The sequence below is a fragment of the Aquibacillus halophilus genome (genome assembly GCF_009649745.1).
Lineage (GTDB): Bacteria > Bacillota > Bacilli > Bacillales > Amphibacillaceae > Aquibacillus > Aquibacillus halophilus.
Map to the genome: position 1 here is coordinate 403700 of NZ_WJNG01000002.1, position 57671 is coordinate 461370.

The following is a 57671-nucleotide window of genomic DNA, read 5'->3' on the forward strand; positions in this document are numbered from 1 at the left end:
TTAATAGATTAAAAGAGTACTAGCAAATTTATAAGAAGTATGATCCATCTTAAACGATATAACCTTGTTAAAAATAGCGTAACAAGCTAGATTACTTGTTACGCTACTGTGTTTAGAAATGACTGTTTTTTTGACCACCTATTACTTATTGTGGAGGTGGAGTACCAAACCATTTCTCGTAAATTTCATCATAAGTACCATTTTCTTTTATTGTTGCTAACGCTTCGTTTACTGGCTCCACTAAATCTGAATCCTTAGGAAATGCAATTCCGTATGGTTGACCTTCCATTACATCACCAACAGTTTTAAGTGTATCCTGAGCATTTTCTGCTATATAATATTTAACATTTGGTAAATCATATAAAACTGCATCAAGTCTACCCTTTTCAAGGTTCATATAGGCAGTTACAATCTCAGGGTAAGCAGTTACTTCTGCTTCTGTATTTTCAAGAAGGAATGTTTCACTAGTTGACCCTTGACGTGCTCCAACGTTAAGACCAGCAACATCATCAATAGATGTAACATCTGATTCCTCGGGAACTGCTAATATTAAGCCGGAATCATAGTATGAATCTGAGAAAGCAATTGTTTCTTTACGTTCGTCCGTAATTGAAATACCAGCTAGTGCTAGTGGAAATTTACCTGATTGCATTGATGCGATTAGTCCATCAAAGTCCATTGTTTTAAATTCAATATTGAAACCAGCTTCTTCAGAGATAGCTGTAATTAAATCAATATCAAACCCTTCCATTTCACCAGTTTCTGGATTCTTATATTCAAATGGTTGGAAATTTGCATCAGTAGCAACTGTGTATGTTTCCATCTCTTCACCTTCACCGCTTGTTTCATCATCAGAAGATCCACATGCGGAAAGCAAGGATATTAGAATTAATAGTGTGATCATGCCGAAAAATTTGTTTTTCATATTTGTAACTCCCTCCATTTTTTTAGGACTGCTTTTCTATTATTACAAATATTGTAACAAAGGTAAATTTTCAAAAAATTGTCTATATGGGCTTATATTGGCAAACTTACCCACACAGAGATGATATAGCAATTTTTTGTAATATAACTTAACAATCTTCCGTTTTCCTTCTGTTTGATCAATAAATGGGTTAACTCAACTAAGTTTTGATTCTTAACTGTTACATTTTTGTAATATAAGAGGTGCTCCAGCGAGAGAAAATTAAGAAAAAGTAAAAATCTTTAACGAGGTTTGTTCTTTGTGGTACAAGTTTTATTGGGGACATACAATATATAGAAGGGTTAACTTTTGGATTCATGATTACACTTTTTAAACATGATACTTAATGTGGAGTCACTCTAAATGGTAGGATGAGAGTCTAGTTTGTTTAATGATAAATGTTAGGCTTTATGGTGGGACAGAAAACCTGTCCCCATGTCCCATTCCTCTATGATAAAATGGAGTAGACGCTAGAAATCTTCTTAGTACAAAATATGATGAGTTTTGAAAGGGGATATAATTTTGAACACAAAATTCTTAGATCTACTGGCTCAAAGATATGATAGTGAAGAAAAAGTGGTTACCGAAATTATTAACCTCGAAGCCATTCTCAATCTCCCAAAGGGGACAGAGCATTTTGTAAGTGATCTACACGGGGAATATCAAGCTTTTCAACATGTATTAAGAAATGGGTCGGGCAGAGTGAAAGAGAAAATAACAGATATTTTCAAAGAACGATTATCTGAAAAAGAAATTGATGAGTTTGCCACATTAGTATATTATCCAGAAGAGAAATTACAGTTAATGAAGAACAGTTTTGTTAATGAGGAAGAATTACACCAATGGTACACTGAAATCATTGAGCACATGATTAAGCTTATTGCTTATGCTTCCTCCAAATATACACGTTCAAAATTACGGAAAGCATTACCTAAACAATTTGTCTATGTTATAGAAGAGCTTCTATACAAAACAGATGAATACATAAATAAGAAACCTTATTATTCGAAGATCATCCAGCAAATAATTTCTCTTGGTCAGGCCGATAAGCTCGTTACAGGTCTTGCATATACCACTCAAAAATTGGTTGTTGACCACCTTCATGTAGTTGGGGACATCTATGATCGGGGACCTGAACCGGATAAAATTATGGATACTCTAGTCAACTATCATTCTGTAGATATTCAATGGGGAAATCATGATGTACTATGGCTAGGTGCCTTTGCTGGATCAAAGGTTTGTCTTGCCAATATTATTCGTATTAGTGCTAGGTACGACAATTTAGACATTATTGAAGATGTGTATGGGATAAATCTTAGACCACTTCTTAATCTTGCGGAGAAATATTATCAGGACAATCCAGCTTTTAGACCAAAGAGAAATTCCGAGGAAGAACATTCTGATCATGAACAATTACAGATTACGAAAATTCATCAAGCCATAGCAATGATTCAATTCAAACTAGAGAGTCCTATCATAAAGAGACGCCCGTATTTTAAAATGTCTGAAAGGCTTTTGCTTGAAAAGATTGATTATGATAAAAATGAAATTATAATTGATGGGACAGTATATCCATTAGAAAATAGCTGCTTTTCAACTGTGAATCCAGAGAAACCTGATCAATTATTAGAGGAAGAAGAACAAGTGTTGGATAGACTGTTATTTTCTGTTCAGCAATCTGAAAAACTGGCCAGACATATGAAATTTCTTATGAAGAACGGCAGTCTTTATTTAAAGTATAATGGAAATCTGCTAATTCATGGCTGTATTCCTCTTGATGAAAAAGGGAATATGGAAAAGATGGTTATTGAAGATAAAACCTATGCAGGACGCGATCTGCTGGATATTTTTGAACATCATTTACGATATTCTTTTGCTCATCCTGAAGAAACAGATGATCTTGCGACAGATATGGTTTGGTATTTGTGGTCAGGAGAATATTCATCGCTTTTCGGGAAAAAAGAAATGACGACCTTTGAAAGATATTTCATTAAGGATAAACAAACCCACATAGAGAGAAAGAATCTCTACTACTATTTGCGGGAAAAGGAAGAAATCTGCCGTAAAATTTTAATGGAATTTGATTTAGATCCTGATCAAGGTCATATCATCAATGGTCATACACCTGTGAAAGAGATTGACGGAGAAAATCCTATTAAAGCAAATGGAAAGATGGTTGTTATTGATGGGGGCTTTTCTAAAGCATATCAATCAACAACAGGAATTGCTGGATACACGTTATTATATAATTCTTTTGGTATGCAACTCGTTGCTCATAAACATTTTAACTCAAAAGAGGATGTTCTATTAAATGGAACAGATGTGTTATCAGTTAAAAGATTAGTAGATAAAGAACTTGAGAGAAAAAAGGTTTTAGAAACGAATGTAGGAGAAGAACTATTACAAGAAGTCACTATGTTGATTAATTTAATGGAATATCGCTACATGAAATGACATGGGACAGAGGGACAGGCACCATGTCCCGGCTGCTTTCAGAGTGGGACACGGTGCCTGTCCCTCTGTCCCTTTATTTCCAATAGACAGGGTTAGTCCATCTCCAATTGGAACTAGCAGGGACTCCAATTGTGGGTGAGTGGCCACAGTCTCATTAAATTTCTTCATTACTTCTGTATAACCCTTTGGTTTAATCTCTTGATCTACTACACTGCCGCCAGCAAGTACGTTATCAGTAACAATTAAGGCACCAGGTTCGGCCAGTTGAATGCAGTAGTTAAGGTAATTTTCATAATTTTCTTTGTCGGCATCGATAAAGAAAAAATCAAATTGCTTCCTATCATCTACTAGTTTTTCGAGGCTTTGCAGAGCTGGACTAGTTAAATAGGATACTTGATCGCCAAAGCCAACTTTAGATAGATTGCTGTGTGCTAATTTTGCATATTTTTCCTCTAATTCAAGGGAAGTTAATTGTCCTTCACTATTGAATCCTCTGGCAAGACAAATTCCACTATAGCCCCCAAGCGCTCCTATTTCTAAGACGTTTTTTGCACCTGAAATAGAATAAACATGGTAAGTAGTTTCCCTGACGATGGAGATACCGATATTGATGGTAATCCATTCACATTAATGGAGGAAAGGACTTCTTCTAAAAGATCATCTTGCTTATTAAACACAGAATCAATATAACTGTTCATTTGTTTCATCATTATTGCTCCTTCCGAAATATGTTCGGGACAGAGGGACAGGCACCTTGTCCCTTTGTTATAACATAAAATCCTTTTGCATTGTATCGTAATGCAAAAGGATTTTTTTTTCTCTTTATCTAGTTCTAAATGCGAAAGTTTTTTTCGTTTGAGGGGATTTAACTGTTGTCTCCACCACCATAGGCTTCTGGGATCATCGTGAACCCTTCAATAACTGTATCTTCTTCGACCTCAATCATAATACAAAGTTTACCATTAAAGTTAATCTGTCGCACGTATCTCAAATCTTCTGGACTAAGAGAAATGTTAGCGACTTTCGTGTTAATTTTGATAGACTTTGATTTGTATTTTGGTAGGATACTGCTTGCTTTTAGCTCATATTTCTCATCATCGATGACTTTTTGATAAGCAGATTCTACCTTTTCTGGGGTGATTTCTTCTACTCCGCTCATTTTTAAAACGCGTTCGACATCTTTACGATCCAATTTTGCTGAATCTCTATCTTCCGTCTCTTCCATCACACGGTTAATTTCTTCATATACATTGTGAAGGGTTGACGTATTAAGTTGATTTCCTGTTATGTCCTTGACTATTTCCTCGAAAACGACTTTATCTTCTTTTGCTGTCAGTGTTTCTTGCGCATTTAACACTTCCTCGATAAACTCGGGATCAGGCTCATGTGCTTTGCCAGAGGCATAGAGAACGTGGTTAACATCTGCAGCATTATCTGTGAAACAAGGAAATAAAAATCCGGCTATTGGGGTCTTGAGGTTGATAACAGGATCCACTTCAACATTGTACTTAAATTCCTTTTCGACATAGTCAAACTGTAATTCTTTTTTTGGCTCTTGTGTTTTGTTTATACTGCATAGAAGGAATGAATTAGAATAAACGGCATCTCGTCCACCTTCCTCAGACTCTTCGCTTCTTCGTTTCATGTGTTTTAAATACTCAGCTTTAATGAAAGTCACGACAAGATCATTTTCATACTGCTTGCCTTTAAGCATCTTTTCTACAAGCAAAAGCATTTGCTCTCTCCAGTCCTCTAGACTACCTAAAAGTCCCCTATGAAGAATGAGCTGACTGCTGTCCTCTACGTCAGACTGAAATTTTAATTCAAATAATTTTTCATCTAATTGCCCTGTAAGTACTTTTTTAAAGTTATTCATAAATAACTCCTGCTGGTCCTCATCTAACATTTCAAAAGGCTGACTTTGATAATGATAAATCTCACTTGATTCTTTCATGATATAAACATTAAAGATTTCGTTGATTTTGAGTAAGTCATTACCTACTTTGAATTGTTTTCGAATGTTTGAAATGTCTTTTTTGTTCATCTATAATCCCACTCCTAAGCTATTAATCTACTATTTAGGTTTAGCTATAAATTGCTAGCATTAGTAAGTGGAGAGCAAATCATGACTGGATTGATTTGCTCTCCACCCCTTAAAGTATCTTTTTATTTTAACATAATGTTTGTTAGAATAACTCATTTTAAATTTTTAATTAAAACCACAAAAGTGAAGATAAACTAGTGGCTAGTTAGTGGAGACAATAGCTATTGCATATCCTGTTAATTTAATGAAGCAGAAGGAAGGGTTGGTGTCTATTTTTTCAAATTATCGTTAGACAGAACGATTTCTTGGGACTAACTTGAGGCAATAGTGAGGCGGGGTAGAGGGACAGGCGCCGAATCTAGGTGATCATCTAATAGATAGTAGGATTTTTGCTGGGACAAGAAACCTGTCCCTGTGTCCCGTACGTATTACACAAAAAAGAAAACGCACTCATATAAAGTTATACGTACAATTATAATTGATATTATTCGCCGTATCTTTTACAATAGATGTATTAATATCTATTGGGGGAAAATCACATGAGTCTTGATGTAAAGAATGCGATTCAAAGTGGAAAAACAGTACTTGGTATTGAACTTGGTTCAACACGAATTAAAGCAGTTCTCATTGGAGAAGATAATGTGTCCATCGCTTCTGGTAGCCATGATTGGGAAAATAGTCATGTCGACAAAATCTGGACCTATAGCGAAGAGGAAATTTGGAAGGGTTTACAAGATAGTTATCAAAAGATGGCTAATGATGTTAAACAGCAATATGGAGTCACTTTACAAACAGTAGGGGCTATTGGTTTTAGTGGAATGATGCATGGATATATGGCTTTCAACAAAGAGGAAAAGCTTTTAGTACCTTTCCGAACTTGGAGAAACAATATTACAGAACAGGCGTCCAAAGAATTGACTGGACTGTTTAACTATCAAATTCCTCAAAGATGGAGTATTGCTCATTTATACCAAGCTATTTTAAACGGAGAAGAGCATATTGGTGACATTGATTTCCAAACAACTCTAGCAGGTTATGTTCATTGGAAATTAACAGGACAGAAGGTTCTAGGAGTTGGTGAGGCCTCTGGTGTATTTCCGATTGACTTGAATACGAAAAAATTTAACAAAACAATGATTGGTCAATTCAATGAGTTGATCGAATCTAAAAATCTACCATGGAAGCTGGAAGATATTCTCCCTAACGTTTTGGTCGCGGGTGACAATGCTGGTGTTCTTACAGACGAAGGGGTCAAGCTTCTCGATGTTTCTGGAGAGCTTAAGGTTGGAATTCCGCTTTGTCCACCAGAAGGAGACGCAGGGACAGGTATGGTCGCAACAAACAGTGTAGCGAAACGCACTGGTAATGTTTCAGCCGGAACTTCTGCATTCGCGATGGTTGTTTTGGAAAAGGATTTGACCAAAGTACATCCAGAACTCGATCTTGTGACCACGCCATCAGGCAATCTGGTAGCAATGGCTCACTCTAATAACTGTACTTCTGATTTAAATGCATGGGTAGGATTATTTGAAGAGTTTTCCAAAACAATGGGGATCAAAGTGGACACTGATAAATTATATGAAAATTTATTCAAGCAAGCGCTTGAGGGAGATCCCGATGGAGGCGGCCTATTGTCTTATGGCTATCTTTCTGGTGAACACATGACCCATTTTGAAGAAGGGCGTCCATTGTTTGTTCGCTCATCCGAAAGCAATTTCAATCTTGCTAATTTCATGCGTGTTCATTTGTTTACAGCGTTTGGCGCCATGAAAATAGGGATGGACATTCTGATTAACGAGGAAAAAGTAAAGCTCGATGAAATTTTAGGTCATGGTGGAATATTTAAGACAGAAGGGGTAGCTCAAGGTTTCTTAGCCGCTGCACTGAATACTCCTGTTTCTGTTATGGAAACTGCAGGAGAAGGCGGCGCGTGGGGAATTGCACTACTTGGATCCTATTTGATTAACAAAAAGGAAAACGAAACGTTAGAAGATTATTTAAATGAGAACGTATTTGTAAACCAAGAAGTAAAGACAATGTCTCCTGATCCTAAGGATGTAGAAGGCTTTGAACAATTTATGAAGCGTTATACCAACGGACTTGCAATCGAAAGAGCAGCAGTAGATAATCTGAAATAAGTGGTTGGAAAAGATAAAGTTGCAGGGAGACGGGAACCTCCTGCAGCTTTTTTATAGGAAACAATTTATTCGTGTATAAACGGAAAAGTTCTCACTCTAATAATTGAGGAAAACGCTTACGTTTTTTTAAAAAATACAACTTCTTTGTTGATTGTACGTATCAATTGTATTAATATAAGACTAAGATATTAATCATATACGTACAAGTGATTATTGAGTATTTTAGGAAAGGTGTTGAAAAGTTAATGTTAGAAAGCTTAAAAAAACAGGTTTTAGATGCTAATCTGGCTCTTCCAAAATACGGCTTGGTAACTTTTACTTGGGGAAATGTAAGTGGCTATGATAAAGACCAAGGTTTAGTAGTAATAAAGCCGAGTGGAGTCGCTTATGATGATTTGTCTATAGAAGATTTAGTTGTCATAGATTTAGAGGGTAATGTGGTGGAAGGTAAGTTAAAACCTTCATCCGATACACTTACACATCTTGTTCTTTACAAAAACTTTCCTACTATTGGTGGTGTCGTACATACCCATTCTCCATGGGCAACTAGTTGGGCCCAAGCTGGCAAACCAATTCCAGCATTAGGTACTACACAAGCAGATTATTTCTATGGCACAGTTCCGGTGACGAGAAGAATGACAGAAGAAGAGATTAACGGAGCATATGAGTTAGAAACTGGTAATGTTATCGTAGAAACTTTTAAAGACATCAACCCGTTAGAACTACCGAGTGTATTGGTTCATAGTCATGCACCATTTAATTGGGGGAAAGACCCAAATGAAGCGGTTCACAATGCTGTAGTACTTGAAGAAGTAGCAAAAATGGCTTTACGTACCTATCAGATTAATCCTGACGCACAGCCAATGGACCAGGTGCTATTAGATAAGCACTATTTAAGAAAGCATGGAGCAAACGCGTATTATGGTCAAAAATAGTAAAACACGTGTTACAGCGATTTAATTTTGTTATAAAACACTAATCTAGTAATCTAGGAGGAATAAAGATGTCATTAACAAAACCTTATGAATTTTGGTTCGTTACAGGTAGCCAAAACCTATATGGGGAAGAACCTCTTCACCAAGTAGCAGACAACTCTAAACAAGTGGTAGAAGGCTTAAATACAGAAGGTGAACTTCCATTTAAGGTTGTATTCAAATCTGTAGTGAAAACAGCAGCCGAAATTAAACAACTAGCCTTAGATGCAAATACAGATGAAAGCTGTGCAGGTGTACTGACTTGGATGCATACATTCTCACCTGCAAAAATGTGGATTGCAGGATTAACAGCCTTGCAAAAGCCATTGCTTCATCTTCACACACAATATAATCGGGACATTCCATGGAGCGACATCGACATGGATTTCATGAACTTAAACCAAGCGGCTCACGGTGATCGTGAGTACGGATTTATTGGAACTCGTATGGATGTTTCAAGAAAAGTCATAGTAGGCCACTGGCAAAACAAAGATCTACAAGCAAAATTAGCTAGCTGGATGAGAACGGCTGTAGGTGTGACTGAAGGTTCAAATATTCGTGTAGCTCGTTTCGGAGATAATATGAGAAATGTAGCGGTAACCGACGGTGATAAAGTCGAAGCTCAAATCAAATTTGGCTGGACAGTAGATTACTATGGTATTGGTGACTTAGTCGAAGAAATGAATAACGTAACAACTGCAGAACTAGATGAACTTTATAAACAATATAATGAGCTTTACGATCTACCTGCGGAGGCTAGTGAACCAGGGCCAGTTAGAGACTCAATCATTGAACAAGGCCGGATTGAGCTTGGCTTAAAGTCTTTTTTAACTAAAGGAGACTATAATGCATTCACAACCAACTTTGAAGATTTACATGGTATGAAGCAACTTCCAGGACTTGCGGCACAACGACTAATGGCTGAAGGCTATGGTTTTGCTGGTGAGGGTGACTGGAGAACAGCCGCATTACTGCGTTTAATGAAGATAATCTCTGGTAACAAAGGAACTTCTTTCATGGAAGATTATACGTATCACTTAGAACCAGGAAATGAAATGATTCTTGGATCTCATATGCTTGAAATTTGTCCAACTGTTTCAGCAACAAAGCCAAAAATAGTTGTTAATCCGTTGGGAATTGGCGGGAAAGAAGATCCTGCGCGCCTTGTGTTTGACGGCAAAGGTGGCGATGCAGTAAATGCTTCGTTAGTTGAATTAGGTGGAAGATTCCGCCTAGTAGTCAATGAGGTAAAAGCAGAGCAACCAACGATTGAAACACCAAATTTGCCAGTTGCAAAAGTACTATGGAAGCCAGAGCCGTCATTAAGTGAAGCGACAGAGGCATGGATTTATGCTGGTGGTGCGCACCATACTGTTCTTTCTTTTGACGTGACTACTGATCAGCTATATGATTTTGCGGATATGGCTAAAATCGAAGTGGTTGTTATTGATAAGGATACAAATGTTAGGCAATTCCGTAACGAGCTAAAATGGAACGAGGCAATTTGGAGAAGATAATCAAGTATATGCAGAGATTTATACAAATCTCTGCATTATTTTTATTGATAGTGCTAGTTCGATCTCGGTAGATAGCAAGTAGTCATATATGAATGATATAATATACGGATTAGTATAGAGGTGATAAACATTCAAACAAAATATAATATTGTGAAGCAAGCAATTATGTCAAAAATACTAGATGGTACTTATCAGCCGCATCAGAAAATTAACTCGGAAAGTGAAATGATGAAACAGTTTGGAGTTAGTCGTCATACTGTTCGTCTTGCAATAGGAGACCTCGTAAATCAAGGTTGGCTATATAGAGAACAAGGTGCGGGAACCTTTTGCGCTGATCGTTCAAAGGATGAAAACACGGCGACTGGTGTCAATCAAAAGAATATTGCGCTTATTACGACGTACATTTCTGATTATATTTTTCCCTCGATCATCAGAGGTGCCGAATCTTACTTAAGTCAGCATGGATATAATGTTACTTTATTTAGTACAAACAACGACCACGAAAAGGAAAGAAGGTTTCTAGAAACGATATTAACTCAACATTTTGATGGAGTTATCGTTGAACCAACTAAAAGTGCCTTATCGAATCCCAATATTAACTACTATTTAAATTTTGAAAGACAAAACATCCCCTATATTATGATTAATGCTTATTATGATGAGTTAGAGCCACTTAGCATTTCGTTGGATGATGAAAAAGGCGGTTTTATTCAGACGGAGCATCTGATTGAATTGGGACATACAAATATAGTCGGGTTATTTAAAAATGATGATTTACAAGGCAAAAATCGGTTGAAGGGTTATCTGAAGGCCCATCGGACACATGGCATAGTAATTAACCCAAATAGCATCGTTACGTATAACACAGAAGAAAAGTTTGACAAACCAGTAGAAGCACTAAGACAGATATTATCCGTAAGTAAGAGCGAAAGTCCAACGGCTATCGTTTGTTACAATGATGAACTAGCACTCAAACTACTAGATGTCATTCGCGAAAGAAATTTACAAGTCCCTGATGACATCTCGATTGTAGGTTTTGATGATTCCTTTGTCGCGAGTGTTTCGGAAGTGAAATTAACAACGATAAAGCATCCTCAAAGTGATATGGGTGAAATGGCGGCGAAAATGATCCTTGACCTAGTGAACGTAGGAATAGGTTCACAAAAGAAATCACGTGACACTGTCAAATCAGTTATCCTAAATCCAGAATTGATCATCCGTAATTCTACTAAACAAAAGTAAGCAGTTTGTCTTCAAGGAGACAATCTGCTTTTTTAATTATCTTTTATATAAAACAGTATCTGAACATGGACAGTCGCCCTTCCAATTTATTTATGCATACATAGGTTGATAGTATAGCAATTGAAAGGAGGCTAATTATATGAGTGCAGGATATAGCTATGGCGGAGGATTTGCGTTAATCGTTGTATTGTTTATTCTTCTAATCATTGTTGGAACTTCCTATGTAGGTGGCTATGGCGCATATTAATAAGTAAAAGAGAGGTATTACAGGAGTGTTGACTTCTGTAATACCTCTTTTGATTTAAGTTGAAAAAGTCTGATTCGCACCAATTTATTGGATTTTCTCCTAAAGGTTTGAATGATTCGCCTCAGAGTTTTAATCAATCCACCCAAAATTCAACCGATTCACCTTATTGAATTGTCCTTGGGATAGTACATTTCCTAGACGGATGCATAGGATAGTTTGAAGAATCTGTGAAGGGAATGAGTAAACTTGTACTATGTACCTTATATGTATAGCAATCCATGCGCCCAGTATATGCCGGCAACTAATTATTATGGAGGACAGCCTGCTTACTGGCCCTATCCCTATAATGGTGGACAGGTGCGACCGTCTGACTATTTACCAACTAAAGCTAATGGGCCAGTCGCATTAAAAGATTATGGTGAACAGCCATTTGTCGTAAATATTGAACAGGCTACTAAGCAAAACGAAACGTTTCGAACTGCCTTATGGACCGGGAAAAATTTGCAAGTCACCTTAATGAGCATTGCTGTTGGGGATGATATCGGTTTAGAGCTTCACCCTGATGTGGATCAATTTTTGCGAGTGGAACAAGGTCAAGGGTTGGTTCAAATGGGTGATCGCAGGGATCAGCTAAATTATCAAGCTAATGTTGGCACAGACTATGCCATCATGGTTCCAGCGGGTAAATGGCATAACGTAATCAATACAGGTAATACACCTTTAAAACTATACTCAATCTATGCGCCACCTGAGCATCCATTTGGTACCGTTCATCAAACAAAAGCAGACGCGATGGCATCGGAATAACACGCGCTGTTGATCGGAATACAAGTAATCTTTTTTAAGATAAGGTCAGGGCCAATAAATGACAGTTGTTTATTTGTGTTCCTGACCTTATGCTGAGTCAGTTGTCGAATCAAGCTAGCGCAGGGGAAAAAAAACATGAGTCGACCAAAAGACTTTCCGTCTCAATCGTATTGAAATAGTATATACTGCTACGAATTAATATTGGTTCAGGAGGGACAACAAACCTGTCCCAATGTACCTCATTTATCAGTTTTATCGTGGAATCGATGGACAAAGAATTGTTGGATGCTCCGAAATGGGCGTACATGATATTTGGTTCTCCATTCTGACCACTCTAAGGCTAAAATACAAAGAGTCATCCATGCTGCACCCGCTAAATAGGATTAATCGAGGGTCTTCCTCTATCGTAATGATGCTTTAGTATTTTTGTAATAGTGCCTCCTCCGGCAATAGCTACTATAAAAGCAACAATCCCCCACTTATCTTTTGCTCTAAACCAGAGTAGGAGAATAACCAAAATAGACATGGTTGTTAAAAACCAAACGGATCCTAATTCTGTTATGAAAATCATTAATTGATCGAGTGAATCCGTTTCAATCGTTTTCAATAACTCTATAATAGCGGAATCAAATGTTCTAATTTCATTCGCTAGTAAATTTTCTCCCATTTCCACAAAAATATAAGTGAATAGACTAATAATAACTAGTCCGATAATTAGGACTATGATTGGGAAAGTTAACTTTTTTATTAGTTGTTTGTCCATTTTTCACTCTCCTGTACAAACATAAGCAGTTTGTCTATTAAACCCAATGCGCATGTACCACATTTTGCCCTGATGAATTCCATTTATTCTTTTGCTGAGAAATCGAAGTGGGATAGCAACCCTTAGCCTCTGCCCCATTAAGCAGGATTTTAACTAGTGAAAGTCGAAGTATGATTATAAGAGCACTAATATCCGAAATATAATTAGGAGGTGTTTTGTCGATAAAAACCTCACCCCAAGATTAACTTCCTATGGTTCTACTACTACACTTCAGCACTACCACTAATCCGTAACTTACTACTTCGAACAATCAGACATGGAAATGTTTCATCCAAGGTTCTTTTATAAGCAATAATTGTGTACAAATTATACATGTAACTCTGATGTAACTTTGATTTGCTTTTATATAAAAAGGAGGGTGATTTTGTATGTCTACTGAACAAACGTTTTATCCTGGTTTAGACGGCGTGATTGCATCTAAAACTGATATATCCTTTTTAGATGTTGAAAATGAAGAAATAGTGATCCGTGGTTTTGATTTAATTGAACTATCTAAAAAAGTGACGTATCTTGATTTGGTCTATCTATTAATGAACAATCAATTACCGAATAGGGAAGAGCGCGATTCCTTAGATCAAGAACTGAGAAAAGAGTACTGGATACCAAAGGAACTGTCGTCTATTTTGAAATTGCTTCCAAATCAAACTGATTCGATGGATGCGCTAAGAACAGGTATATCGATTCTTGCTGGTTTTGAAAGTGAATTAGATGATATTTCTATAGAAGCAAACCGGAGAAAAACGATTCGATTGCTAGCAAAGGTTCCTTCTATTGTTGCTAACAGTTATCATGCTAAGATGAACAGTCCAATGATAAGTCCACGTAATGATTTGTCTTATAGCGCGAATTTTCTTTATATGATCACAGGCAAGGAACCAACTCAGTTAGAAATGAAAGCGTTTGATCAAACATTGATGGTATATAGTGAGCATGAAATGCCAAACTCAACTTTTACAGCACGAGTCATTGCTTCGACAACGTCCGATATGTATGGGGCACTGACTGGATCTGTTGCTTCACTTAAAGGGAAGTTGCATGGCGGAGCGAATGAAGCTGTAATGGAAATGCTTTTAGAAGCGAAAACTGAAGAAGGCATGGAAATGCTTATTATGCAAAAATTGCAAAACAAAGAAAGAATTATGGGCTTTGGCCATCGCGTTTATATGAAAAAGATGGACCCACGTGCCAATTTAATGAAGGAAGCATTACTAGAATTGGTTGAGACAAAGGGTAATAAAGAATTATACGACATGTGTGTCATTGGTGAAGAGGTTATGAAACGAGAAAAGGGACTTTATCCTAACCTTGATTACTATGCTGCACCAGTTTATTATCTGCTTGGAATTCCAATCAATTTGTACACACCGATTTTTCTTGCGGCTAGAACAATTGGAATTTGTGCCCACGTAATCGAACAGCATGCCAATAACCGTTTATATAGACCGCGTGTTGACTATACAGGACCTAGAAATTTACATCCCTAAAACAATTCAAAGTTAGTACACAGCAAAATTTAAAGGAGTGCACAAAGTATGGTAAACAAAACAATAAAAAGTAATATTCAAGTAAATGAAACGGACCAACTTTTAGTTGAGATTGCAGATTTTGTTTTAGACAAGGAAATAGAAAGTGAAGAGGCTTATCAAACGGCTCGTTATGTGTTAATGGATTCAATTGCTTCGGGTTTACTCGCCTTAAATTATCCTGAATGCACTAAGCACCTTGGACCAATTGTGCCCGGAACAGTAGTGCCGAACGGGGTGCGAGTTCCAGGTACATCCTATGAATTAGATCCTATCCAGGGTGCATTTAATATCGCCTGTATTATCAGGTGGTTGGATTACAATGATACTTGGCTAGCCAAGGAATGGGGTCACCCATCGGATAATTTAGGTGGTATTTTGGCCGTCGCTGATTATATAAGTCGTACAAACATAGCAGAAGGACGAAAACCGTTAACAATAAAAGATGTATTAACTGCATCGATCAAGGCACATGAAATACAAGGAGTGTTAGCGCTCGACAATAGTTTTAACCGGGTTGGACTCGATCACGTCTTGCTTGTTAAAGTCGCTTCAACAGCTGTCGTAACTGCGATGCTCGGAGGGTCAAAACAGGAAGTAATTAATGCGTTATCGAATGCATGGGTTGATAATTCTAGTTTACGCACATATCGCCATGCACCCAATACTGGTTCGCGCAAGTCATGGGCTGCTGGAGATGCAACGAGTCGAGCGGTTAGGCTTTCTATGATGGCACTTAAAGGAGAAATGGGTTATGCTACTGCATTATCAGCTCCTAACTGGGGATTCCAGGATGTTTTGTTTAAAGGGGAGCAGCTGACGCTTGCTAGGCCACTAGATTCCTATGTAATGACGAATGTTCTGCTAAAAATTGCGTTTCCTGCTGAGTTTCATGCACAAACGGCTGTGGAGTCCGCGATTGAGCTTAATACAGAGGTTAAAGATCGTCTGGAGGAGATCGATGAAATTGTTCTAACAACCCATGAAGCGGCGATTCGGATCATTGATAAAACTGGTCCATTAAATAATCCGGCTGATCGTGATCACTGCCTGCAATACATGGTAGCCATTGGACTTATTCATGGTGAGTTGACAGCCGATCATTATGAAGATGAAGCGGCGTTGGATCCTCGGATTGATAGTCTACGAGAGAAAATGACAGTGGTCGAAGATAAACAATTTAGTGACGATTACCTTGATTCAGATAAGCGGTCGATAGCGAATGCTGTGCAGATTCGCTTTAAAGATGGTTCGCAAACCGAAAAAGTAGTATGTGAATATCCAATTGGCCATTACAGACGTCGGGAAGAAGGGATTCCAAGACTTATAACTAAATTTGAAAATAGCCTTAAAACGAGATATCCAAAAAAACAAGTACATACCATTACTAGGTTGATGTTAGATCATAAACGGTTGGAAACTACACCAGTTTCAGACTTGATGAAAATGCTAATGATTTGATTTTAATAGTTGTAAGGAGATGAACAGAGTGACTTGGTTAGTAGAAGATGAACGTACTCAAAAAGAATTAGCAGAACAATTTTTAAAACAGGTCGAATCGAAGTCTATCCTTAAAATTCCGGGTACACATGATGGAATGGCAGCACTTGTGGCCAAACAAACTGGGTTTGAGGCGCTCTATTTATCTGGAGCAGCCTACACTGCAAGTCGGGGCTTGCCTGATTTAGGCATTGTTACGTCAGATGAGGTTACTCAGCGTGCACGTGACCTTATCCGAGCAACCCAGCTTCCATTGCTAGTCGATATTGATACAGGTTATGGAGGGATACTGAATGTTGCCAGAACCGCAAAAGAAATGGTTGAAGCAAGGGTTGCTGCGGTTCAGATCGAGGATCAAGAACTACCAAAAAAGTGTGGTCATTTAAATGGTAAGAAACTCATTTCAACAGAAGAAATGATGGCAAAAATCAAAACAATTAAGCAAGTAGCTCCATCACTAGTGATCATTGCTAGAACGGATGCCAAGGGAGTTGAAGGAATCGAAGAAGCAATCTACCGGGCACAGAATTATTTAGAAGCCGGAGCAGATGCTATTTTTCCTGAAGCACTACAAACGGAAGAAGAGTTCCAATATTTTAGCGAAAAAGTAAAAGCGCCTTTACTAGCAAATATGACAGAGTTCGGCAGGACACCTTACTATACTGCTGAACAGTTCGAAGGCTTTGGATACAGTATGGTTATTTATCCAGTTAGCTCCTTACGAATGGCAGCAAAGGCTTATGAAAAAGCATTCAAGGAAATATTTGAAAAAGGCACTCAAAAAGGTGTGTTGGACGATATGCAGACAAGAAGTGAGCTATATGAAACGATAAGCTACTATGATTATGAAGAACTCGATGAGAAAATCGCACGTACTGTTTTACCTGAGGAAAATTCGAACGACTAAAGAGTTTGTAGGGTTGAAGGGAATTCATTTTTAAAAAATAATTTTTCTCTCGAATAAGATAGTAACAATTAGGTACTTGTTAAGATAAGTCTTCTTTGGAAGGCTTATTTTTTTATATTAATGGGCTAGCAATCTATTAATTTTAAAAGAAATTGAGTAAAAGACGTTAAAGTAATATCTAAAGCATGATAGAGAAAACCGTTCATACATGTTCATACATGAGTTGTTCGTTCCCTGATGGTTGCCTATTTGATATACTTAATTATTATAAGTTATTTAATAGAACGCTATTTTATTTTTTACTTTTGCTTTACATGGTCCAACCCCATAAATGAACTACTATTCCTAGAAAGGGGAGTTTTTTCTTGTCTGAATTTCTTATCATACTCAAAGATATTATATTACCAGTATTTATTTTGATGGGGATCGGTTTTCTACTACATAAAAAGTTTCGTTTAGATATTTCAACATTAGCAAAATTAAATATTTATTTTTTGATTCCTGGTTTTATTTTTGTAAAGTTATATAGTACCGAAATCACGTTGAACTTATTTTCTAATATCTTTTTATTCTTTTGCTTCTATGTTCTTGTGCTTTATCTTATCTCAATTGTCATCAGTAAATTTATGGGGTTAGATAAGGGGGAAAAAACAGCTTTTTCTAATAGTGTCATGTTTTATAACTCAGGTAATTATGGTGTTCCAGTCAATGACTTAGTATTTAGAAGTGATCCATTTGCGATGTCGATTCAAGTTATTGTTCTCGCCTTGCAGAATATTTTTCTATTTTCTTATGGAATTTTTTCGTTGCAATCAGTTAGTCAAGGAAAGCTAAGAGCGGCACTTGGGTATTTTAAAATGCCTGTATTGTATGCGATGCTAGCTGGTGTTTTTTTAAACATTTTTGATGTAGAAATTCCTTCTTATATTTGGGTACCGTCAAATTACATTGCGAATGCTATGGTTTCTATAGCTTTGATTACTCTCGGAGCGCAAGTAGCCGAATTGAAATTTAAATCCGGACTACTCAGGGTTTATTGTAGTTTAACTATAAGATTGTTAGTTGGCCCGATTATAGCTTTGATTATTATCTTTTTATTTAAAATCGATGGAATTTTCGCGCAAGCATTATTTATTTCGTCCGCAATGCCTACATCTGTAAATAGTGCAGTAATTGCACAGGAATACAACAATGAGCCAAATTTCGCAGCACAAGTCGTTTTGCTTTCTACCATAGCAAGTGCCTTTACCGTTTCAATGGTTATTTACTTAGCTAGAATTATATTCTAAATTGATATAATGAAATTGAGCCTTCTGAAAAAGGCTCTTTTTTATTTCACTCAACTATGCACATTGTGCAATGGAATTCAAGAATAATGTCAGGGAAATTCCCCATGAAAATCAGGATTTTCCCTAATGTCACAAAATTGTCAAAAACGTTAAGATGAGAATAATAAGAAACGAGAAACAATTAAGGGGTGGAATGAGCATGGTTGAATCGTTACTAGGGGTTATCTTACCTTTTTCATCGATAGCTATTTTTGTAATGGGATTAATTTGGCAATACGAAGACAAAGATAGTTATAGAAAAGGGTTTGTAAACATGCTGTGTGTCAGTCTTGGTATAGTCGTGCTCATAACTGGTGTTATTTCTCTAAGCCAGATAACTATTTTCAAATGGATGAGCGAATTATTCTTATTGAATATAACTGTAGCACCACTAATAATTAAAATGCATGTCCTAAGTCTCTGTTCGTTACTAATAGTTCTTCCTTTTACACGTTTTATAAAGCTCTTTAATATTTTTAAATTAAAAAGATATACATTTGATAAAGTGAGTCAAAAGGTCGCAGTGGTTAACTTCGGTAAATTTTTTGAGTGGATGTTCCAAACCCCTCATCAAAGAAAAAATAAAGCTGAGTTAAAGAAAAATCAATTTGTTTTGTCTGAATGAAGAAAGGGTTGTCTGGATTGATACTTGAATTCGATGTGGATTAGTTAAAAAATCGAGTTAGAACATTCGTTCGGAATATGTTGGGTTTATGATATAATCTAGTAAGATAATGTTCTTTTAGGGAGAGATCGGCTAACCCCGGTGAAAGGGGGTGATGCCTATGGGTATGTATGAGAGTTTTATGGTACTGATTGGTTTTGGTACTTTCTTGATTGCATTACTCGCATTGGTCATAAATTTGATCAATAGAAAATAGACCTCCCTATTTACCCAACAAGCTAACTAGGTGAGGTCTACCTGAAATGGTAGCCGATCCCTCTGGGGGAACCGCTTATCTAAAGACCACAGTTGGTAGCTGTGGTCTTTTTTAGTTGTATTCTAAATCTGTAACAATTATACCATAATCAAGATGAAAAATGAATGGGACAAAGGGACAGGCTCTTTGTCCCGCGAGAATGTTCATATTATCTCAGTTGAATCTAAAGAATTTTTCATAATACAAAGCAATGTTCTAATTCAATTGAGAGACCGAGTTAGGACCTTTTTAATTTAATTAAAAATAAGTTAATATATATTTAGACAGGAATTAGGATGAAAAAAATGGTAATACGAAAAACAAAAAGAAATTAGAAAAGCATAAGAAACGAAAGCTTGCAAAAAGAAGTGCGAGGCAGAAGGTAGATGAATGGGAAGATCAAGATAGTGATGAAACATTTTCTTTTATCGTTGGTTATACAGAAGGTGGAGTACCCTTTGGTATTACTTGGGAAGAATCGGAAGAACAAGAATTGGGTCCAAAAATAAAGGTGAACAGATTAAAGAATCAATTAGCGCTGATGATGAGTATTTGCCTTTTTAAAGGGACTATACATAATTAGGAGGCTAATTTATGGTTGCAGTAAAACTAGATACAATAATTGAAGGAATGGAATTAGACATGGAAGAGATTCAAACTTATCTAAATCATGAGACAGGGGAAGTAGTTACATTATCTTCAGATGCTTTAAGAATGGCAGAAGACGATGAACCCCTGGAAAACTTGCTGGACTGGCAGCAAGATGAAGTTAAGATAGCCATTGAGGTTGTGGAAAATTGGGATATTTACACAGACCTCCCCTCGCAATTTGAAATAGATGATATAGGATGATGGAGAAATTTTCCTTTAACCTTACCGATAAAAAGCAGGGAGACACTTTATTAAATGCTATCAATGGAAAAGGAGCATTTAGGCGATTTAAAGATTCTGTGAATCAAATGGGATTAGACAATCAGTGGTATAGTTAATGCGATCAGTGCTATAGAGAAATTGCGATAGATTTTTGCAAGATGAATGGTTTGAAGTATAGTTAGCGACAAGAAGCCCGCCCCTTGTCCCCTTTGCATAGTCTAATGGTTGATTGGAGAAAACTATAACAAAAGGAGAAAGGAGTGAGCATAATCGAAACATACAATCAAACTGGATTCCCTAGAAGCCTAGTCGGTGATGATGATCCAATTTCATTAAAAAACTCCCAAGATTCTTACGATATTTACGTAAATGAAAACTATATAGGGAAAAAGTTTTTGTCAGGGCAAGGTGATGAAATAGAGAGTGTTGCTAAATTTCTAAAAGCACAAGGAGTCCAAGATATATCTGCCAATTTAGATGGGGACCATTACGTTATAAAAACTGAAGAATCACAGCGTGTTGAGGAGATAATAGAAACATACTTAAAGAATAGATAAGGCTAACGGGTCAAAGAAATGGTATTCCATTTTCTTTAGGCCCGTTTTTATTTTTTTTTCAAGTTTGCTACCACCTTTTTACTAATCCCTCTTGTATGAAACATCCGACTTTAATTGGTATTCTCCCATAAAATGGTATTCCATTTTCTAACTAATTTATTGTGAATGGAATGATTCTTTCTACTTAGTTGTATAAATTAAGTGAGAGCTATAAACTATTAATCAAGTAAAGGTTGGTTCGATAATAACTCTCAACTAAGCAAAATTCTAATGATCATATTAATGACGGCTTATTAAGTACATCTTTTAAATAAAGGAAAATGGAAAGGGATTTTTAAATGAAAGCTAATCTTCCGTTTGAAAAAATCACAGTTATTAGATTACTAGATGGATATGACAAAGGCGAGTTTACAGCGGAAGAAATTGTTCAATCCTATTTGGAACGGATTGAGATTTATGAAGAAAGATATAATGCATTTACTTTTATAAATACCAATGCCTTGGAGGAAGCGCGTGAATTAGATCGGTTACGTGCAGAAGGAAAAGAAATGGGTGCATTAGCAGGTATTCCAATTGTTATCAAAGAAGCGGTAGATATGATTGGATTTCCTACTACATTTGGCTGGGCGCCGTTAAGCAAAAAGACTGGTGGAATCGAGTTAATGCCTATAATGGATGCAACGATTGTAACTAGGCTTAAAGAAGCTGGTGCGATTATTATAGGTAAAACAAATATGCCTGCGTTCAGTGCGACAGGCACCCATGCAAACACGAGCTGGGCTGGTCCAACCTATAATGCTGTAAATGAATTGTTTGTTCCAGGTGGGAGTAGTAGTGGGTCAGCAATGTCAATCTCAGGAAACTTCGCGGTGCTTGGAGTTGCTGCGGAAACGGGTGGTTCCATTCAGAATCCTGCTGCAGCACAATCCATTGTCGGAATAAAACCCTCATTCGGACTCATACCAACCACAGGAGTTACACCACTTGCGGGCACTACGCGTGATGTATTAGGACCTGTTGCTCGTTCTGTAGAAGATGCGACTCGTTTGTTAGATGTTCTGGCTGGTTATTCGGAGGAGGATCCTAAGACTGAAATTTCTATAGGAAAAGTACCGGCTAAAGGATATACTGCTTCACTTATGGAGCCCATAGTTAAGGGGAAACGGCTTGGCCTCTATGGTCCAGGATGGAGAACTGCGGAACTATCGGAGGAAACACAAGCCCTATATGCTAGAGAAATAAAAAAGTTAGAGGCTGAGGGTTTTGAAGTTGTTGAAGATCCCTTTGCAGACTCTGGGTTTACAGAAATTGTTAAAGCTGCAAATAGTTCTGGATTTGAGTCATTTTTCTATGACCTTGAAAGATATCTTGAAAATTTAAATCCGTCTGATGATACGTTATCAATAGATAATGTTTTTAAAAAAGCTGGTGCAGTTCCTTGGACAGAAAGTGGACCATTATTCTGGTTAAAGAGCTTTACCAATCACATTGGCTTGAATAACCCCGCTGAACTACCAGATTTAACGGAGTTTAATAAAGTTAAGTCTGAGTATATACGTATCATTGAATCGGTTATGGTTGAGCATCAATTAGACGGATTTGTATTTCCACAGATGTCAGTAGTAACCCCTAACACGGGAGAAGGAGACATAATTTCTACCACTGTTGATGAAATAAATATTAGTGGTTTGCCATTAGTAACTGTTCCGGCTGGTTATTATCAGAATAGTTCACCATTTGCCTTAGCATTTTTTGGAAAGATGTGGAGTGAAGCGAATTTAATTGGCATGGCATACCAGTATGAACAAGCAACCGGTCATCGGGAATCTCCAGTATTGAAACTCTAAAAAACTCTGTGAGAAGTTGCAGGGGGAAAATTAACTTGGTGTAATTACGAAAAAAGAAACAAAATGCCAAGCCCATTTTGTTTCTTTTTTTAGAAGATTTTAAACCTATAGGGTGGTTCTTTCTTGAGGTGATTACTGACGAAAAATCAATATCTGGGACAAGGGGCCTGTCCCCTTGTCCCTATTCGCTTTTATATAGTCGGATAGAGTTTTGTTTGCTTTTAATGTTTTTAGTAAAATAGCTGTGAAGAAACATACCTAAAATAATAATGAAAAGTCCGACGATAGCCAAGCCACTAGGTAAAGGAGTTGATAGGAGAAGAACTTCACCAATCATTACAAATAATACCTGAGTAGACTGTGTTGCTTCGACGGCTGCTAATTTACCTTGCTCCCCTTTAACCCTATCTGTCGCAATAAAAAATAAAGTTGTTGCGATAACTCCTGAACAGATTGCTACAATAAATGACTGAAGGAGTTGACTTGAAGTAGGTCCACCAACCTCTATTAAACCAAAAATGCTAATGACTAGCCAAAATGGTAGACTTGCTAAGGTCATTCCAAATACTCGTTGAAACGTATCAAGTTTTCCGTCACAAACCTCCATCATTTTCCGGTTCCCTAATGGATATGCAAATGCTGCAATGATTACAGGTAGAATACCAATGATTAATTCGAATATAGTTAAGTTATTTGCCTTTTGTAGTTGGATAAGACTGACTCCAATCAAAATAATTAGTGAAATACATAGAGCTTTTAACTGTAATTTATTCCTTATTTTCAATGGTCCATCTTCTGTTTGTATTATTGTGAAGAAAAAAGGACCTAATAAAGTTCCTGCTACAATAGTTAGTTGCCATGTTCCAGCGACTAACCAGCCTGGTCCATATGCTGCGGCATAGGTTAAAGATGCGTAAAATAACACAAATCCTACAAAGCTCCAGCCTAACCATTGGAAGGGTTGTTTCAACATTTCATTTATTACTTGTTTTAAATTGTGTCGTAACAGTACAATTAGAAGTAGAAAAGGGAACATAAACAGGAAACGTAAAGATGAACTCCATATCCAGCTTCCTCCTTCGAGTTCCATAGATCGATTTAAAATAAAAGTGACAGCGAAGAACATAGAAGCTAAAATACCAATTAATATTTCTTTCATGATTTACCACCTTTAGCCATTCTATAAATAGTACATTATAAGTTTATTAAAATTTATCATATAAAGCGATTAAAATGGAGGGTTAGCGAAATGGGCAACAAATTTTCATCAGAAAATGCAGAAAGATTTGCTAGACAGGTTGGTGAAACAATGAGGAGAACTATGCAAAAGCGAAAGATGAGCTTACAAGAATTGGCTGACATTACAGAAGTAAGCAAACTAACATTGGGTAAAGTAGAAAGAGGAGAATCAAATTCATCGTTTTACGTTTTTTTTAAAATAGCTAATGCTCTTTCAATTCCAATTTCAGTATTATTCAAAGAAGATAAAGAAGTGTTAATTTCACGAAAAAACATAGGCGATAATGTCGTAAGTGCCAATGGAGCTTGCACGTTTCAATCCATATCTGATACCTCTAATTCCGGTTTGGTTGAAATACATAGAGCTTTTCTAAAACCCAATAGTGAATATTCACCTGATGCGCATCAAATAGGAGTCATCGAATATGTTACGGTGATGTCGGGGGAGCTACAAGTTAAGATAAAGGATGACTACCACCATCTATATGAGTATGACTCCATAAAATTTAATGGTAATTTAGAGCATACTTTTATAAATCCAACTAATTCGATTTCAGTATTACATTTTGTAATGACCTACACCAAAGCTAGCTCTTGAGTAGAACAATTTATTCATTAATAAGATGAAAGTTAATAACAGCAGAAGCATGTTAGAGTTGGAGCAGGGAACCTTCCTTAATTGGAAGGTTATATAATTTATTGTAAATCTATGAATTGGCTTGGAGGTGACTTAACTTGTTGTGGGATAAGTCCAAGTGCAGTGTTTGTAATAATGAAATTAAGAAAAATGATGTAGTTTATGTAAAAATGAATTATCCAAAGCGTAAAGGATTTACTGAAATAAAAGCCTATCTACGAAACAATGGAAAGTTTATTTGTGAAGACTGTTTTAAGACTACATAAAACATGTAAAGATGGTACAAAAAGAATCATGTATAACAGTTAATCAAAGCCTGTAAAATCTTACTTTATCCTTTGATTTTTGCTATTTTAGATTTGCTGGATAGACCACTCACTTTTTATCAGCTTTTAAATTACTTACAAATATCATATAATAGTAGATATATTAATCTATAAATAATTGTAATAAACTATGATAGGGTTATAATTGAGACAGGAAAGGTGTGCGACTAGGTTGTGCAGACAACTTGGTGTGACGTTTACATTTTTTCTGCAAATTTTTAGCGGAAAAGGTTGGTAAAAATGAGCAACGAAGAAATCAAAACAGACGTCATTTTAATTGGCGCAGGAGTAATGAGTGCGACTTTAGGGACACTTTTAAAAGAATTAGCACCAGAATGGGAAATCAAAGTGTTTGAAAAGCTCGCAAACGCAGGTGAAGAAAGCTCTGGCGTATGGAATAATGCAGGAACTGGACACGCTGCATTGTGCGAACTTAACTATACAGACGAAAAACCAGATGGTTCTGTAGATATTAGTAAAGCTATTAAAATTAATGAACAGTTTCAGACTTCCATGCAATTTTGGTCTTATCTTGTAAATAGAAAGTTGATACATAATCCACAGGACTTTATTATGCCAATACCGCATATGAGTTTAGTGCAAGGCGAAAAAAATGTATCCTTTTTAAAAAAACGTTTTGAAGCAATGTCAACTAATCCTCTATTTCAAGGGATGGAATTCTCCGATAATCCGGAAAAACTAAAAGAATGGATTCCACTTATTATCAAGGACCGCCCATCGGATGAGCCGATAGCGGCAACCAGAATCGATTCTGGAACTGATGTTAATTTTGGTGCTTTAACAAACATGATGTTTGACCACTTAGAGAGTAAAGATGTCGATATGAATTATAACCATAGTGTTAAGGATATTAAGCGTACTAGCGAAGGTATGTGGGAATTGAAAGTGCGTAATTCTGATAGCGGTACTATCGAACGCCATACGGCAAAGTTCGTCTTCATTGGAGGCGGGGGAGGTAGCATACATTTACTGCAAAAATCCGGTATTCCAGAAGGAAAGCATATTGGAGGATTCCCGGTGAGTGGACTATTTATGTCATGTAATAATCCGGATATTGTCGCGAAGCATCATGCAAAAGTGTATGGCAAAGCGAAGGTTGGTGCTCCACCAATGTCTGTTCCGCATCTAGATACACGATTTATCGACAACAAAAAATCATTGCTATTTGGACCTTATGCTGGTTTCTCACCAAAGTTTTTGAAATACGGTTCCATGTTTGATTTAATAACTTCTGTAAAACCAGATAATTTCATAACTATGTTGGCGGCAGGTGCTAAAAACATGCCATTAACAAAATACTTGATCCAGCAAGTTATGTTATCAAAAGAAAAGCGTATGGAAGAGTTACGTGAATTTATCCCGAACGCCAAAAGCGAAGATTGGGATTTAGTAGTAGCAGGCCAACGTGTACAAATTATAAAAGATACAGAAGATGAGGGAAAAGGGACACTCCGATTTGGTACGGAAGTTGTTAATTCAGCTGATGGTTCGATCGCGGCATTATTAGGTGCTTCGCCAGGTGCTTCTACCGCAGTTCCCGTTATGCTTGAGGTGATGGCAAATTGCTTTCCAGAGCACATGAAAGAGTGGGAACCAAAGATTAAAGAAATGATTCCTTCCCATGGAATGTCACTAATGGAAAATCCAGAGCTTCTACAAAAAATTAAAACTTCAATAGCCGAGACACTTGGTCTAAATGAAAATGAGCAGGAGCGAATCTTTAGTTAACTTTTTGAGACCATTGTAATAAGTGTATATTGTTTAATAGTAGAGTCATTGTAAAGAACAGAGAAACCTTTAATCTATATTTTGATTGAAGGTTCTTTTTTTGAAAACTCTCATGCTTCATTTTTTAAAAAAGTATGTATTTATGGGCGATAAATTATAAATAAACTGGTGAGTTAATCTAAGAAGAACTTTCGCACACTTCATACACTTGGTGAAAACATACGTTGAAGGAGGGGAACTTAAGTGAAAAAACTTGGAATTATATTAGTTATGCTTATTACTATAACTTTTCTATTTGTGTTTATAAATAAATTATATTATCCTTCGCTTCCGATCAATGGCATAACAGCAAAAGAAGCAATTGAAATACTGAAAGAATCGGATAGTGAAATTGCTAAAATAGCAGTGGAAGGTGAGTCTATTTGGTATATTACAAGTAGTAAGAACGGAGGCATTTCAGTTGCTGACGAAAATATAAAACAGTTGGTCGCTTCAAATGGATGGGAATTTAAACAAAAAGACGGCAGTGGTTTGTTCTTTGAAAAAGCAGGAGAAAGATTGATTTCTACTACCCAGATGTGGACTGAAAATTATGTTCTAGTTAAAATACCAAGAAGATTTTCCATATCTTAAAAAAACTGAAGGAACCAAGATGACCTTAATTGTAGGTCCTTTTTTTGGTGTATTATGATATAATTCGCAAACACTGGGGATGACAGATGAATAAAACCTTAGTAATCCTGTTATTTTTTGTGATAGTAATCGTTAGTTGTTTCGGGACAGATGAGCAATCAGCACCTGGCAATCTAAAGACACTCACCCATGATATTGAATAGAATGGACTTACACTACAAGCTAAGATAAAGATAGGCTAGACATTAGGATAGGCGCTTCAATTAGCAATACCAGCAAGGAGACCATTATATACAATGGTCGCTGTGGTATTCCATTTGGGATATCTGGTGAAATAAGAGGATGCGCATTCGTACCTATTTCCAAGCATGGGATTGGAGGAAGGTTGCGTAGATGTATTTGATCCTAATGATTTAAAGGAAATGAAACCGGAAGAAACATTTGAAAAGGAAATATCATTTAAACTCGAAGTTGAATTGACGAATCAAGAAACTGCAAACGCGTTAAATGGCATGCTTGAGGTTTCATTTTCCTTCCAATTGCATGATAATGGCAGATTCTCATCTTCATTACTTGTTGATCTAATAAATGGTAAAGAAACTGAAATTTTGTCTATGGATCAAGCAAAAAAATGGCAAAAGCTCATCAAGATGGTGTTGATCGAATAGTTACCAACATGTATGCTAAATCGGGTGAGATTCAGGAGATTCATAATGAAGAGTAAGCTGTGATACGATATTGGAAACGTTAGGTGTACACTATTTGACTATGTATAAATTTTTCTATCTCTTAACAACATTTGTGATTGTATTGAAAATGTAGTTTGCTTTATTTAGGTTTCTAATTTAATAGTTTAGAGGGTGAAAATATGACCGATCTAAAAAAAGGCTATACATATAATTTTTTATCAGTATTAATGATGGCAGTTGGACCCTTGCTATCAAAGTTTGGGCTATTACATATTTCACCGTCAAAAGCTGCGGTTATAAATACAATTGCTATTATTTTTGCAAGTTTTTTATGGGGTAAGTTAACCAAAAGAACAGTTACTTTTCATTTCGAAAAGGAAATTATTTTGTTAGCCTTATTTAATTCTTTAGGTGTCATTTTTTTGTTTGTTAGCATGAATTTATTATCACCAGTTCAGGTTGGGTTTCTGGGTAGATTTTATACTGTATTTGCTGTGATTTTGTCTGTTCTATTATTAGGTGAGAGAATGACAAAAAAAGAAATTTCTTTTATTATTTTGGCAATTCTAGGTGCTTTTATGTTTGTTAACAAAGGTGGAATAGGTAACGCGACATTATTAGGAAGTATATTTGCTCTTGTTTATACCTTCTTTTTTGCATTGACCAACATTTTTATTAAGAAAACACTATCTAAAGATAAAAGCTCAAATTCTATATTATTTACGAACAATTTTATTACACTAATTTTTGTTATGGTTTATGCGGTAATATTCGGTGATTTGTTTGATAGCAATTATTCAGTTGAAGGTGTATCATTTATTATTTTGTCCTCTGTTATAACTGGATTCATTGGAACTATTTTATTATATGAAGCTCTTAAATATTTGCGATTTTCTATTGCCAATGTAACTAGAGCGTTTAGTCCTATTTTACTCGCTATAATTTCATTTCCATTTTTCCCTATCGAATTAACTATTTTGAATATTACTGGCGCTATTCTCTTGTTATTGTCTATTTTATTGCTTTCGTTAGGAGATAATAAAAAACGTAATGAACTTAAAAAACAGTCTGCTTAATTAATCAATATCATAATGAAAATTGTAATTCTAGCAACAAACTTTAATCGATTGATTTAGGGATGAATGTCCATCCCTTGGTTGAGCAATTCAGAGTTTTTGTGAAAGTTTTGATCCTTAAATCTTTCTTTTAGATTTTTATCAGAAAACTAGGTGGTTGAACCCTTGATTTTCTGTGTATAATTAAGATAAATCAAAAAGTGAAGAAAGTTGAGAAAATATGAATAGCTTACCAGTTTATCTAGAAGAGATAGAAGATTTATTTGTAGACACATTTTATCGTCGTGGCCTTCACTATTTTAATCAAGGACGTGTCAAAGAATTATACTTTCAAAGCCGTGACAACAAATGGTACGGGAAGGTACTTGGAACTGATATCTATGATGTTTCAGTACAAATAACGGCTGATGGGATTGATTTTGACTGTGATTGCTTGGCTTTTTTTGAACATGACGAATGTAAGCACGTGGTTGCATGTCTTATGGAAATTGAAAGCAGACAGCCAAATACTCCACTCCAAATGAGGTCTAGTAAAAAGCAAAAGGACCAACAAACAATTAATCATTTCGTCAATGTATTTTCCAGTCTTCAGCAATCCCAAGCCTATCATCAAGAGCTTTCGACAAAGCAACCACTCCAAGTTGAATTCATCATAAAAACAAACTCACCATACGCTAGAGCAAATTTATGGACCATTGAAATGAAAGTTGGAGCAAAAAGAACGTATGTTATCAAAGATTTAGCCGGATTTTTAACAGACGTCGACAAGGATAATAGTCACTTTTTCACTGACAATTTTACGTATGATCCCACCGATCATGTTTTTACCAGAGAAGATTTTTCGGTTATTCAGTTGTTAATAAACATTGTAAAGAATGAAGTTGCATATTCAACTTCTTATTATAGAAAAGATGATCGAGTCGTAACAATTCCACCAATGGTTGTGGATGAGCTGCTGTCCAATCTTGAACAGACAAACTATTTGTTTGATACTGTCGTTGATTCATACAAAAAAATTGATATTAAAAAAAATGAAATACCATTTGATTTTAAGCTCGACAAGGGATTGAATGATGACTTTCTTTTAGATGTCACCAAATTAGTACACATGCAATTTTTTGATGTCTATAACTATGTTTTAACTAATAATGCCCTTTATAAGTTAACCACCGAACAACAGCTAATTTTAAAGGAGCTTTCTGCTGGAATACAGCATTCGAGAACGAGAATCGCTGAACATAGATCGATACCAATTGCCAAGGAACAGATGGAGTCATTTTTGTCGGTAGTTATCCCCGAAATTAAAAAAGTGGGTCAATTAGAAATTACAGAACAGGTCTCTAGTCAGATTAGACAATATCCATTACAAGCAAAGATGCTAGTTGATCGTGATGAAGAAACTTTACTGGTAGAGGTAGAATACCATTATGGCGATGTTAAAATTAATCCTTTTCAAACTAATCTTTCCGAGGTTGGAGAATCGAATGAATTAATTATTCGCGATATTCGTAAAGAACAAGAAATTATGACTGCAATAGAGAATGCTTCCTTAAAATACAATGGAAAAAAATTATATGTAGAGGGAGAGGAAGAACTGTATGACTTCCTTTTCGAGACACTTCCCTATTTAGAGGACAAGGCAGATATCTATCTTACTAATGCGGTTAAGGCTTTTTTATTGCCTGCTAACCAAGCACCAGAAACCTCATTCGAGTACAAAAGTGATGGTAGTTTGCTAGAGGTAAGCTTTGATATGAAGGATGTTGATTCAGAACATATACAAAATATTTTGGAGTCAATGGTTGAAAAGAAAAAGTATTATCGATTGCCAAACGGTGCGTTTGTCTCGATTGAAGGCAATGAGCAGTTTCAAAATATAAGCAATCTGTATGCAGATTTAAATGTTAGTAAATCAGAAGTAGAGGATGGAAAATTACAGCTACCAATTTACCGAGCCCTTCAAGTTGATGAAATTATTAACGAAGGAAGTAAGAGCAAAATCCGGATTGGGAAACAATTTCGTCGACTCATCAACCATTTGAAAAACCCAGATGAAATGGACTTTGAGTTGCCTGTTAACCTTAAGGCTGAGCTTAGAGATTACCAAGAAATTGGCTTCCAATGGTTAAAGACGTTGGCACATTATTCGCTTGGAGGCATTCTAGCAGATGATATGGGGCTAGGTAAAACATTACAAAGTATTACCTTTTTATTGTCAGAAAAACAACAAGAAAAGCAATCAAATCCAGCACTAATCGTTGCACCTGCATCGCTCGTTTACAATTGGAAGCTGGAATTCGAGCGGTTTGCACCTGATCTTGAGGTGGAGGTGGTTATTGGAACACCGACCGAACGTCAAGCAATTTTAGAAAAGCAAGTGCTACCAGATGTATTCATTACTTCTTATCCAACGTTAAGACAAGATATTGAGTGGTATAGGGACCGCCAATTTAGTTCTTTTTTCTTAGATGAGGCACAAGCAATTAAAAATGCGGCAACGAAAACTTCTAAAGCAGTTCGGAGCATTCAGGCGCATAAACGGTTCGCATTGAGTGGTACACCAATTGAGAATTCGATAGATGAACTATGGGCTATTTTTCAGGTTATTTTACCTGGATTTTTCCCGGCGCAAGGAGTATTTCGCAAGCTTTCGGAGGAAAAAATATCAAAAATGGTACGGCCGTTTATATTAAGACGGTTAAAAAAAGATGTCCTAACCGAATTGCCAGATAAGATTGAAACAACACATGTGTCGGAACTGACAACTGAACAAAAGGGACTCTATATGGGTTATTTAGAAAGAATCCAACAAGAGACAAGAGAATCGTTGCAGACGGAGGGGTTAAATAAAAGCCGAATTAAAATCTTGGCTGGGTTAACCCGTCTACGCCAGTTATGCTGTCATCCGTCTCTGTTTATTGAAAACTATCAAGGACATTCAGGTAAATTAGAACAATTAATGGAGATTGTGAGTAATGCTCAAGCAAATAACAAAAGGATGCTGATTTTTTCACAATTTACAAGCATGCTCCATATTATTGAAGAACAGTTGACGAGGGCTGGCATTCGTTACTTTTACATTGATGGTCAAGTACCATCAAAGGAAAGAGTAGAAATGGTTGAACGTTTTAATCAAGGAGAGAATGATGTCTTCCTTATTTCTCTAAAAGCAGGAGGAACTGGATTAAATTTAACCGGTGCAGATACAGTTATTTTATATGACTTATGGTGGAATCCTGCTGTAGAAGAGCAAGCTGCAGGAAGAGCACATCGAATGGGACAAAAAAATGTAGTTCAAGTGATTCGATTAGTAGCAAAAGGAACAATCGAGGAAAAAATCGATCTGTTGCAGCAACGAAAAAAGGAACTAATTGAAAAAGTCATTCAACCCGGCGAAGCTATGTTATCTAGTATTACAGAGGAAGAGATTAAAGAACTGTTAAGTATTAATTAGTCAGCTCATCCGTATCAATATAATAAAAAAACTAGTCTTCTCTCACACAGAGAAGACTAGTTTTTTGGGCTATTTATCAATTTTACGTTAGAACCAGCGATAGCGTCTAGCAAATGAAGCAAATCTTTTTAACAATGTAAAGCGACGTGAGTTATACTGGGTTACTCGTAGCGCGATAGTATAGGCGTCGTTTTCAATTCGTTTTTTATGAAAGTTCCATTGTTCCTCATCAGGTGCGTCCAAGAGTAGTTCCGTATTATACCAAACACTCGACCTACAGTGAGTTAGAATAAACGACGATAACGATTCATCTTTACGTCCCATTAAAAAATCCACAGGACGAATGAAGCGAGCATGATGGTTTGCAAGCTCGTCTTGAGCTAAATCTACCAGATCAGCAAGTACTTCGTTTATTCGTTCGTGATCTTGGCGTCTCCTCATCATAATACGAGCATCTGGCCATGCCTTGTCTTCAGTAAGAATAGAATGCAAGACCATAGGTAAATCGCTATTAATATGAGCGTTAATTCCTAGTAATGCGTCCTGCACAACAAACCCTCGCCTATCAGTTGCTTGATCAAAGGCGAGTTTCCATGCTGGAGAACAATACTTTCCGATTTCATAAGAATCAATAGCATCAAAATAGTACTGTGCGAACTTAACAAGAACACGCTCCATCCAGACAGAATCTTCAAAGAAATCATCAATTAGACGACGTTGCATTTCTTTTGTCATTAGGAGGTAAACTCGTTGAAATATCACACGATAATCCCCACACTCCTGAAGAAACTCAAGCCGTTGCGTCATTTCACTGATTACTTGATTCATGTTTTGTTTCTGAACTACCTGTTTGCTTGCAGCCCCCATTGGTTATCCTCCTTCGAAGTTTATTTTTAAGAAAGCAGGACGACACAGGAAATAAGTTTGTGAAAAGAGAAAATTCAGATTATTAACCATAGTATACCAAATAATTTGAGTTAAGGGAGATTAACATTTTTGAATTGGATCAAAATTTTCTTGTGCTTAATGTCAAATAACATGTAAAATGTTTTAAGGGGAATTAAAGTGAGAGATGAATTAAACAACAAACAATTAATATGCGATAGTAATATATAACAAATTTTACTTATCGAACAAGATATGTGGTCATACCCAATTCTGAAAACAGAGTACTCATTTAAATGGATGATAGAGAAGTGATGTTTCAACTTCATTATTCAAATTGTTAGTTTAAAAGAACATAGTGGGGAGTGATATGTATTCCTTTTGGATCAAGAATTCTAAAAACTGGTTTAGCCGTTACCTTATCAATTTATATTTGTATTATTTTGGGTATGGAAAACTCTGTTTTTGCTGGGGTGGCTGCAATATTGGCTGTCCAACCATCAGTGTACCGTACATGGAAGCAATTACCTGACCAAGTAATTACAAACTCAATAGGTGCTTCAATTTCCTTATTTTTTTTATATTTCTTTGGGGAAAATCCAGTTATTATTGGATTTGTTATAATTTTAATTATTTCTCTAAGTATTAAGATGAAAATGGAAAACACCATTCCGTTAACCCTTGTTACCGTTATCGCAGTAATGAGTGCGACTGGAAGTGAAGACTTTTATTTTGCGTTAGAAAGATTTCTCGTCATTTTAATAGGGACTAGTACTGCAGTAATTGTAAATACATTGATATTTCCTCCAAAATATAAGAAAAAATATATCTTGAATATAGATGTTGCTTTTCGTAATATGTCATTATTAATGAGAACTGTTATTTCCAATGAAATGACTGAGGCCTCATACCAAGAAATTAATAGGAGCTTTAAAAAAGATTTAAAGAAATTAGAAGAACAATACAAATTATTTGATGAAGAAAGAGAAAAATTTGGCAAGTCAAAACGATTAAATGCAAGAGAAATCATTGTGTTTAAACAAATGCTTAAGGTTTTACAGGAGGGAAATCAACTTCTAGATAATATTGAGGAACACTATTCTCAAAATAAATCAATTGACGATGAAAATAAAGTTTTGGACCAACAACTTGAAGAGTTAGTAAAATACCATGAATATTTATTATTAAAATATATAGGTAAGATAAAAGAAAATCATCAGAATATAGACAATGACATATTGAAAGAAAAAGAAAAATTTTACGATCAGGTACTGAAGTTCTATCATGAAAATAAGGAACAGAAACTTCGCACTATGATTATCGCTTCTTCCATAGTTGACTATTCATTTCATTTAGAGCGACTTGAAAAATTAATAAATCAGTATATTAAGATTAGAGAACACGGCAAATGAAAGTAAAGACACAAAGGGCATTCTTAATTTTGAATTCCCTCCTGTGTCTTTTTTATTTTAGTCTCTAATTTGGATGTTATACTCTTGACAAACCTACGCAACAGTTGCGAGTGATGAAGTCCAAATTCGATGGTTGGGTACAATGTATGTAAGATGGGCTTTGAAACTTTATCATCGTTTTGAACGTATATATAAAAAAGGGGGGATTACTATTCTTAAATATCTTGGTATTGGTGTATTTTTAACCATTATCGCTTTGGCTATTGGTGTCCTTACTAGTGACTGGAACTTATTTTTGAAAATAATAGCTGTAGCGGCAGTTGTTCCCTTACTATTAGCAGGTTTATTAACGGGTGCTTTTGTTGATGGTGATAGAAATCGAGCTAATTATCATACAGAACCAAAAGAATATAGACAGGGAAAAAACAAATGGGTTATAAGATTCTTATTACTTGGAGTCCCTAACTTTACATTATTAATTATATTTGTAGTAATAGGTTTAGTGACCAGATAGGGTTTCCTTTATAATTTAGTTCGACAAATGTATACATTTATTTGTTCGTAAACTAGTGGAGAGTTACTGCATCCTATCAGATTTAAGAGAGATAATTAACTGCACAATAAAAAGGAGGAGTGTACATATGCAACAGGTGATTGAGGCAATAAATTATTGGATAAAAAATTTACCAGAAGAGTATAATGCTATGTCTGAAGAAGAGACTTCAAGTCGACCATTACCAAATAAATGGTCTAGAAAAGAAACTTTGGGCCATCTATGTGATTCAGCGATAAATAATATTGAAAGATTTGTAAAGATACAATATGAAATCCCTATTTATGTTGTTCAACCTTATAATCAAGATCAATGGGTAACAATCCAAAATTATCAAGATAGGTCACTTGATGATATAGTATATCTTTTCGAAATATTAAATAAGCAACTCGTTAATATAGTAAAGAATGTTCCTGACGAACGCCTATCCAATCTTTGTGATCTAGGAGATAACCAACATAAGACTTTTGAATGGCTTATACAAGATTATCTTAGGCATATGGAACATCATATTAACAATCAAATCTTAAATAGAAACATTAAATAACTAGATCTGGCTATATTGATACTTTAAAGGATTTATAGGTTTAACAGTTTTAAAGGGTATGTTATTTATTCCGAGTCTGACCTACTTATGGTCGAGTGTACAGATGCAGTTTAAAAAATTCAATTGGTATTGTATACACTTTAGGGTATGACTGCAATTTGCAAATAACTGAAGAAACCATAATAAACGATGAAATTAGTGCAAGGATTGATACTAGAGAAATAAAAGCGCACCAGTTGTGTTAACTAATCACCGAAAATCAACATAGCCGTGAAGTCACTGCCTAAGAAATAAACGTCTTAAACTAACCAGTAAAAATTAGACTCTTTTTCATAACTGGTTTCCAAATAACTAGAAGACTAAGAACAAAGATGAGAAAACTTAAATAAACAACAGCCCAATTGCTAGTTAGAATTCCAATTAGCAATTGGGCTGCTGTTTGTTATTGAACATTATAGTTAGTTAGATATGCTACCATTTTGTTTTAGATAAACTACTGATCTATCAAATCTAATAAAACGCGTTTGTCCAATCTAACTCTTTCATTTATATTACTCTCAATCTTTAATACATCACTTTTAGAGATAGAATGATTACTGCTATTAAGTTTGTATAAATACAGCTCCCACACCTCATATGCAGATTTATCAATGGGCGTCGGTTGACCAGGTAAATCAGTACTAATTATGTCCTTGTATAGGCTGTTCAAATCTTGACCACCAAAATAGTAATCTCCATTTGTAGGATTATATCTTTGGGAATTATTTTTTGCAGCAAATTCAACAAACTTCCATGCTAACTCTTTGTTATCAGAGTAGGAAGAAATAGCTAAGGACTTTCCTACTTCCTTATCCATACCAACTTTCCCAAAAGGTAAATTAGTGGCCCGCCATTTTCCGTATTGTTCCGGTAGCCATTCCTTTAAACGGTCTTGTCCATAGGAGGGAAGAAAAAACATCACTAGTCGATCATCTTTTAGTGCTTGTTTTCCTTCTGGACTCCATATCGTGTTATTTAAGAACAGTTCGTTTTCACCAATAAATTCAGATACCTCAAATACTTTTTGAGAGGAGGAATCAGCACCTAAATAATTAAGTTGTTGATCATGGTAGTTTATGGAACGATTGAAATGGGTTATCAAACTATGCGAGTATTCCATTATATAATGGTCTTCAGTTTCTAATTCTGTTGCCATTCTCATAAAATTCTCTTCATTTTTCATATATTCAGCAAGTTCTGTCGGCTCAGAGGGAAATCCTTCTTTTTCTAAAATATCAGCTCTATAAAAAGTGACATAAGGGTACACTTCAAAAGGCAATGCGTAGACATAATCCTCATGAACAGAGCTATAGTTTTGGATTAGTCCACTTTTAAATAGTTCAAGAAAAAAAGGATCATCAGATTTCTCTTTAAGATTTTCTAGTCGGTTTATCCCAGAAAAACTCCCGAGATTCTCATCGGATATTACAAATAAATCGGGTGTATCTTTTTCAATCAAGCTTTCTCTATACTTGTCTACCACCTCATCACGGTTTATTACGGTTACTTCTACCTTTATATTTGGATATGCTTGATTAAAAATTCTAATCGTATTTTCGATATCATAACTAATCTCATGTGTCCATAACTTTAGATGGTCTGTATTTTCGTTAGAGGTGACTTCTTGATTCTCATAGGCTTGATACTTCGATAACTCGAGATGGGATGGAGAGATAGAATGTTTACAACCAACTAGAACAAGACTGATTGTTAAAAGGATAGGAATAATTTTTATAAGTCTCAATTTTCACCCCTCCTCGTGACTGAATAAGCTCACGCCGTTTCTACCTGATTCCTTTATTCTGTACATCGCCGTATCTGCATTTGTAATAACCTTTTCAATATCTTCTCCGTCACTTGGATAAAAACTAGCACCCATACTCGCGGATATTTCTAAAGGCTCTCCCTGAATGAGAACCGGGATTTTAATCTGTTCTGCTAATTCAATACATAAATTATTTGTCTCTAGGTAAGTTGTGTCACTGATAATTAGAACAAATTCGTCTCCACCTAAACGGTAGGCTTTGATTTTATTATGATGATCTCCAAACACTCTCAACCTCTCAGCAATCACTTGCAACAAACGATCACCACCACTATGTCCGAGCAAGTCATTCACTTGTTTAAACTTATCTAAATCAATAAAGACGATCGCACATTCTAAGTTACTCTCATGGTAGTTAGTTAGAATGTCTTTAATATCATCTGTAAAAGTGTAACGATTAGGAAGTCCTGTAAGTGCATCAAAATGTGCTAATCGATACAATTCATCCTTGGATGCTACTAATTCTTTGGTTCTTTCAGTTAGGAGCGAGTTTACCTGTTTTGTTTCAATAAACATTTGTCGTAGTTTTTTGGCTACTTGTTCAAAATTCTTACCAAGCGAGTCAAATTCATAGACATCACTTCCGCTGTAGGAATACTTCTCGCTATTTTCTACCCGTTTAGGTAGATCAGAGGTCATTTTAGTTAAATGTAGCAACGATCCAGAAAGAATGCGTTTACATAGCCAAGCAAATGCTCCAGCAACAGCAAATAATAATAAAATAGTTACAAAGTAAATAGTCAACTGTCTAGCAATAGTGCCCATTTTTTCTTGTATAGGAATAATAGTGAATATGTTCATATCCTCAATTGATAGGGTGGAGTAAAAGTAGCCATGTGACCAATCTAGTATGTTATTATTCTCTTTCGGGAGCCACAGAGCTATATCATTACTAATCTTAGACACATAGCCATTATCAAGTAGTTTGAAATTCTCATCAGTCTCATGATTAGAACTACTATATGCAAAGATGTTGTTTTGATTGTCAACAGCATATATAAGCATATTGTTTTGGTTTGTAAGATTATCAAACATTTCCTTAAGGTATGCTTTTTGAACAATTGATCCTAATATAAGGTTCTGTATCTCATCTCGATCCATTGTAGTTATTTCTTCTTTAATTCGAGATTTCGATGAGGTAATCTCCGTAGTGGTACTTTCAATCATCAGGCTTTCCTGATACCAGCCGTTAATTATTGTAAAACAGAACATCGGGATAACAGCAGCGATGATAGTAATATGCGAAATAATCCTACCAAAATACAGAGGCTTTCTTTTTGTAAATATTTTTCTGAAAAATGGTAGGCGTGGTAAATAATCAGAGAGTAGATCAGCAAAGAATGCAGATATCCAGCCATTGATTAATACTTGAAATAGCGTAAGCAATGCTAACTCATCGACAATTAAATCGGAAGTATGTATAAACAAATAGTAGGATGGTATCCAAATAACTACCCAAAACAGAACATCCCAAGTTAAGAGATCTCTTCCTCTCCACCGATATAATCCCCCTACGAACAATACCTCAACAATATTTAATAGAAGAAAGGCACTGTGAATTCCCAAGAAAAACCCAATAATACTTATTATTAATACGGATGCAATAGCTTTTTTATAATTAAAAAGACGAATGATTGCCAAATAAAATACGGATACAAAAACAAACTTTACGTCAAAAATTAAATACAAAGGAAAGTTCTGTGCAACAATTGCACTTCCAATTAATCCTCCTAACAAAGCCCAATACCCTAACCTGTTACCAAGTATACGTTCCATGTTTAGTCTCCTAATTAAAGTTTCATAGTTAATAGAAAACAAATAATGCTGATCATAAAAAAGCATTTATTCCAACAAAAGCTCAAATTAACTATAAAAAAAGGCTCCTAGGCACAACGGCATAGGGAACCATAAGAAATGATATGGTAACCTAGCAATCTTTGTTCAATTATTGAACAGTAGACCTGAGGCTTTGCGTCCCTATCTTTCAATAGGTTTGCCTTTATCATTATTAGTTATTTCATTGCTTTAAATATACCATAGGAGGTTTGATAATAAAACAATATAGTACAAAATGCTTAATAATAAAGGTATATTATGTCAATTTTTCATTAGGAATACAATAATTACCAGTGATATTAGCTATCGAGGATGAGATTTCGGTAACATTTGTCATTTTTCGTAGTTTTATGTAAATTTATGACTCCCTATAGTAAAATAGTATGATATATTGTAAATAATAAAATTGAATATATTTCACTGAAAAGGCAAACTCATTGAAAGGTGAGGACGCAAAGTTACAGACCTAAGGGATTCCTATGGTGGCTGAGCAGCCAATGAGATAACTACGTTTTTAGGTTATTTCCCTTGGAGATAACCTTTTTTTATTGAGAAAAATGTGCAACGTTTATTATTTAACAACCAGGGGTGATTAAGATGATGTCAACTAGACGTTCAACAGTCGGTCTTATTCTTTTTATAAGTAGTGTGTTAATCCATTCTTTTATACTAACATTTTATAATGGTGAGCTAATCGTGCATTTATCTGCCTCGCTACTTCAAGTAATCTGTGGGGCAATCAGTTTTGTTTGGTTATGGAGGGCTTACCGTAGAATTTCTAATCCAAGTCAGAAGTATTTCTGGTTACTGCTGTCCTTAGGGACACTTTTCTCCTTTACATCGGTATTGTCTGTGTTTTATTTTCCAATAACCGAAACTTTGATGAAATTTCTAGATTTACCTTATTATCTACGATTAACCGGTTATTTATTTTTCCTTGGTGCTTTAGTATATAAAACGAATGTGATTAGCAGACGTCTAATTCATAATGCAAACACCTTTAATACACTTATTTTTATGTCGTTTGCTGCTTCTATTAGTGTTCAGTTCTTAATTCAGCCTGTTATGGATACATCAAACCTTTCATTCATGGCAACTATGCCGGTCGTGATCTATCCAATTACAAGTTGGAGTATTTTGTTTGTAGCAATCATGCTTTATCAACTATCAAAGTACACGAAAGAAAAAAAGAATTTGCAATTTGTTGTTGCTGGTTTTGTAATTCTTTTTTTTGCTGATTCCTACTATGGTGCACAATTAACTCTAGGGATTATTGAACCAGGAAATCTGGTTGTCCTTGGCTATGTAATTAGTTTCTTTCTAATAGGTATTGCTGGTAGAAGTGCTAAGGAAAGCTCATCCGAACTAACCAAGATAGACGATAAGTTTTTACAAAAAATTGAAGTTATTTTTCCTTATATTATTGTGATCATATTTATGTTGTTAGTTGTTGATAGTTATGGTTGGGCTTATAATCCCCTAAGTATTGGTTTTACTGTAACTATTTTAATGATTATCGTTCGTCAGGTTTATGTAGTGAATAAAAACAGGAAATTGATTAAGGAATACCGGTATTTAGCCTATCATGACCCGTTAACTGGGTTAAGAAATCGGACAAGTTTTAAAAAAGGACTCCAAAAATTGATGATTGAAGCAAAGGATACCAATCAGTCAGTAGCTGTGTTGTTAATGGATTTAGATCGATTTAAAAATGTTAATGACACACTTGGTCACTTTATTGGTGATTGTATTTTGGAATCTGTGGCAAAACGGTTGAACGAATCATTAGGTGTTTATCGAATTTACCGTATTGGTGGAGATGAGTTTGTTATTGCTGTTTCAAATTCTTCTGAGCAACGTTGTATTGAAGTTTCACAAAAAATTCTAGAAACATTTAGTAAACCCTTTACAGTAAAACAACATGAAATTGTTGTCACTCCTAGTATTGGCATTAGTGTTTATCCCCAAAACGGTCAAACAGGGGATGAATTGCTTAAAAATGCTGATGCTGCTATGTATCGTGCTAAGGAAAATGGTAAGAATACTTTTCAGTTTTTCAATTCAGAATTAAATGAAGTGATGACTAGAAAGGTTGATTTAGAAACTGAATTAAGAAAGGCTTTGGAGCTAAACCAAATGACTCTTGCTTATCAATCAAAAGTGGAACTGCATACGGGGAAAGTTACTGGGATGGAAGTGTTGCTTCGTTGGAATCATCCGATACTGGGTTTTATTTCACCAGCAGAATTTATCCCGGTAGCAGAAGAAACCGGTCAAATCAGAAAACTTGGAGAATGGGTACTTAGAACTGCATGTAAACAAAATAAACACTGGCATGATAATGGCTATCCAAACCTATCCGTTTCGGTAAATGTTTCTGTAGGCCAACTGGAACATTGCACATTCACTGAAACGGTAAAAGAAATATTAGATCAAACAGGTCTTGAACCGAAATTTTTAGATTTGGAAATAACAGAAAGTGTAATGAAAAACATTACAGAAATAACAGGTACATTGCACCAACTACGTGAAATGGGTGTTACTATTTCTATTGACGATTTTGGTACTGGTTATTCTTCCTTGCATATTCTTAAAGAACTACCGATTGACACAATAAAAATAGATAAGTCATTTATTGATGGTGTGACCGATTCGACTAGTCTTTCGATGGTTAAAACAATAATAGATATGGGGATAAACTTAAATCTTAACGTTGTAGCAGAGGGTATAGAAGAAGAACATCAGGCGCGAATATTAAGTGAACATCAGTGTGGATTTGGTCAAGGATATTGGTTCTTGAAGCCAACGGATTCAGAAAAATTCGAAGTATATTTAAAAAATGACAGAGAAGGTAAGATAAACTAAACAGAAAAGAGAAGCTCACAGCTTCTCTTTTCTGTTTAGTTTATAATTATATTTTTAAATAACTATAGCCCTTTTAATAAAGAAACCCCTCATCTGAGGTGTTTAGCAGCATATTTCTTCTTTTGCCATATCAACTAATTCGGCATGATAGACTCCGGATAGAATCTTTGGATGTAGTTCTGTTATATATTCTTGAATATCTTTACGTTGTTTGTCAGTATCACTAAGTTTATGGTAAACAAATCCATCTTCAATATGAAGAACAGTAAGGTGTATATCCATTCCGATTTTAGTTGTTGCTACAAGCCTACAAGTCTTTCCTTTTGGTGGCATTTCAAATGAGATTTTAATCTCCTCCTGATCGTTTTAATAAGTAAATCTCAATCGTACTTTAAAATATTATCACAAGCACTTAAGATAATAAAACGACGAAAGGCCTGTAAATCAATGATACTGCCTTATTTTTGATGGATTGAAAGCAATAATACCTTGATTCTTTTAATTGATCAGTTATGCTCCTGTTTATCTTCTTAATCTTAAACTTTACGTTTTGTTTGGTTTGGTTACTGAAAATTTTTGTTGGTATATAGCAATATTACTTACCTTTTCAGGCAAAACAAGCGATAATCAAGGCTTTTTTAGTGGTTTACTAAATTAACATAGGTCACTATTCTAAAAAAACGTTGACATAAAGTTTCGAATATTGTAACAATTATGTAAAGGTTATGAATTTTAAAGTTTTACACTTTGTCCAAAAACATGCGATTGTTAAAAAACACATGGAGGGGATTTATGAGAAACTCATTCAAACTAACTGTAGCGGATATCTTGTCCCGGACAAACTTTCAAAAGGCAAAGGTAGTGGCAGGAAAAAAAGGATTAAATCGACTAATCCGGTGGGTACATATTATAGAAGTGACGGAAATAGGTCACTTGTTGAATGGAAATGAACTAATTTTATCTACAGGTATTGGCTGGAGAGAGAATCAGCAATCCAGTTTGTCGTTATTGCAACAATTAATCGATAAAAAGGTTTCAGGGCTATGTGTGGAATTAGGAACATACATTAGTTCCATTCCAGAAGAGATGGTCCAGTTGGCAGATAAAAATGACTTTCCAATAATCATTTTTACTGAGGAAGTTCGATTCATTGACATTACACAAGATCTAAATGGATTATTTATTGAGACACATTATAAAACAATGTTAAATCTAGAAGCTGTTTCAAATCAGTTTAACCGCCTCTTATTATCAACTGATGGATTTAAACGGATCTTACGGTTGCTTCACCAGTTCTTAAATGTACAAGTAGCATACTCTCCAGTAGAAGGTCATCTAGAATATTATCCTACCATTGAAAAATCACAAGAACAAGACTTTATAAATCTAGTTAATTCAGCACAGCCACAAAATGTAATTAACGCACCAGCCAAAAGCGCTTCTAAGCCTATTCAAGCACTTGGACATAAGTTTGCTGATTTAATTATTATATCAAAAGGGCAGGAACTAACGGATTTTGATTACTTAGTATTAGACAGAGCAGCAACCTCATTGTCACAGGATCAGTTGCGTCTCCTATATGTAGAAGAAAAGAAGAAACACCATGAGAACCGTTGGCTACTTGAATGGTTGAATGGTGAGCATGATAAAGATAGTGTTGAGCAGTACCTAGCAGGTATAGAACCACTAATGAAACCAAATGGCTGTACAGTTTGTATATGTAAAATGGATCTCCAGGATCAAGAAGCTGACTTGACTTATTATTCCATGATATTTAGAACGATATACGAACAACAGGGTTTCTATGCGCTAGTATCATTCGAGAGAAACAATTTGATTTTTGCCCTTATTAATAAAAGAAATAAAAGTGATTGGAAATCTCGATTGAATGTAGCACTTGATAAAATTAAAAAAACAGATTTGATGAAGAGACAACCATCGGATAAACTGACGTTCGGTGTTGGTAAATTATATGACCTTGAACAGCTAGACAAGGCGTATGAACTTGCAAAAGAAACAATATATATTCAACAGAAAACCGAAGCTAGTGACGTATCTTTTTACGAGGATTTATATGTTTACCGTTTAATATCTCATTTGAATAAAGAAAAACGATTAGATGAGTTTATTGAAGACTATATAGGGACAATCCTAAGGTTTGATGATGAAAAAAATAGTCAGATGTTTGAAACGCTAAAAGTATTTCTGGAGGTTAACGGCTCAAAAAAGGATGCCGCTGAAAAACTTTTTATCGTTCGACAAACCTTGTATTACCGAATAGAGAAGTTGAAAGAGCTTCTTGGAGATGATTTTATGCAATCTAATAAACGACTTGCTATTGAGTTTGCGGTCCATGCAAAAAGCTTTATCAAGAAGTTATCTTAGAGATTGTAAACCTTTCTTCTATGTTGATATCCCACCAAAGATAATAAACAAGAGTAGCTATATACAGTAAATTTAAAATAGTACTCCTCACTCTTGTTAACTTTAAACCAAAAAAACTCTGAATTAATTACAACATGTAAAAAAAACAACTGAAATTTTAAACAAATCAACCAATGTATAAGAAAACCTTTTCATTTACATTTAATAGAGTATGTATCTACTATTTAATCCCAAAAAGTAGGATAAATAGAACGATCTGGATGGGGAAATTACTCCCACTTAATAATGAGGAGGTTATTGTATGACCGAAAGTCTTTCAATGAACCAATCAAGAATTCAAGAATTGGCAGAGTTAGATAAAAAGTATTTTTTACATCCTACAACAGCACCGAAAACTCATGCTGAAGAGGGCCCAAAAATTATGTTTTCTGAAGGTAAAGGAATCTTTGTCAATGATATGAATGGTGATTCTTATATTGATGGAGTTTCTATGCTCTGGAATGTGAACCTAGGACACGGACAGTTGGAATTGGCAGAAACAGCTAAAGAACAGATGTCTAAATTAGCCTATAGTTCATCTTTTATTGGTTATTCAAATGAGCCTGCGGTTCGTTTAGCTGAAAAGCTAGTTTCATTAGCTCCTGGCGATTTAAACTCCGTATTTTACACATCCGGTGGATCAGAAGCAAACGATACAGCATTTAAATTAGCACGTTTTTATTGGGAATTGAAAGGAAAACCTCAGAAAAGAAAATTTATAGCACTCGAAGATGCGTATCACGGAGTTACAATTGCTGCACAAACAGCAACATCTATACCTAATTTTCATACATTTTCTAACTCTGGTATTTCTGATGTATTTCATGCAAAGCCACATTTAACAAATTGTGAGCTTGGAGATAAAAGTGACCCAAACTATGAGGGGTGTATTAGGGACATTATTGAAAAAGAGGGCGCCGATACAATTGCGGGTATTATTATGGAGCCTATTCAAGGGTCAGGTGGAGTTCATATCCCGCCAGATGGTTATTTACAAGCAGTCCGAGAACTATGTGATGAGTTAGGTATCCTGTTTATTGCTGATGAAGTTATTACCGGCTTTGGTAGGACGGGATTAATGTTTGGAGTGGAAAATTGGGATGTTGTACCCGACCTTTTATGTTTTGCAAAGGGAGTCACAAGTGGCTATGCGCAATTAGGTGGAGTTCTGATTAGACAGCATATAAGAGATACGATTGTCCAGTATGAAGGTGTTCTTAGTCATGGGTTTACTTATAGTGGTCATGCTACAGCCTGTGCCGTTGCCTTGAAAAATATTGAAATAATCGAAAGAGACAATATAGTAGTTAATGCCAAAATGATGGAACAAGAACTAAAAAAGGGATTTGAGTATTTGAAGAGCAAGCATCCTATGGTAACCAAAACAAGAGCGATTGGACTTTTATCAGCGATCGAGCTTTACGAGAATTCTGATACCAATAAACCTTTTGATATTTCTGTTAAAGCTACTGCACAAGTTGGAGAAGAATGCTTTAAACGAAAATTGATGATCAGACCAATTCGAGTTGGTGAAGGGAAAAATATTATAGCCATCGCTCCTCCTCTTGTAATTAACAAACAAGAAATCGAACAAATGATATCCATCATAGATGAATCTATAACAGCATTTGAAAAGATTCTTACGTAACTTTTGTTACATCACAGTTGATATAAATTGCGACGTAACTTTGTCGTGACTGTACCCCATCCTTTAGAGGATGAGTGATCATCCATCGCTTCGCAAAAACACTCCCTTTCCATGGGGAACGCTTCAGCCTCCTCACGAGAAAAACAGCTCGTTGCGGGGTCTTCAGACTGTTCCTTTCCCATAGGAGTGTCGCATTTTTCCGAAGCTTAAAGTAGTTTTCTGTTCAAGTAAGATGTTACCCCAAGAAACGTTAATCTCATAAAATTTCACTACTAACTAATTTGAAAAAATCATTGCGTGGAGGTTTGTATTTTTTTATGAGTCTTAGTGTATTTACAGCGCTAGTACTGTTAATAACTCCACTTATATGGTGGTTGATTGGAGCGGAGGGCAGTCGACTCTTGCTGGAAAAGCGACGGCTGAAAATCCCGCAGGAAGCGGTATTCTTCCGAGGAAGTTGAAGCGTTGCCCGCGGAAAGCGACTGCCTAGAGCGAAGATCAACTAGTGTTACGTCGTATTCTATAGATTTTGTGTCTTAGAAAACAGGCTTTCGAAAAAGATATTGTAATAGATTATGAAAAAAGTGAGATACCTAGTTTCTTAAGTATCAATTAGTTATTGGAGTGACGAGATGAACGATTATCGATATGCCGACTTAGTTTTATCTAGCAATGCTGTTTTTACCGGACTTCAAAATCAACCATTTAAAGGATCCGTAGCAATAAAAGAAAATGTTATTTTAGCTGTTGGTACTGAGCAAGAAATACGTCCATTCATTGGTGAACAAACAAAAGTGATGTATTTCGGAGAACAACTAATTATGCCTGGATTCAATGATTTTCATACCCATCTGTTCCTAGGAAGCTTGTCTCAGGAAAGTGTCACATTAAATCAGGCAAAGTCTGAACAAGAAGTTGCTGAAATGGTTAAGATCTTTGCGGATAGTCGACCTACCGATAGATGGATTTTCGGGTTTAGATGGTATCACGTTTATTGGGATGAGAAAAAATTACCACACCGTTCCACTCTTGATAAACTTATTCCAGATCGGCCAGTATTTCTATTTAATGATGAATGTCATGGGGCATGGGTGAATAGTAAGGCTTTAGAATTATTAGGTATTGATAAAGATACCCCAAATCCTCCTTTTGGTGAAATTATGAGAGATGAAGACGGAGAAGCAACAGGCTTTTTGTATGAAACAGCAATGACTTATGCAAAAGAAGTTTTCGAGAGTATTCCAATCGAGCGGCAAGAGGAATTACTGCAAAATTTCCTAAAGACTACTGCAAGGTTGGGGATTACTTCAGTAAGTGACATGCTTCCTCTACCAGGATTAGAACTAGGAAACTTAAGTCTTTACAAGCAATTTGATGTTCAAAACAAACTGACTACTCGTATTCATTTTCTAGCTGCTTTAAATGGTGACTTGGAGCACCCAAGGTATTTAAGGGAAGTGTTTAACTCTGAAAAACTAAAGTTCTCGGGACTTAAACAATTTCTTGATGGTGTGCCAATAACTTATACAGCTTTTATGATCGATCCTTACACAGACAATGACACTACAAGAGGAAATACGCTGATTCCAATTGATGTTGTTAAGGAATGGACAAAAGAAGCGGATAAGGAGAACTTTAGAATCAGGCTGCATGCCTGTGGGGATGGTGCGGTTAGACTTGGTTTAGATTGTTTTGAAGCAGCTCAAAGGCAAAACGGGCAAAGAGATTCTAGGCATACGATTGAACATATAGAAGTTATCCATCCTGATGATATGGATAGATTTTCTGAGTTAGATGTCATTGCATCATTTCAACCGGAACATATGGCAGTTTCGAAACAATTTGCAACAAATACGTATAGAAAAAGATTAGGAAAAGAACGAGAAAAATATACTTGGCCGATTAACAGCATAAAGGATAGCGGTGCACCAATTGCATTTGGTACAGACTTTCCAGTTGTTGGACTAGATCCATTGACTGAAATTTACCGAGCGGTTACAAGAGTTCATGATGACGGTTATCCAATAGGTGGATGGAATCCATCAGAAAAGATATCACTAGCAGAAGCGTTACGGTTTTATACTTTGGGCTCTGCCTATGGGGTATTTAGAGAGAGTGAACTTGGTACTCTCGAAAAAGGGAAACTGGCCGATGTTATCGTATTGGACCGAAATCTATTTAATGTAGGTCTTGAAGAAATTAGAGATACACGAGTTGCATTAACAGTCATGGATGGAAAAGTAGTTTATTATGCTGAAGACCTATGACTGTAGAGCGCAATAATAGTTGCAAACAAACCAAAGGAGGTATAGATAAGTCGATGAACTCACTGAAAAATGATGCCAATGAGATAATTGTCCGAAATAGTCGAGTAGAAGATGCGGATCGTATTGCCGAGATTGCTAGATTAACCTTTGACCCTCCAGAAATAGCATTTACGAAGGAACATTATTTAAGTGAAATAAACATATTTCCTAAAGGGCAAGTCTGTGTGGAATATAAAGGGGAAATCATTGGCTCCTGCTCAAGTCTGATTGTAAACATGGATGACTATCCTAAACAACATAGTTTAAGTCAGATTGCGGATGACGGATATATTCGCAATCATAATCCGAATGGGAAAAACCTATATGGAATCGATGTGATTGTCCATCCTGATTATCAAGGGATGAAGGTTGGAAAAAAATTGTATGAGGCACGCAGACAATTGTGTCAAGAGTTAAATCTGGAATCGATTGTTTTTGGCGGTAGAATGCCAAACTTTCACCAGTACGCTGAAAGGATGACTGCGGAAGAATATGTTGAAAAGGTAATAAAGGAGGAGTTATACGATCCGGTATTAACGTTTCAGTTAAAAAGGGGATTCTCCTTTAAGTATTTAATGCCAGGCTATTTACCTACTGATCCAGCATCAATGTACACGGCAACTTTTATGGAATGGAAAAATAAGGGATATAAAAGCTAGATGTTTGACCATTAGTATAGTATTGTTTCGTGTTGTTTATAAAAGTGGTCGAAATATTTAACTTTTTGTCTAATGATTTGACAACTTAATAAAGGTATCATTACCTCATATAGTCAGAATGTTAGGAAAATTATTGCTTTTGAGATTACAAGAAATTGGTAATGATAAGAAGAATTTGGACAGACTGACAAAGCAACTATTTGTTACATATGAAAACTTGATTTAGTTGAACAATTGAGTAGCATGCTAACATGCACTGTACACCGAGGAATGAGTGGAAAATTACGTTGTATTTATCCTAAAACATACATGGAGGGGTGTTAATTGACTTCTGAATACATGGTTCAATTAAAAAACATTACAAAGAAGTTTGGCAAAGATACTGCAGTAAATGAGTTAAATCTCGATGTTAAGGTAGGTGAGTTTTTAACATTGTTAGGACCATCTGGCTGTGGCAAGACGACCACACTCCGAATGATCGCTGGCTTTGAAAAACCAACTGAAGGTGAAGTTTGGATAGATGAAAAACAGGTAGCAAAAATAGAGCCTTATAAACGGGAAGTAAACACTGTATTTCAGAGTTATTCCTTATTTCCTCATATGAATGTTTTTGAAAATATTGCTTTTGGCCTAAAAATGAAGAAAACGGGTAAGGATGAGGTTGAAGAGAGGGTAAGGAACGCATTAAAGCTAGTTCAACTGGAAGACTATGTGAATCGTAAGCCTAAACAGTTAAGTGGTGGTCAGCAACAGAGAATTGCAATTGCCAGAGCAATCGTTAATAACCCTAAAGTGTTGTTACTCGATGAGCCTCTAGGTGCTTTGGATTTAAAGCTTCGAAAACAAATGCAACTTGAATTAAAGCACCTTCAACAAAGTTTAGGTATCACCTTTATCTATGTAACCCATGATCAGGAAGAAGCCTTAACCATGTCAGATCGTATTGTTGTAATGAATGAAGGGAAAATTGAACAGGTTGGGCTACCTCATGAGATTTATGAAAAACCAGTTTCTAAATTTGTGGCTGACTTTATTGGTGAAACAAATATATTTGAATGTGTGGTATCTGAATTCAAGGGTGATTATGCCTATTTAGATATAAAAGGTGTAACAGTAGTCACCCCTAAAAATGACACACTTCAATTGGACGAAAGTGTTTATATGTCTATTCGTCCTGAAAAAGCAAAGGTTACACTTACCAAGACACAAGACACTTTGCTTAGTGGAACATTTAAGGAAAAAATTTATGTAGGTTCAATCACCAAAATTATTATCGAACTTCCCAATGGCCGTGAAATGGTCGTTAATGAAGTCGAAGATGATCTAATTGGAATTAAATCAGGTAATGAAGTGTATGTTAGTTGGCAACCAGAGGATTCTGTGGTTTTCAAAGGTTAATAGAATCCTTTTGATGTATTAGAATTCAACTTGGTTTTTGTATTTTGATTACATTAGTTAATAGTTTAATTGCAAGGAATTGGTAAATTAGTTCCAGTTCTTCAGATTAAATTATTTTTAACTATAATTTCTGCAAGAGTTCTTTATAGCTTAGTAATTGATAACCATAAAAAAACTGGGGGTATTCGATGAAAAATTTATTAAAGTTAATGCTGGCTGTCGTATTTTTTCTTGCTTTGGTAGCTTGTAGTTCAGATGATGCAGGTACTACCGACGATACAAGTGGTTCTGAGGATACAAGTTCCGAAGATACAGGCGGCTCCGAAGATGCTGGCAGTTCTGAGGGTGATACAGAACAGGAACTAGCTTCAGAGCTTAATTTATTTAACTGGGGTGAATACATGCCTCAAGAAGTATTAGACAATTTTGAAGAAGAATATGGCGTGGAAGTAGTTTATTCAACTTACTCATCCAATCAAGAGATGCTTACCAAGTTAGGCAGTGGAACGGTAAATTACGATATAGTTGTTCCTACTGATTATATTGTTGGTCGAATGATTGATGATGATATGTTGCTTGAATTAAACATGGATAATATTCCTAACTTTGAAAATATTCAAGACGTTTTCCACCAAAGAGATTTTGATCCAGGTAACGTATTTTCTATTCCTTATCTATATGGAAGTACTGGGATAGCGTATAATACGTCCCACATAGATGGTACACCATCTTACGCAGACCTCTGGAATGCTGAATATGCTGGCCATGTTACCGTACAAGATGACCCACGTGAGTCGTTAGCTATGGTTCTTCAAAAGCTAGATTTACCTATGAATGAGCCTACTGAAGAAGATTTGGAGCAGGCAAAAGCAGAATTAGCTAAGCTTCATCCAAATGTTCTAGCGTACGATTCATCACCATCTGCTCAATTAATAAGCGGAGAAGCTTGGATTTCACACACTTATTCTGGTGAGGCCGGTGTTGCTATGCAAGAAAATCCAGACATTTCGTACACATTACCTGAAGAGGGTGGCGAACTATGGATGGATAACTTAGTAATTCCTAATACATCTGAAAACAAGTACACCGCAGAGGTATTTATTAATTATTTGCTAGAACCAGAAGTAAGTAAACAATTATCAGATGCTTTCCCATATAGTAATCCAAATCAAGGTGCACTAGATCTAATGACTGAGGAAGAAAGATCAAATCCAGCTTCATATCCTCCTGCTGAACAGATTGCAAATGCTAGTTGGTTTGAGGATTTACCACCTGAAACAATACAGTTAATGAATAGACTTTATAAGGAAGTAAAAGTAGAGTAGCAAAATCATAATTGAATAAAAGAGATTCTTTTAAGAACCTCTTTTATTCAATTTTTACCTTTACGAGACTAGAAGACTAATGAAATGGCTATTTATCATTACTTAATTCTAACCATTAAATAGAGGCAGGTGTAGGAATGAGACCAAAAACAAAAAAAATACTCTTCGTCTTTACCACTCTAGTTTTTATGTTCTTCTACATTCCGATAATCATTTTAATGGCTTTTTCATTTAATGATTCAAAGGTTGGAACTGTATGGACTGGCTTTACATTTAAGTGGTATGGGAGCTTATTTTCAAATGAAGCGATCATCAATTCCGTTACCAATAGTTTAATCATTGCAGTTGTCACGACGCTAATTGCTACTGTGTTTGGTACTCTAGCTGCACTCGCCATCCATCGGTACAATTTTCCTGGAAAACAAGCGATTAATTTTTTGTTTTACATACCTGTTGTCATTCCAGACATTATCGTGGCTGTTGCTCTGTTAGCTTTGTATGGTTGGTTAGATGTAACGCTTGGAATTGCCACAGTATTTCCCGGGCACGTAGCAATTACTATTTCTTACGTAATGCTCGTTGTAATTGCTAGAATGGCGGGACTTGATGCTTCACTAGAAGAGGCAGCAAAGGATCTTGGAGCAAATGAATGGCAAACATTTTGGAAAATAACCTTTCCATTGATTTTCCCGGGCGTTCTTGCGGGTGCACTATTAGCGTTTACGATTTCTCTAGACGAATTTGTCATCTCTTACTTCACTACTGGGCCTGGCTCAGACACATTACCGGTACTCGTTTATTCCATGGTTCGACTTGGTGTATCACCTGAAATTAATGCCTTATCAACCATTATGGTTTTACTCATTGTAATTATGGTTTTTGCGACCGGAAGGAAAATGAGTGTTAGTAAGTAGAGAGGGAGATGGAATATGATTAAAAATATTAGACTTGCTTATTCGATGCTATCACCTAGTCTATTGTGGCTATTATTATTTCTCGTAGTTCCAATTGTCATGGTTACGGTTATAAGTTTTACGACCAGTGAAGGTTATGGTGGGATTATCTATGAATTTAGTACTCACGCATATGAAACAGCATTCTTGAGTTCGATGTATCTAAAGGTTATTTGGAATTCGATTGTTTGGGCATTTTCAGCAACTGTTATTTGTTTACTATTGGCTTACCCATTTGCCTACTTTATTGCACATGCTGGCAAATGGAAAAACCTACTTATTTTATTAGTTATGATTCCTTTTTGGACAAATTTGCTTGTCCGACTGTATGCTTGGATTATTTTATTAAATGGAGAAGGTGTCATTAACCACTTTCTTCAAAATATCGGGTTAATTTCTGAACCATTAACACTAATGTACACGCCCTATGCAGTCATACTAGGGATGGTTTATGGTTTTCTACCATTTATGATTTTACCAATCTATTCTTCTATCGAGCAGCTTGATAAAACATATTTAGAAGCAGCCGAAGATCTTGGTGCCAATCCAGTTAAAACATTTTTCACTGTTACTATACCATTAACTTTACCGGGAATTCTTGCTGGATTTATTATCACTTTTGTTCCAGCAGTAAGTGTGTTTGTTGTAACGGATTTGTTAACTGGATCAAAATTAGTCATGGTTGGAAATGTCATCCGTGATGCGTTCTTAATTGAAATGAATTGGCAACTAGGCTCTGCTTTATCTATCTTATTAATGATTCTTGTACTGTTATCAGTTTTCATCTTTATGAAGTTTACCTCTTCTAAAGATAAAAAATTCCTAATTTAAAGACTGATGTTACCAAAGAGGAGTGAAACAATGGATAAGATCTCAATGTGGGAAGCTACAGCTAATCAAAGACGAGAGCGACCAACGCTAGAAGGGGATCAACAATGTGATGTAGTTATTATTGGCGGTGGTTACTCTGGACTTTCCACCTCTTATTTTTTGCAACAAAAAGACGTTAAAACCATTGTTTTGGAAAAAGATTTAGTTGGTAGTGGTGCTAGTGGCCGAAATGGTGGGGAATTACTTACAGGATATATGGATTCTGCAAGTTCTTTAATTAAAAAGAAAGGGATAGATGTTGCAAGACGAATGTACCAGCTATCCCTTGATTCGATAGATTTGATTGAAACAATTATAGAGTCAAATGACATTGATTGTGCATTTACGCGTAAAGGAAGTTTAAAAGCGGCTTACCGGGCATCAGATATTGATGGAATGAAAAGGGAGCAGGAAGTACTTGAAAGAGAATTTAACCATAAAGTGAAAATTGTTGAACCATCAGAGATGCAAACAGAGCTGAAAACAACATTTTATCATGGTGGTCGAATTGATGAAAAATGTGGGCACTTTCATCCATTGAACTATGCGCTAGGGCTGGCAGATGCGGTGGAGAATTTTGGCGGTGTGATTTATGAAAATTCTGAAGCTTTAAGAATTGAGAGAGATGCAAATAATAAGGTTATTGTTAAAACGACGAGTGGTCGAGTTTTTGCCGATGAGATTGTAATCGTAACAAACGGTTACTCTGGAGATCTAAACAAAAGGATCAAGCGCACCATTGTTCCTGTTGAGAGTATTATGATTGCAACTGAACCAATGCCTGAAGAACTAATGAAGGATTTAATTAAGAATAATCGAGCTGTATCAGATTCGAAAAATCTTTTGTATTACTTCCGTAGAACAGCTGACAACCGGATGGCTTTTGGTGGCTCGGGGCGTTCTACAAATAAGCGAGACCAATTACTGCTTTTTAATCAATTACAGTCTGGCATGACTACAGTCTTTCCGGATTTGAGGGAAGCAAAAGTAGAATATCAATGGAGTGGCAAGGTTGGAATTACCAAAGAAAAACTTCCATACATGGGTCGATTAGAGGATGGAACTTATTTCGCATACGGTTATGCAGGACACGGTGCAGCCCTGTCTACGATTATGGGCCAAGCGATTGCCAGAAAGATAGTTGCTGAAGATGATGTGGCAAATCCGCTAGAAGTTAAGCGGATAAGGCCTATTCCTTTTCACAGTCAGCATGCGAAGGCTGTTGGTTTAATGAAATATTATTTTCGGTATGAAGATAAGAAGAAATCATAAAACAAATAATCTGTTGGCTTCAAAAAAATTAATACTTTGCTTTACAAGATAAATACCTACAATAGTAGGTTAATAAGTCATATTGTTTTAAAAAAACATTGTTACACAGAAAGGATTAGACAGGTCATGAAAAAATTGACATTAGTAGGACCCGCTAAAGAAATAGGCAAACAGCACGGTTCTCAAGGAAAAGCAGAGGTTCTACACAGTCTAGAAACCTATGAAAAACTATTCTATGGCTATAAGCAAATAAACTGGAAAGAAGCGCGAGAAATTGCGTTAGCCCATGTGAAGGCAATTGAAAAATATGACTTAGAACTAATTGAGGAGATGGAAGGGGTAGCAGAGGGTGCAGGCGTAGATTTTGAGGATATTTTAGCCCTAAATGCTCGTAGTGAAATCGCTTTAGCTGGTTATAAAGGGTCTTCTTTTATGGATGGTTGTACAGCAATGGCAGTATGTCCCCCTCTTACATCTGAGACGATCATCGGTCAAAACTGGGATTGGAAAGGACGTCAAACGAAAAGTTTACTCGTTCTAGGGATCAGGAATAATAATGTTTCAAAACCTGATATCACAATGGTTACCGAGGGCGGTATGATTGGTAAGATAGGTTTTAATTCATCAGGCCTAGGCGTTTGTTTTAATGCACTATTAACCGATAAAAAATCGAATGAGGTTCCAATCCATTTGGGATTACGTGGGGTATTAGACTCCCATACCCTAGGCGAGGCAATTTCGAAAATAAAGTTTGGACAAATGGCGGCAGCAGCTAGCTTTTTAATCGGCCAAGATCAAGGAAATGGTCCAGGAAATGGAATGGCACTTAACTTTGAAGTTTCACCGTTTGGTATTGATTCAGTCGGTGGTACAGATGGCAAGTTGGTTCACAGTAACCATTTGATGTCTGATGTTATTAAAGAAAATCTCCGCGACATGAATGAATTTAGATTTGACGATTCAATGATAAGAAAACGAAGGGCTGAACAATTACTAGATCAAGCCATTTCATCGGGAGAACAGATAACAGAAGAAACGTTTAAGGGTTGGTTATCTGATGAATTTAACGCACCTAATTCGATTAATCATTATGAGAATATGCGTGCACCGGAGCATAGGAGAATGGAAACTGTTTTCTCTATCATTATGAATCTTTCTAAACGTAGAATGTTACTTTGTATTGGAAAACCTGCGGAAGGTACATTCGAAGAGGTTACTTTTTAACTCAAGAAACCAACCGTAAAATAGAATAATAGGGAGGTCATCTTTTGTTATATATCAATGGAGAATGGAGAAAAGCCAATTCTGGCAAAACATTTGATGTAGTTAATCCAGCAACAGGCAAAGTTATTGCAACTGTTGCGTCTGGGGGACAAGCGGAAACAAAGGAAGCAATCGAGTGTGCTCATCAAGCATTTTCAACATGGAAAAAAGCAACTGCAGCAGAGCGTGGTGCCTATTTAAATAAGATCGCAGCGATTATGAAAGAAAAAGAAGAAGAGTTGGCTTATACCATTACGACGGAAATGGGAAAACCTTTATCTGAAGCAAAAAGAGAAGTGAAAAGTGCAACTGCTTATGTAGAATGGTTTGCTGAAGAAGCGAAACGAGTGTACGGGGAAACGCTCCCTGCATCACATCCAAATAAGCAATTAATGGTATTAAAACAACCAATTGGTGTGACCGCGGCTATTACACCATGGAATTTCCCTCTATCTATGATTACTAGAAAAATCGCTCCAGCTATTGCGGCAGGTTGTACTGTAGTTATTAAGCCTGCACCTGCAACACCATTATCAGCTATGAAAATTTTTGAATGTTTTCACGAAGCCTCGCTACCAAAGGGTGTCGCAAATTTAGTTATGGGACCAGCAGAGGAAATTGGCCCAGAACTCACGAAAAATCCATTAGTGAAGAAGTTAACCTTTACTGGATCAACTGCTGTAGGGAAAAAGCTTATTCGAGATTCAGCCGATACTGTCAAAAAAGTATCGATGGAGCTTGGCGGTCATGCACCCTTTATAGTATTTGAGGATGCTGACATTGATGCAGCAGTCACAGGCGCAACAGGTACAAAGTTCGTAAATGCCGGTCAGACTTGTATTTGTACAAATCGTATTTATGTTGCAGAAAATATAGCTGAAGAATTTGGACGTAAGCTTGCTGAGAGGGTATCAGCTTTGAAAATAGGGAACGGTCTGGATGAAACTACAGAAATAGGACCACTAATAAACAAGCAAGGATTTGAGAAGGTTCAGGATCAGGTTGCGGATGCATTGGCTCATAAGGGAGAAATTCTTTGTGGTGGGAAGCCATACCATGCAGAGGGATTGGATGGATATTTTTATGAACCGACAGTAATTAACTTTGCTAATGATGACATGAA

At 36.0% G+C, this 57671-nt stretch carries 45 protein-coding genes, 1 pseudogene and 2 riboswitches (1 of these 48 cut by a window edge); of the genes and pseudogenes, 37 read left to right on the forward strand and 9 right to left on the reverse strand.

Features of this window, described 5'->3' with window-relative positions:
* Positions 1-145 precede the first annotated feature (145 nt).
* Entirely contained in the window at positions 146-925 is a 780-nt protein-coding gene (locus GH741_RS03170; RefSeq protein ID WP_153735304.1) for a transporter substrate-binding domain-containing protein, read from the reverse strand.
* A gap of 561 nt (positions 926-1486) precedes the next feature.
* Between GH741_RS03170 and GH741_RS03175 the strand changes: the two genes are divergently transcribed.
* Complete coding sequence (locus GH741_RS03175; RefSeq protein WP_153735305.1) at positions 1487-3418, forward strand: fructose-1,6-bisphosphatase; 1932 nt, start codon at positions 1487-1489, stop codon at positions 3416-3418.
* An 84-nt stretch (positions 3419-3502) separates the two neighbouring features.
* Here the strand turns inward: GH741_RS03175 and GH741_RS03180 are convergent.
* Both GH741_RS03180 and GH741_RS03185 read right to left on the reverse strand, forming a co-directional pair.
* Positions 3503-4125, reverse strand: a pseudogene (locus tag GH741_RS03180) (O-methyltransferase); the annotation flags it as partial.
* A 158-nt stretch (positions 4126-4283) separates the two neighbouring features.
* Positions 4284-5462 carry a DUF4317 domain-containing protein gene (locus GH741_RS03185; RefSeq protein WP_153735306.1) on the reverse strand — a complete coding sequence of 393 codons (1179 nt, stop codon included), beginning with the start codon at positions 5460-5462 and terminating at the stop codon, positions 4284-4286.
* A gap of 539 nt (positions 5463-6001) precedes the next feature.
* On the opposite strand from GH741_RS03185, the gene GH741_RS03190 reads away from it, so the two are divergent.
* The 6 genes from GH741_RS03190 (at position 6002) to GH741_RS03215 (ending at position 12387) form a co-directional block, all read left to right on the forward strand.
* A complete protein-coding gene (locus GH741_RS03190) occupies positions 6002-7600 on the forward strand; it encodes a xylulokinase (protein WP_153735307.1) in 1599 nt (532 codons plus the stop codon).
* A 245-nt stretch (positions 7601-7845) separates the two neighbouring features.
* Entirely contained in the window at positions 7846-8535 is a 690-nt protein-coding gene (gene araD, locus GH741_RS03195; RefSeq protein ID WP_153735308.1) for an L-ribulose-5-phosphate 4-epimerase, read from the forward strand.
* Positions 8536-8603: 68 nt separating this feature from the next.
* Positions 8604-10091 carry an L-arabinose isomerase gene (gene araA / locus GH741_RS03200; protein ID WP_153735309.1) on the forward strand — a complete coding sequence of 496 codons (1488 nt, stop codon included), beginning with the start codon at positions 8604-8606 and terminating at the stop codon, positions 10089-10091.
* A 129-nt stretch (positions 10092-10220) separates the two neighbouring features.
* Positions 10221-11333, forward strand: coding sequence for a GntR family transcriptional regulator (locus GH741_RS03205; RefSeq protein WP_338079238.1), 1113 nt, complete (start codon positions 10221-10223; stop codon positions 11331-11333).
* Positions 11334-11472: 139 nt separating this feature from the next.
* Positions 11473-11580: a YjcZ family sporulation protein gene (locus GH741_RS03210; protein ID WP_153735310.1), complete on the forward strand. Its 108-nt coding sequence runs from the start codon at positions 11473-11475 to the stop codon at positions 11578-11580.
* Between the two features lie 246 nt (positions 11581-11826).
* A complete protein-coding gene (locus GH741_RS03215; protein WP_240795387.1) occupies positions 11827-12387 on the forward strand; it encodes a cupin domain-containing protein in 561 nt (186 codons plus the stop codon).
* Positions 12388-12760: 373 nt separating this feature from the next.
* Here the strand turns inward: GH741_RS03215 and GH741_RS03220 are convergent, their stop codons facing one another.
* On the reverse strand, positions 12761-13150 hold the full coding sequence (locus GH741_RS03220; protein WP_240795388.1) for a phosphatase PAP2 family protein: 390 nt from the start codon (positions 13148-13150) through the stop codon (positions 12761-12763).
* 428 nt (positions 13151-13578) lie between these two features.
* Here GH741_RS03220 and mmgD point away from each other — a divergent pair, with 428 nt between their 5' ends.
* The 9 genes from mmgD (at position 13579) to GH741_RS03270 (ending at position 22665) form a co-directional block, all read left to right on the forward strand.
* Complete coding sequence (mmgD, locus tag GH741_RS03225) at positions 13579-14694, forward strand: citrate synthase (RefSeq protein WP_153735312.1); 1116 nt, start codon at positions 13579-13581, stop codon at positions 14692-14694.
* A 48-nt stretch (positions 14695-14742) separates the two neighbouring features.
* Positions 14743-16194 carry a bifunctional 2-methylcitrate dehydratase/aconitate hydratase gene (locus GH741_RS03230; protein WP_153735313.1) on the forward strand — a complete coding sequence of 484 codons (1452 nt, stop codon included), beginning with the start codon at positions 14743-14745 and terminating at the stop codon, positions 16192-16194.
* A 28-nt stretch (positions 16195-16222) separates the two neighbouring features.
* Positions 16223-17140: a methylisocitrate lyase gene (gene prpB / locus GH741_RS03235; RefSeq protein ID WP_338079214.1), complete on the forward strand. Its 918-nt coding sequence runs from the start codon at positions 16223-16225 to the stop codon at positions 17138-17140.
* Between the two features lie 365 nt (positions 17141-17505).
* On the forward strand, positions 17506-18429 hold the full coding sequence (locus GH741_RS03240) for an AEC family transporter (protein WP_153735315.1): 924 nt from the start codon (positions 17506-17508) through the stop codon (positions 18427-18429).
* Between the two features lie 199 nt (positions 18430-18628).
* A complete protein-coding gene (locus tag GH741_RS03245; RefSeq protein ID WP_170287541.1) occupies positions 18629-19093 on the forward strand; it encodes a respiratory nitrate reductase subunit gamma in 465 nt (154 codons plus the stop codon).
* Between the two features lie 160 nt (positions 19094-19253).
* Positions 19254-19349, forward strand: a complete 96-nt coding sequence (locus tag GH741_RS03250) for a putative holin-like toxin (RefSeq protein WP_153735317.1) — start codon at positions 19254-19256, stop codon at positions 19347-19349.
* A 633-nt stretch (positions 19350-19982) separates the two neighbouring features.
* The gene (locus GH741_RS03255) at positions 19983-20240 is read left to right on the forward strand and encodes a hypothetical protein (protein WP_153735318.1); all 258 of its coding nucleotides are present in this window, start codon (positions 19983-19985) and stop codon (positions 20238-20240) included.
* A 281-nt stretch (positions 20241-20521) separates the two neighbouring features.
* Positions 20522-20818 carry a hypothetical protein gene (locus GH741_RS03265; protein WP_153735320.1) on the forward strand — a complete coding sequence of 99 codons (297 nt, stop codon included), beginning with the start codon at positions 20522-20524 and terminating at the stop codon, positions 20816-20818.
* A gap of 338 nt (positions 20819-21156) precedes the next feature.
* The gene (locus GH741_RS03270) at positions 21157-22665 is read left to right on the forward strand and encodes an amidase (protein ID WP_153735321.1); all 1509 of its coding nucleotides are present in this window, start codon (positions 21157-21159) and stop codon (positions 22663-22665) included.
* Positions 22666-22846: 181 nt separating this feature from the next.
* Here GH741_RS03270 and GH741_RS03275 read toward each other — a convergent pair whose 3' ends face one another.
* Complete coding sequence (locus tag GH741_RS03275) at positions 22847-23824, reverse strand: DMT family transporter (RefSeq protein ID WP_153735322.1); 978 nt, start codon at positions 23822-23824, stop codon at positions 22847-22849.
* A 90-nt stretch (positions 23825-23914) separates the two neighbouring features.
* Here GH741_RS03275 and GH741_RS03280 point away from each other — a divergent pair, with 90 nt between their 5' ends.
* From GH741_RS03280 to GH741_RS03305, 6 genes are all read left to right on the forward strand, one after another.
* On the forward strand, positions 23915-24502 hold the full coding sequence (locus GH741_RS03280) for a helix-turn-helix domain-containing protein (RefSeq protein WP_153735323.1): 588 nt from the start codon (positions 23915-23917) through the stop codon (positions 24500-24502).
* A 605-nt stretch (positions 24503-25107) separates the two neighbouring features.
* Positions 25108-26616 carry a malate:quinone oxidoreductase gene (locus GH741_RS03285; protein WP_153735324.1) on the forward strand — a complete coding sequence of 503 codons (1509 nt, stop codon included), beginning with the start codon at positions 25108-25110 and terminating at the stop codon, positions 26614-26616.
* Positions 26617-26859: 243 nt separating this feature from the next.
* The gene (locus GH741_RS03290; RefSeq protein ID WP_338079215.1) at positions 26860-27249 is read left to right on the forward strand and encodes a hypothetical protein; all 390 of its coding nucleotides are present in this window, start codon (positions 26860-26862) and stop codon (positions 27247-27249) included.
* Positions 27250-27617: 368 nt separating this feature from the next.
* Entirely contained in the window at positions 27618-27917 is a 300-nt protein-coding gene (locus GH741_RS03295; protein WP_153735325.1) for a hypothetical protein, read from the forward strand.
* 200 nt (positions 27918-28117) lie between these two features.
* Positions 28118-29014 carry a DMT family transporter gene (locus tag GH741_RS03300; protein ID WP_153735326.1) on the forward strand — a complete coding sequence of 299 codons (897 nt, stop codon included), beginning with the start codon at positions 28118-28120 and terminating at the stop codon, positions 29012-29014.
* A gap of 220 nt (positions 29015-29234) precedes the next feature.
* Positions 29235-32468 carry a DEAD/DEAH box helicase gene (locus GH741_RS03305; RefSeq protein ID WP_153735327.1) on the forward strand — a complete coding sequence of 1078 codons (3234 nt, stop codon included), beginning with the start codon at positions 29235-29237 and terminating at the stop codon, positions 32466-32468.
* A gap of 87 nt (positions 32469-32555) precedes the next feature.
* Here the strand turns inward: GH741_RS03305 and GH741_RS03310 are convergent, their stop codons facing one another.
* A complete protein-coding gene (locus tag GH741_RS03310) occupies positions 32556-33335 on the reverse strand; it encodes a DUF5995 family protein (RefSeq protein ID WP_153735328.1) in 780 nt (259 codons plus the stop codon).
* Between the two features lie 383 nt (positions 33336-33718).
* On the opposite strand from GH741_RS03310, the gene GH741_RS03315 reads away from it, so the two are divergent.
* The 3 genes from GH741_RS03315 to GH741_RS03325 all read left to right on the forward strand — a co-directional run bounded on the left by GH741_RS03315 (position 33719) and on the right by GH741_RS03325 (position 35865).
* Positions 33719-34765 (forward strand): FUSC family protein, encoded by a 1047-nt coding sequence (locus GH741_RS03315; RefSeq protein ID WP_338079216.1) that lies wholly within the window; start codon positions 33719-33721, stop codon positions 34763-34765.
* Positions 34766-34907: 142 nt separating this feature from the next.
* On the forward strand, positions 34908-35279 hold the full coding sequence (locus GH741_RS03320) for a DUF5316 family protein (protein ID WP_153735329.1): 372 nt from the start codon (positions 34908-34910) through the stop codon (positions 35277-35279).
* 127 nt (positions 35280-35406) lie between these two features.
* Positions 35407-35865 carry a DinB family protein gene (locus GH741_RS03325; protein WP_153735330.1) on the forward strand — a complete coding sequence of 153 codons (459 nt, stop codon included), beginning with the start codon at positions 35407-35409 and terminating at the stop codon, positions 35863-35865.
* Between the two features lie 493 nt (positions 35866-36358).
* Here the strand turns inward: GH741_RS03325 and GH741_RS03330 are convergent, their stop codons facing one another.
* Positions 36359-37648 (reverse strand): ABC transporter substrate-binding protein, encoded by a 1290-nt coding sequence (locus tag GH741_RS03330; protein WP_153735331.1) that lies wholly within the window; start codon positions 37646-37648, stop codon positions 36359-36361.
* Between the two features lie 3 nt (positions 37649-37651).
* Positions 37652-39505 (reverse strand): GGDEF domain-containing protein, encoded by a 1854-nt coding sequence (locus GH741_RS03335; RefSeq protein WP_170287542.1) that lies wholly within the window; start codon positions 39503-39505, stop codon positions 37652-37654.
* Between the two features lie 142 nt (positions 39506-39647).
* Positions 39648-39737, reverse strand: a riboswitch (cyclic di-GMP riboswitch).
* A 245-nt stretch (positions 39738-39982) separates the two neighbouring features.
* A riboswitch (cyclic di-GMP riboswitch) is annotated at positions 39983-40064 on the forward strand.
* Between the two features lie 101 nt (positions 40065-40165).
* Between GH741_RS03335 and GH741_RS03340 the strand changes: the two genes are divergently transcribed.
* Positions 40166-42430: a putative bifunctional diguanylate cyclase/phosphodiesterase gene (locus tag GH741_RS03340; RefSeq protein WP_170287543.1), complete on the forward strand. Its 2265-nt coding sequence runs from the start codon at positions 40166-40168 to the stop codon at positions 42428-42430.
* A 102-nt stretch (positions 42431-42532) separates the two neighbouring features.
* On the opposite strand, the gene GH741_RS03345 is transcribed toward GH741_RS03340, so the two are convergent.
* Positions 42533-42763, reverse strand: a complete 231-nt coding sequence (locus GH741_RS03345) for a hypothetical protein (RefSeq protein WP_153735334.1) — start codon at positions 42761-42763, stop codon at positions 42533-42535.
* Between the two features lie 459 nt (positions 42764-43222).
* Between GH741_RS03345 and GH741_RS03350 the strand changes: the two genes are divergently transcribed.
* From GH741_RS03350 to GH741_RS03400, 11 genes are all read left to right on the forward strand, one after another.
* Positions 43223-44815 carry a PucR family transcriptional regulator gene (locus GH741_RS03350; RefSeq protein WP_170287544.1) on the forward strand — a complete coding sequence of 531 codons (1593 nt, stop codon included), beginning with the start codon at positions 43223-43225 and terminating at the stop codon, positions 44813-44815.
* 301 nt (positions 44816-45116) lie between these two features.
* Positions 45117-46502, forward strand: coding sequence for an aminotransferase family protein (locus GH741_RS03355; protein WP_153735336.1), 1386 nt, complete (start codon positions 45117-45119; stop codon positions 46500-46502).
* A 632-nt stretch (positions 46503-47134) separates the two neighbouring features.
* Positions 47135-48769, forward strand: coding sequence for an amidohydrolase (locus GH741_RS03360; protein ID WP_153735337.1), 1635 nt, complete (start codon positions 47135-47137; stop codon positions 48767-48769).
* Positions 48770-48822: 53 nt separating this feature from the next.
* The gene (locus tag GH741_RS03365) at positions 48823-49467 is read left to right on the forward strand and encodes a GNAT family N-acetyltransferase (RefSeq protein ID WP_153735338.1); all 645 of its coding nucleotides are present in this window, start codon (positions 48823-48825) and stop codon (positions 49465-49467) included.
* A gap of 339 nt (positions 49468-49806) precedes the next feature.
* Positions 49807-50865: an ABC transporter ATP-binding protein gene (locus tag GH741_RS03370; RefSeq protein ID WP_153735569.1), complete on the forward strand. Its 1059-nt coding sequence runs from the start codon at positions 49807-49809 to the stop codon at positions 50863-50865.
* Between the two features lie 188 nt (positions 50866-51053).
* The gene (locus GH741_RS03375) at positions 51054-52190 is read left to right on the forward strand and encodes an ABC transporter substrate-binding protein (protein WP_153735339.1); all 1137 of its coding nucleotides are present in this window, start codon (positions 51054-51056) and stop codon (positions 52188-52190) included.
* Positions 52191-52327: 137 nt separating this feature from the next.
* Positions 52328-53104, forward strand: coding sequence for an ABC transporter permease (locus GH741_RS03380; RefSeq protein ID WP_153735340.1), 777 nt, complete (start codon positions 52328-52330; stop codon positions 53102-53104).
* A 15-nt stretch (positions 53105-53119) separates the two neighbouring features.
* Entirely contained in the window at positions 53120-53974 is an 855-nt protein-coding gene (locus tag GH741_RS03385; RefSeq protein ID WP_153735341.1) for an ABC transporter permease, read from the forward strand.
* 30 nt (positions 53975-54004) lie between these two features.
* The gene (locus GH741_RS03390) at positions 54005-55285 is read left to right on the forward strand and encodes an NAD(P)/FAD-dependent oxidoreductase (protein WP_153735342.1); all 1281 of its coding nucleotides are present in this window, start codon (positions 54005-54007) and stop codon (positions 55283-55285) included.
* 126 nt (positions 55286-55411) lie between these two features.
* Positions 55412-56509, forward strand: coding sequence for a C45 family autoproteolytic acyltransferase/hydrolase (locus GH741_RS03395; RefSeq protein WP_153735343.1), 1098 nt, complete (start codon positions 55412-55414; stop codon positions 56507-56509).
* A gap of 44 nt (positions 56510-56553) precedes the next feature.
* Positions 56554-57671 carry the 5' portion of an NAD-dependent succinate-semialdehyde dehydrogenase gene (locus GH741_RS03400; protein WP_153735344.1) on the forward strand. 310 nt of this gene lie beyond the right edge of the window, so the window shows 1118 of its 1428 coding nt (coding positions 1-1118); it begins with the start codon at positions 56554-56556; its stop codon lies off the right edge, out of view.

Coding starts and splice junctions, on each gene's coding strand:
- GH741_RS03280 (WP_153735323.1), top strand. CDS start 23,915: ATGGGCAACAAATTTTCATCAGAAAATGCAGAAAGATTTGCTAGACAG.
- GH741_RS03310 (WP_153735328.1), bottom strand. CDS start 33,335: ATGGGGGCTGCAAGCAAACAGGTAGTTCAGAAACAAAACATGAATCAA.
- GH741_RS03350 (WP_170287544.1), top strand. CDS start 43,223: ATGAGAAACTCATTCAAACTAACTGTAGCGGATATCTTGTCCCGGACA.
- GH741_RS03220 (WP_240795388.1), bottom strand. CDS start 13,150: ATGGACAAACAACTAATAAAAAAGTTAACTTTCCCAATCATAGTCCTA.
- GH741_RS03320 (WP_153735329.1), top strand. CDS start 34,908: ATGTATGTAAGATGGGCTTTGAAACTTTATCATCGTTTTGAACGTATA.
- GH741_RS03185 (WP_153735306.1), bottom strand. CDS start 5,462: ATGAACAAAAAAGACATTTCAAACATTCGAAAACAATTCAAAGTAGGT.
- GH741_RS03370 (WP_153735569.1), top strand. CDS start 49,807: ATGGTTCAATTAAAAAACATTACAAAGAAGTTTGGCAAAGATACTGCA.
- GH741_RS03275 (WP_153735322.1), bottom strand. CDS start 23,824: ATGAAAGAAATATTAATTGGTATTTTAGCTTCTATGTTCTTCGCTGTC.
- GH741_RS03245 (WP_170287541.1), top strand. CDS start 18,629: ATGGTTGAATCGTTACTAGGGGTTATCTTACCTTTTTCATCGATAGCT.
- GH741_RS03170 (WP_153735304.1), bottom strand. CDS start 925: ATGAAAAACAAATTTTTCGGCATGATCACACTATTAATTCTAATATCC.
- GH741_RS03355 (WP_153735336.1), top strand. CDS start 45,117: ATGACCGAAAGTCTTTCAATGAACCAATCAAGAATTCAAGAATTGGCA.
- GH741_RS03255 (WP_153735318.1), top strand. CDS start 19,983: ATGGTTGCAGTAAAACTAGATACAATAATTGAAGGAATGGAATTAGAC.
- GH741_RS03300 (WP_153735326.1), top strand. CDS start 28,118: ATGACCGATCTAAAAAAAGGCTATACATATAATTTTTTATCAGTATTA.
- GH741_RS03395 (WP_153735343.1), top strand. CDS start 55,412: ATGAAAAAATTGACATTAGTAGGACCCGCTAAAGAAATAGGCAAACAG.
- GH741_RS03250 (WP_153735317.1), top strand. CDS start 19,254: ATGGGTATGTATGAGAGTTTTATGGTACTGATTGGTTTTGGTACTTTC.
- GH741_RS03345 (WP_153735334.1), bottom strand. CDS start 42,763: ATGCCACCAAAAGGAAAGACTTGTAGGCTTGTAGCAACAACTAAAATC.
- GH741_RS03325 (WP_153735330.1), top strand. CDS start 35,407: ATGCAACAGGTGATTGAGGCAATAAATTATTGGATAAAAAATTTACCA.
- mmgD (WP_153735312.1), top strand. CDS start 13,579: ATGTCTACTGAACAAACGTTTTATCCTGGTTTAGACGGCGTGATTGCA.
- GH741_RS03360 (WP_153735337.1), top strand. CDS start 47,135: ATGAACGATTATCGATATGCCGACTTAGTTTTATCTAGCAATGCTGTT.
- GH741_RS03340 (WP_170287543.1), top strand. CDS start 40,166: ATGTCAACTAGACGTTCAACAGTCGGTCTTATTCTTTTTATAAGTAGT.
- GH741_RS03285 (WP_153735324.1), top strand. CDS start 25,108: ATGAGCAACGAAGAAATCAAAACAGACGTCATTTTAATTGGCGCAGGA.
- araA (WP_153735309.1), top strand. CDS start 8,604: ATGTCATTAACAAAACCTTATGAATTTTGGTTCGTTACAGGTAGCCAA.
- GH741_RS03335 (WP_170287542.1), bottom strand. CDS start 39,505: ATGGAACGTATACTTGGTAACAGGTTAGGGTATTGGGCTTTGTTAGGA.
- GH741_RS03365 (WP_153735338.1), top strand. CDS start 48,823: ATGAACTCACTGAAAAATGATGCCAATGAGATAATTGTCCGAAATAGT.
- GH741_RS03190 (WP_153735307.1), top strand. CDS start 6,002: ATGAGTCTTGATGTAAAGAATGCGATTCAAAGTGGAAAAACAGTACTT.
- GH741_RS03230 (WP_153735313.1), top strand. CDS start 14,743: ATGGTAAACAAAACAATAAAAAGTAATATTCAAGTAAATGAAACGGAC.
- araD (WP_153735308.1), top strand. CDS start 7,846: ATGTTAGAAAGCTTAAAAAAACAGGTTTTAGATGCTAATCTGGCTCTT.
- GH741_RS03295 (WP_153735325.1), top strand. CDS start 27,618: ATGGGATTGGAGGAAGGTTGCGTAGATGTATTTGATCCTAATGATTTA.
- GH741_RS03385 (WP_153735341.1), top strand. CDS start 53,120: ATGATTAAAAATATTAGACTTGCTTATTCGATGCTATCACCTAGTCTA.
- GH741_RS03210 (WP_153735310.1), top strand. CDS start 11,473: ATGAGTGCAGGATATAGCTATGGCGGAGGATTTGCGTTAATCGTTGTA.
- GH741_RS03305 (WP_153735327.1), top strand. CDS start 29,235: ATGAATAGCTTACCAGTTTATCTAGAAGAGATAGAAGATTTATTTGTA.
- GH741_RS03380 (WP_153735340.1), top strand. CDS start 52,328: ATGAGACCAAAAACAAAAAAAATACTCTTCGTCTTTACCACTCTAGTT.
- GH741_RS03270 (WP_153735321.1), top strand. CDS start 21,157: ATGAAAGCTAATCTTCCGTTTGAAAAAATCACAGTTATTAGATTACTA.
- GH741_RS03375 (WP_153735339.1), top strand. CDS start 51,054: ATGAAAAATTTATTAAAGTTAATGCTGGCTGTCGTATTTTTTCTTGCT.
- GH741_RS03390 (WP_153735342.1), top strand. CDS start 54,005: ATGGATAAGATCTCAATGTGGGAAGCTACAGCTAATCAAAGACGAGAG.